General features: G+C 34.7%; 53 protein-coding genes (2 of these 53 only partly in view). 23 read left to right on the plus strand and 30 right to left on the minus strand.

Features of this window, described 5'->3' with window-relative positions; all coding sequences use genetic code 11:
• The 3 genes from ACPF9A_RS07900 to ACPF9A_RS07910 all read left to right on the plus strand — a co-directional run.
• Positions 1-1,978: the 3' portion of a PAS domain-containing sensor histidine kinase gene (locus ACPF9A_RS07900; protein ID WP_424003276.1), read on the plus strand. The gene continues 218 nt to the left of window position 1, outside the view; only the last 1,978 of its 2,196 coding nucleotides appear in the window; the start codon falls outside the window, past its left edge; its stop codon occupies positions 1,976-1,978.
• A gap of 10 nt (positions 1,979-1,988) precedes the next feature.
• Complete coding sequence (locus ACPF9A_RS07905) at positions 1,989-2,396, plus strand: response regulator (RefSeq protein WP_424003278.1); 408 nt, start codon at positions 1,989-1,991, stop codon at positions 2,394-2,396.
• A 162-nt stretch (positions 2,397-2,558) separates the two neighbouring features.
• Entirely contained in the window at positions 2,559-2,966 is a 408-nt protein-coding gene (locus ACPF9A_RS07910) for a response regulator (RefSeq protein WP_424003280.1), read from the plus strand.
• A 2-nt stretch (positions 2,967-2,968) separates the two neighbouring features.
• On the opposite strand, the gene ACPF9A_RS07915 is transcribed toward ACPF9A_RS07910, so the two are convergent.
• A complete protein-coding gene (locus ACPF9A_RS07915) occupies positions 2,969-4,333 on the minus strand; it encodes a DUF5689 domain-containing protein (RefSeq protein WP_424003282.1) in 1,365 nt (454 codons plus the stop codon).
• Positions 4,334-4,344: 11 nt separating this feature from the next.
• Positions 4,345-7,086 carry a TonB-dependent receptor gene (locus ACPF9A_RS07920; protein ID WP_424003284.1) on the minus strand — a complete coding sequence of 914 codons (2,742 nt, stop codon included), beginning with the start codon at positions 7,084-7,086 and terminating at the stop codon, positions 4,345-4,347.
• A gap of 107 nt (positions 7,087-7,193) precedes the next feature.
• Here ACPF9A_RS07920 and ACPF9A_RS07925 point away from each other — a divergent pair, with 107 nt between their 5' ends.
• Positions 7,194-8,234 carry an endonuclease/exonuclease/phosphatase family protein gene (locus ACPF9A_RS07925; RefSeq protein ID WP_424003286.1) on the plus strand — a complete coding sequence of 347 codons (1,041 nt, stop codon included), beginning with the start codon at positions 7,194-7,196 and terminating at the stop codon, positions 8,232-8,234.
• Positions 8,235-8,291: 57 nt separating this feature from the next.
• Here ACPF9A_RS07925 and ACPF9A_RS07930 read toward each other — a convergent pair whose 3' ends face one another.
• The 8 genes from ACPF9A_RS07930 to uvrC form a co-directional block, all read right to left on the minus strand.
• Entirely contained in the window at positions 8,292-8,732 is a 441-nt protein-coding gene (locus tag ACPF9A_RS07930; protein ID WP_424003288.1) for a hypothetical protein, read from the minus strand.
• Positions 8,733-8,823: 91 nt separating this feature from the next.
• Positions 8,824-11,505, minus strand: a complete 2,682-nt coding sequence (locus ACPF9A_RS07935; RefSeq protein ID WP_424003290.1) for a TonB-dependent receptor — start codon at positions 11,503-11,505, stop codon at positions 8,824-8,826.
• Between the two features lie 171 nt (positions 11,506-11,676).
• The gene (pgi, locus tag ACPF9A_RS07940; RefSeq protein WP_424003292.1) at positions 11,677-13,314 is read right to left on the minus strand and encodes a glucose-6-phosphate isomerase; all 1,638 of its coding nucleotides are present in this window, start codon (positions 13,312-13,314) and stop codon (positions 11,677-11,679) included.
• Positions 13,301-14,596: a peptidoglycan DD-metalloendopeptidase family protein gene (locus ACPF9A_RS07945; RefSeq protein ID WP_424003294.1), complete on the minus strand. Its 1,296-nt coding sequence runs from the start codon at positions 14,594-14,596 to the stop codon at positions 13,301-13,303. The genes pgi and ACPF9A_RS07945 overlap by 14 nt, the downstream gene beginning before the upstream one ends.
• Positions 14,596-15,567 (minus strand): tryptophan 2,3-dioxygenase family protein, encoded by a 972-nt coding sequence (locus ACPF9A_RS07950; protein WP_424003296.1) that lies wholly within the window; start codon positions 15,565-15,567, stop codon positions 14,596-14,598. The genes ACPF9A_RS07945 and ACPF9A_RS07950 overlap by 1 nt, the downstream gene beginning before the upstream one ends.
• Before the next feature lie 8 nt (positions 15,568-15,575).
• Complete coding sequence (locus tag ACPF9A_RS07955; protein ID WP_424003298.1) at positions 15,576-16,355, minus strand: DUF3108 domain-containing protein; 780 nt, start codon at positions 16,353-16,355, stop codon at positions 15,576-15,578.
• A gap of 359 nt (positions 16,356-16,714) precedes the next feature.
• On the minus strand, positions 16,715-19,006 hold the full coding sequence (locus tag ACPF9A_RS07960; protein ID WP_424003300.1) for a patatin-like phospholipase family protein: 2,292 nt from the start codon (positions 19,004-19,006) through the stop codon (positions 16,715-16,717).
• The gene (uvrC, locus tag ACPF9A_RS07965) at positions 18,984-20,777 is read right to left on the minus strand and encodes an excinuclease ABC subunit UvrC (RefSeq protein ID WP_424003302.1); all 1,794 of its coding nucleotides are present in this window, start codon (positions 20,775-20,777) and stop codon (positions 18,984-18,986) included. The genes ACPF9A_RS07960 and uvrC overlap by 23 nt, the downstream gene beginning before the upstream one ends.
• A 490-nt stretch (positions 20,778-21,267) precedes the next feature.
• Between uvrC and ACPF9A_RS07970 the strand changes: the two genes are divergently transcribed.
• Complete coding sequence (locus tag ACPF9A_RS07970) at positions 21,268-21,837, plus strand: 5-formyltetrahydrofolate cyclo-ligase (protein ID WP_424003304.1); 570 nt, start codon at positions 21,268-21,270, stop codon at positions 21,835-21,837.
• Here the strand turns inward: ACPF9A_RS07970 and ACPF9A_RS07975 are convergent.
• The 4 genes from ACPF9A_RS07975 to ileS form a co-directional block, all read right to left on the minus strand.
• Complete coding sequence (locus tag ACPF9A_RS07975) at positions 21,816-22,487, minus strand: lipoprotein signal peptidase (protein ID WP_424003306.1); 672 nt, start codon at positions 22,485-22,487, stop codon at positions 21,816-21,818. The genes ACPF9A_RS07970 and ACPF9A_RS07975 overlap by 22 nt on opposite strands.
• A 33-nt stretch (positions 22,488-22,520) precedes the next feature.
• Positions 22,521-23,078, minus strand: coding sequence for a hypothetical protein (locus tag ACPF9A_RS07980; RefSeq protein ID WP_424003308.1), 558 nt, complete (start codon positions 23,076-23,078; stop codon positions 22,521-22,523).
• Positions 23,079-23,180: 102 nt separating this feature from the next.
• Complete coding sequence (locus ACPF9A_RS07985) at positions 23,181-23,564, minus strand: TraR/DksA family transcriptional regulator (protein WP_424003310.1); 384 nt, start codon at positions 23,562-23,564, stop codon at positions 23,181-23,183.
• A 3-nt stretch (positions 23,565-23,567) separates the two neighbouring features.
• Complete coding sequence (gene ileS / locus ACPF9A_RS07990) at positions 23,568-26,966, minus strand: isoleucine--tRNA ligase (protein WP_424003312.1); 3,399 nt, start codon at positions 26,964-26,966, stop codon at positions 23,568-23,570.
• Between the two features lie 189 nt (positions 26,967-27,155).
• On the opposite strand from ileS, the gene ACPF9A_RS07995 reads away from it, so the two are divergent.
• Positions 27,156-27,560: a hypothetical protein gene (locus tag ACPF9A_RS07995; RefSeq protein ID WP_424003314.1), complete on the plus strand. Its 405-nt coding sequence runs from the start codon at positions 27,156-27,158 to the stop codon at positions 27,558-27,560.
• Between the two features lie 55 nt (positions 27,561-27,615).
• On the opposite strand, the gene ACPF9A_RS08000 is transcribed toward ACPF9A_RS07995, so the two are convergent.
• From ACPF9A_RS08000 to ACPF9A_RS08020, 5 genes are all read right to left on the minus strand, one after another.
• Complete coding sequence (locus ACPF9A_RS08000; RefSeq protein WP_424003316.1) at positions 27,616-30,027, minus strand: TonB-dependent receptor plug domain-containing protein; 2,412 nt, start codon at positions 30,025-30,027, stop codon at positions 27,616-27,618.
• Positions 30,020-30,748, minus strand: a complete 729-nt coding sequence (gene recO / locus ACPF9A_RS08005; RefSeq protein WP_424003318.1) for a DNA repair protein RecO — start codon at positions 30,746-30,748, stop codon at positions 30,020-30,022. Before recO ends, ACPF9A_RS08000 begins: the two co-directional genes overlap by 8 nt.
• Before the next feature lie 120 nt (positions 30,749-30,868).
• Positions 30,869-32,212: an NADP-specific glutamate dehydrogenase gene (gene gdhA / locus ACPF9A_RS08010; RefSeq protein WP_424003320.1), complete on the minus strand. Its 1,344-nt coding sequence runs from the start codon at positions 32,210-32,212 to the stop codon at positions 30,869-30,871.
• Between the two features lie 160 nt (positions 32,213-32,372).
• A complete protein-coding gene (locus ACPF9A_RS08015) occupies positions 32,373-33,527 on the minus strand; it encodes a cystathionine gamma-synthase (RefSeq protein WP_424003322.1) in 1,155 nt (384 codons plus the stop codon).
• Between the two features lie 81 nt (positions 33,528-33,608).
• Positions 33,609-33,992 (minus strand): hypothetical protein, encoded by a 384-nt coding sequence (locus ACPF9A_RS08020; RefSeq protein ID WP_424003324.1) that lies wholly within the window; start codon positions 33,990-33,992, stop codon positions 33,609-33,611.
• A 94-nt stretch (positions 33,993-34,086) separates the two neighbouring features.
• Between ACPF9A_RS08020 and ACPF9A_RS08025 the strand changes: the two genes are divergently transcribed.
• Complete coding sequence (locus tag ACPF9A_RS08025; protein ID WP_424003326.1) at positions 34,087-34,830, plus strand: DUF3298 and DUF4163 domain-containing protein; 744 nt, start codon at positions 34,087-34,089, stop codon at positions 34,828-34,830.
• Here the strand turns inward: ACPF9A_RS08025 and ACPF9A_RS08030 are convergent.
• Positions 34,827-35,291 carry a DinB family protein gene (locus ACPF9A_RS08030; protein WP_424003328.1) on the minus strand — a complete coding sequence of 155 codons (465 nt, stop codon included), beginning with the start codon at positions 35,289-35,291 and terminating at the stop codon, positions 34,827-34,829. The two genes, ACPF9A_RS08025 and ACPF9A_RS08030, sit on opposite strands and share 4 nt — an antisense overlap.
• A 133-nt stretch (positions 35,292-35,424) precedes the next feature.
• Here ACPF9A_RS08030 and ACPF9A_RS08035 point away from each other — a divergent pair, with 133 nt between their 5' ends.
• Entirely contained in the window at positions 35,425-35,778 is a 354-nt protein-coding gene (locus tag ACPF9A_RS08035) for an arsenate reductase family protein (RefSeq protein WP_424003330.1), read from the plus strand.
• Positions 35,775-36,677 (plus strand): DMT family transporter, encoded by a 903-nt coding sequence (locus ACPF9A_RS08040; protein ID WP_424003332.1) that lies wholly within the window; start codon positions 35,775-35,777, stop codon positions 36,675-36,677. The genes ACPF9A_RS08035 and ACPF9A_RS08040 overlap by 4 nt, the downstream gene beginning before the upstream one ends.
• On the opposite strand, the gene ACPF9A_RS08045 is transcribed toward ACPF9A_RS08040, so the two are convergent.
• Together ACPF9A_RS08045 and ACPF9A_RS08050 are read right to left on the minus strand one after the other, a co-directional pair.
• Positions 36,674-37,291 (minus strand): GntR family transcriptional regulator, encoded by a 618-nt coding sequence (locus tag ACPF9A_RS08045; RefSeq protein WP_424003334.1) that lies wholly within the window; start codon positions 37,289-37,291, stop codon positions 36,674-36,676. The two genes, ACPF9A_RS08040 and ACPF9A_RS08045, sit on opposite strands and share 4 nt — an antisense overlap.
• 99 nt (positions 37,292-37,390) lie before the next feature.
• Entirely contained in the window at positions 37,391-37,864 is a 474-nt protein-coding gene (locus tag ACPF9A_RS08050; protein ID WP_424003336.1) for an acyl-CoA thioesterase, read from the minus strand.
• A 122-nt stretch (positions 37,865-37,986) separates the two neighbouring features.
• Here ACPF9A_RS08050 and ACPF9A_RS08055 point away from each other — a divergent pair, with 122 nt between their 5' ends.
• The 5 genes from ACPF9A_RS08055 to trxA all read left to right on the plus strand — a co-directional run bounded on the left by ACPF9A_RS08055 (position 37,987) and on the right by trxA (position 41,764).
• Entirely contained in the window at positions 37,987-38,961 is a 975-nt protein-coding gene (locus ACPF9A_RS08055; protein WP_424003338.1) for an NAD(P)H-dependent flavin oxidoreductase, read from the plus strand.
• Positions 38,962-38,983: 22 nt separating this feature from the next.
• Positions 38,984-39,946 carry a YheT family hydrolase gene (locus ACPF9A_RS08060; protein ID WP_424003340.1) on the plus strand — a complete coding sequence of 321 codons (963 nt, stop codon included), beginning with the start codon at positions 38,984-38,986 and terminating at the stop codon, positions 39,944-39,946.
• Between the two features lie 168 nt (positions 39,947-40,114).
• Complete coding sequence (locus tag ACPF9A_RS08065) at positions 40,115-40,594, plus strand: c-type cytochrome (RefSeq protein ID WP_424003342.1); 480 nt, start codon at positions 40,115-40,117, stop codon at positions 40,592-40,594.
• Positions 40,595-40,732: 138 nt separating this feature from the next.
• Complete coding sequence (locus ACPF9A_RS08070) at positions 40,733-41,422, plus strand: DsbA family oxidoreductase (RefSeq protein ID WP_424003344.1); 690 nt, start codon at positions 40,733-40,735, stop codon at positions 41,420-41,422.
• A gap of 45 nt (positions 41,423-41,467) precedes the next feature.
• Positions 41,468-41,764, plus strand: a complete 297-nt coding sequence (gene trxA / locus ACPF9A_RS08075; RefSeq protein ID WP_276493382.1) for a thioredoxin — start codon at positions 41,468-41,470, stop codon at positions 41,762-41,764.
• On the opposite strand, the gene ACPF9A_RS08080 is transcribed toward trxA, so the two are convergent.
• Positions 41,761-42,801: a lactonase family protein gene (locus tag ACPF9A_RS08080; protein ID WP_424003346.1), complete on the minus strand. Its 1,041-nt coding sequence runs from the start codon at positions 42,799-42,801 to the stop codon at positions 41,761-41,763. The genes trxA and ACPF9A_RS08080 overlap by 4 nt on opposite strands.
• A gap of 219 nt (positions 42,802-43,020) precedes the next feature.
• On the opposite strand from ACPF9A_RS08080, the gene ACPF9A_RS08085 reads away from it, so the two are divergent.
• Positions 43,021-43,299, plus strand: coding sequence for a hypothetical protein (locus tag ACPF9A_RS08085; RefSeq protein WP_424003348.1), 279 nt, complete (start codon positions 43,021-43,023; stop codon positions 43,297-43,299).
• 24 nt (positions 43,300-43,323) lie between these two features.
• On the opposite strand, the gene ACPF9A_RS08090 is transcribed toward ACPF9A_RS08085, so the two are convergent.
• Positions 43,324-44,949, minus strand: a complete 1,626-nt coding sequence (locus ACPF9A_RS08090; RefSeq protein ID WP_424003350.1) for a SulP family inorganic anion transporter — start codon at positions 44,947-44,949, stop codon at positions 43,324-43,326.
• Between the two features lie 83 nt (positions 44,950-45,032).
• On the minus strand, positions 45,033-46,007 hold the full coding sequence (locus tag ACPF9A_RS08095) for a phytanoyl-CoA dioxygenase family protein (protein ID WP_424003352.1): 975 nt from the start codon (positions 46,005-46,007) through the stop codon (positions 45,033-45,035).
• A 147-nt stretch (positions 46,008-46,154) separates the two neighbouring features.
• Between ACPF9A_RS08095 and ACPF9A_RS08100 the strand changes: the two genes are divergently transcribed.
• The gene (locus ACPF9A_RS08100) at positions 46,155-47,003 is read left to right on the plus strand and encodes a helix-turn-helix domain-containing protein (RefSeq protein WP_424003354.1); all 849 of its coding nucleotides are present in this window, start codon (positions 46,155-46,157) and stop codon (positions 47,001-47,003) included.
• A 125-nt stretch (positions 47,004-47,128) separates the two neighbouring features.
• Positions 47,129-47,656 (plus strand): DUF421 domain-containing protein, encoded by a 528-nt coding sequence (locus tag ACPF9A_RS08105; protein ID WP_424003356.1) that lies wholly within the window; start codon positions 47,129-47,131, stop codon positions 47,654-47,656.
• Between the two features lie 53 nt (positions 47,657-47,709).
• Here ACPF9A_RS08105 and ACPF9A_RS08110 read toward each other — a convergent pair whose 3' ends face one another.
• Positions 47,710-48,624: a nicotinic acid mononucleotide adenyltransferase gene (locus tag ACPF9A_RS08110; RefSeq protein WP_424003358.1), complete on the minus strand. Its 915-nt coding sequence runs from the start codon at positions 48,622-48,624 to the stop codon at positions 47,710-47,712.
• 110 nt (positions 48,625-48,734) lie between these two features.
• Here ACPF9A_RS08110 and ACPF9A_RS08115 point away from each other — a divergent pair, with 110 nt between their 5' ends.
• Both ACPF9A_RS08115 and ACPF9A_RS08120 read left to right on the plus strand, forming a co-directional pair.
• Positions 48,735-49,736: an NAD(P)H-dependent glycerol-3-phosphate dehydrogenase gene (locus tag ACPF9A_RS08115; RefSeq protein WP_424003360.1), complete on the plus strand. Its 1,002-nt coding sequence runs from the start codon at positions 48,735-48,737 to the stop codon at positions 49,734-49,736.
• 40 nt (positions 49,737-49,776) lie between these two features.
• Positions 49,777-51,168, plus strand: a complete 1,392-nt coding sequence (locus tag ACPF9A_RS08120; protein ID WP_424003362.1) for an alpha/beta fold hydrolase — start codon at positions 49,777-49,779, stop codon at positions 51,166-51,168.
• Here the strand turns inward: ACPF9A_RS08120 and ACPF9A_RS08125 are convergent.
• The 4 genes from ACPF9A_RS08125 to ACPF9A_RS08140 all read right to left on the minus strand — a co-directional run bounded on the left by ACPF9A_RS08125 (position 51,154) and on the right by ACPF9A_RS08140 (position 55,198).
• Complete coding sequence (locus tag ACPF9A_RS08125; protein WP_424003364.1) at positions 51,154-52,821, minus strand: glycerol-3-phosphate dehydrogenase/oxidase; 1,668 nt, start codon at positions 52,819-52,821, stop codon at positions 51,154-51,156. The genes ACPF9A_RS08120 and ACPF9A_RS08125 overlap by 15 nt on opposite strands.
• Positions 52,822-52,960: 139 nt before the next feature.
• A complete protein-coding gene (glpK, locus tag ACPF9A_RS08130; RefSeq protein WP_424003366.1) occupies positions 52,961-54,451 on the minus strand; it encodes a glycerol kinase GlpK in 1,491 nt (496 codons plus the stop codon).
• Positions 54,452-54,529: 78 nt separating this feature from the next.
• Positions 54,530-54,838 (minus strand): antibiotic biosynthesis monooxygenase family protein, encoded by a 309-nt coding sequence (locus ACPF9A_RS08135; RefSeq protein WP_424003368.1) that lies wholly within the window; start codon positions 54,836-54,838, stop codon positions 54,530-54,532.
• Between the two features lie 3 nt (positions 54,839-54,841).
• Positions 54,842-55,198 (minus strand): hypothetical protein, encoded by a 357-nt coding sequence (locus ACPF9A_RS08140; RefSeq protein ID WP_133674193.1) that lies wholly within the window; start codon positions 55,196-55,198, stop codon positions 54,842-54,844.
• A gap of 81 nt (positions 55,199-55,279) precedes the next feature.
• Here ACPF9A_RS08140 and ACPF9A_RS08145 point away from each other — a divergent pair, with 81 nt between their 5' ends.
• The 4 genes from ACPF9A_RS08145 to ACPF9A_RS08160 form a co-directional block, all read left to right on the plus strand.
• On the plus strand, positions 55,280-55,804 hold the full coding sequence (locus tag ACPF9A_RS08145; protein ID WP_424003370.1) for a CvpA family protein: 525 nt from the start codon (positions 55,280-55,282) through the stop codon (positions 55,802-55,804).
• 188 nt (positions 55,805-55,992) lie between these two features.
• Positions 55,993-56,472, plus strand: coding sequence for a CAP domain-containing protein (locus ACPF9A_RS08150; RefSeq protein WP_424003372.1), 480 nt, complete (start codon positions 55,993-55,995; stop codon positions 56,470-56,472).
• A 263-nt stretch (positions 56,473-56,735) separates the two neighbouring features.
• The gene (locus tag ACPF9A_RS08155) at positions 56,736-57,242 is read left to right on the plus strand and encodes a CAP domain-containing protein (protein ID WP_424003374.1); all 507 of its coding nucleotides are present in this window, start codon (positions 56,736-56,738) and stop codon (positions 57,240-57,242) included.
• A gap of 109 nt (positions 57,243-57,351) precedes the next feature.
• Positions 57,352-57,671 carry the 5' portion of a 3-hydroxyanthranilate 3,4-dioxygenase gene (locus ACPF9A_RS08160; RefSeq protein WP_424003376.1) on the plus strand. Its footprint extends 223 nt past the window's final position, so the window shows 320 of its 543 coding nt (coding positions 1-320); the start codon lies at positions 57,352-57,354; its stop codon lies off the right edge, out of view.

Consider the following 57,671-nt stretch of genomic DNA (forward strand, 5'->3'; position numbering starts at 1 on the left):
CATCAATAATGGGCGAAAATTTATATTGCCGAATGGCAACCTTCAATGGTTGAAATGGAAAATTATACCTTCTAAAAATGAGAATCATGGTTTTGACGGCGCCATAATTTTTCTGGATGATATAACTATTGAACAAAAAGAAATAGAACTATTACATAAAGCTGAAGAGGTTGCCAGAATAGGATGCTGGGAACTCGATTTACTTAATAACACGGTAAACTGGACAAAAACCACGAAAGATATTCACGAAGTAGCCATTGATTTTGTACCGAATTTAGAAGGAGGCATAAACTTTTATAAAGAAGGTATTCACAGAGACAAGATTACCCAATTAGTTGGCTTGGCAATTAGCGAAGGTAAACCGTTTGATACTGAGTTAATTATTATTACTGCCAAAGGAAATGAAGTTTGGGTATGCGCAAAAGGTGAAGTTGAGTTCTTAAATGGTAAAGTGGTTAGACTTATTGGTACTTTTCAAGATATAGATGAGCGAAAGAAAATTGAATTAGCTCATCAAGAAATCTCAGAGCGTTTAAAAATTACGACCCAAACTGCACAAATTGAGACTTGGAATTATGATCTCGCTGAAAATGAATTAGAATGGGATCATGAAATGTATAGAATCTTTGATATTGATAAAAATCAATTTTCTGGGGTTTTTAAAGCTTGGTCATCGGCAATACATCCAGATGATTTAGAAAGAACATTGGCTGCTACAAACGATGCTATCAATGGCATTAAAGATTTCGATGAAGAGTTTAGAATAAAACATAAAGATGGCAATATAAAATTTATTAGAGGGCTATCGAAGACCATTAAAGACTTACATGGTAATGCCATTAAAATGACGGGCGCAAATTGGGATATTACAGAACTTCGTAGTACTGAATTTGAATTAGCCGAAAGTACAAAACTGTTCGCTGAAACCTTCGAGAATTCTGCCATTGGCATGGCATTGGTAAGTTCGGATCTTAAATGGCTTAAAGTTAACAAAAGTCTATCTCATAGTTTAGGGTATTCTGAGGGCGAATTATTAAAAATGACCTCTCTTGATATTACTCACCCAGATGATTTGCCAGGCAGTAATTCTTTTAAAAGTAATGTTGTTGAAGGCAACGATGAAAATTTGCAATTTCAGAAAAGATTTTTTCATAAAAATGGTAATATAGTTCATGCAATTATTGGGGCAACCCCTGTAAAAGACCTAAATGGCAACGTAAGCCATGTAATTACTCAATTTTTAGATATAACCGACCGAATTGAAGCTCAAAAAAAATTAGAAGCATTGGTAGATGTTACCAAAAGCCAAAATGAAAGTTTAACCAATTTCGCGCATATCGTATCGCATAACCTGAGGTCACATTCTACTAATATGACCATGCTTACCAAATTTTTAAATGAAGAGGAAGATGAAGATGAAGTTAAAAATTTAAATAGAATGATCACAAGCGCTAGCCAAAGTTTATCTGAAACTATAGCGCATTTAAATGATGTAGTACAAGTAAAAACCGGTGCACTAGAACAAATGCAAAGTATTAGTGTACTCAACACAATCAATCAAATAACCAAGAGTATAAATGGCTTACTCGAAGAACAGCGCGCAATACTAAATATTAATGTAGATAAATCGCATTTTGTACATGCAGTACCAGCATATTTAGAAAGTATATTTTTAAACGTTCTTACTAATGCTTTAAAATATAGGGCGAAAGAAAGAACACCTGTTATTGATATAAAATCTAAAATTAAAGGAAATGATATTCTAATTTCATTTACAGATAATGGTCAAGGCATCGATTTAAACAGACATGGCGAAAACATATTTGGCATGTACAAAACTTTCCATAAACATAAAGATGCCAAAGGAATAGGGTTATTCATAACCAAAAACCAAATAGAATCAATGAATGGTAGCATAAGTATTGAAAGTAAAGTTGACCAAGGTACTACCCTATATATTAATCTTAAACAGTGCTAAAAAATTGATTATGAAAAAAGTTCAAACTTGCTGTATAATAGATGATGACCCCATATTTGTATACGGTACTAAAAGAATAATTAAAGAAGTAAATTTTGCAGCATCTATACTTGTTTACAATGATGGACAAGAAGCTCTTGACGGACTCACCAAATTATGTATTGCCAATGAGCCTTTACCCGATGTTATCTTTTTAGATTTGAATATGCCAATTCTAAATGGTTGGGAATTTTTAGATGAATTTAAAAACTGTAAAAGTAAAAGATCTAAAAAAATTGTAATCTACATCATTAGCTCTTCGGTTGATCCTAGAGACTTAGAACGAGTTAAAAATTACGACCAAGTAGATACGTATATTCTAAAACCGATTACACCAGATGATCTTGGCAAAATATTAGAAGCTGCTGGTGAAAGTTAATCTATAAATTAAAAGATAAAACACTATTGTTAATAAAAATGAGGGCAACTTGTTTGAACAACCTATAGTACTACCTAATCATTTATATAACTTAGTCACCAGTAATTAATTATCTTTTTTCTACCCAAGATTGAAGGATATTTACTTTTGAAATAATTAAAAATGAGCATATTTTCTAGTTGTTGCATCATTGATGACGACGAATTCTTTTCGGTTAGTAGTAAGATTATTTTGAAACATCATGACTTTAGTGACAATATTCTATATTATTCGGGTGGTCAAGAGGCATTAGACGGTCTTATTGGCTTACTTGTTGAAAACATTAAACTGCCAGATGTCATCTTCTTAGACCTAAACATGCCCAATAGAGATGGGTGGTCGTTTTTGGAAGAATTTAAGGATCTACCTGAAGATAAAATAGGGCATATTCAAATTTATATTACCAGTTCGTTCATAAGCCCTAAATTCATGGATAAGGCGAAAGACTACAAATTGGTTAAAGATTATATCGTTAAACCTTTAACCGAAAGTGCCGTTATAAAAATAATCGATTCAAAAGAAATAGTATAAAATTATCTTACCCCTGGGCTAAAATCTAAAGGAGCATTTTGCGGCTGATTTATGGTACCCTCATCACCTGTATCATTATAAATAGTCCATTCTGTCATCGTAAAAACCGGATTTCCTGAAACTATTTCTATTTTTCTCACAGCCTTACCATCTTCAAATTCATGACTGGTATTACTACCATCTTCACCAATGACTCCGAAAATATCAATGATTGTACCGAAAGGATCTACTAGTACAATAGTATCGTCGCCATTAGAATCTGCCGGGGAATTTGTGCCGACGGATATATCAGGATCAAAACCATACACATTTTTAAACTCTTCTGCGTTGGGCGAAATAACCAATAATCCGTTGGCTTCAATTATATATTCTGATAAATCTATACTAGAACTAACTTCGCTATTATCATTTGTATACCGCTCCAATACCCATCCATTTAACGAAAGACTTTCTACAGATGCATTATTAAGCTCTACAAATCGCGCTCCCGCATTATTATCGGGGTCGGCAATTTCAGATATAAAAATTGAAGAAGACGTAAATTCATCTATCAAATCTTCACATCGTTCTTGGTTAAATGAAAGATCATCTACACTTCTAATGATCAATTGAAATTTATTATTATCCATCGTTAAAATTCCGGTGGCTGTCCCCATTTTATCGGGGAGTATTTCGGCTTGAAAATCAGCATAGCCGCTATTGACCATTACTAATTCATTATCGTCACAATCAATCAATGTTCTCAATGTTTCTTCTTCTTTAATCGCAAACGTTTCGCCTAGCTCTTCTTGCTTTATCTCCACATCAGTTACAACAACCAATGTATTCAACATAGACTCATTTATTTCAGATACTTTAACGGAAGTAGGTACAATGCCAACATTCTCATTACAAGAGACCAATACATGGTCGAAAACCACATTTTTAGGCAGCCTACCTACGCTACGGTTACCAAAAGAAGTAAATACCCCGCCAATTTTGTAAACCCCTTTAGACTCGCCCAAGTACAATCCTTTTAACTTAATTATTACCTGTTGCCCCACACTAAAGAACAAATGAGTATCTCTTAATTCTAATTCAATTTGCATTCCATCTGACGGATTATTTGGCTCATCTTGAAAATGTATGATATTGAAAAAATTACCTTCTTTGTCAGAAGAGATTACATAACCATTAATTACCAAATCGTCTTGAATTTGAATAGTCTCGCCATTATGCATATTCTTTAATTCTGATATACTAATAAACGTAAACTCAGTATCAGAACACTTTAAATCTGGAGCATCAAATTCCTTATCTTTTACACATGATGACAGTATAATACCGATGATTATCATCCAACAAAATATGTTACGTTCTATCTTCATACTATTTGTATTTAAAAACTAAAGGCGAAATTCAAAAAATAGGTTCTACCGAAACCATACCAATACTTAGGCGCAAAAGAAGGATTACCACTTAAATTATCTTGCTTTAGCTGACCATAATTACCATTTCTACTTTGCTCATAACCACCCGTTCTAAAAGTGGTATCAAAAACATTATTGATACTTGCAAAAACACTTATATACTTACCTTTTTTAAGCCACGACTTACCGCCAACCATATTTAATAAATAGAAATTATCTAATGGTTTTTGCTTTAGTAATTTTTGGACATTTTCATCTGTTGCATCAGAAAATCTTAACTGGGTTTCTGGATCAATTAAAAAACTCTGGGTTCTGGTTATCGTAGAAATATTGGCATAGTTATTTGCCAGATAGTTTGCCGAAGCGCTTACCCACCAATATTTGGGATCTCTATATTCTATACCTGCTGCAATTGCTTTCTGCGGACCTTGAGCCAGCTTATAATCTTTAACTGCCGATTGTCCTAAAAATTTAGAACCAGAAATATCGATTAAATCTTCGGTTGCACCTGCTGTATCAAAATTAATAGTCACAAAAGGGTTGCTTGCATATTCATGTTTTGCAACAGAGCCAACTAATGATAATTTAACAGCACTAGATACTTGGTATTCTAAACCAAGTTCAAGACCCATATGTAATTTATCTAAATCAGTGAGTACTTCTTGCACAAAATCTGAACCCACACCCGAATCAACGAAGAAGAAATTTACATCTGTGGTATTTTGAAAACGGGTATAAAAACCTGTAAATCTACCCGTCAATTTCGGCATTCTAAGAAAGTAAGTAGCATCGACACTGGTAATGGTTTCGCTTTGCAAATTGGGAACTATTGCATTATTCTCCCTCGGGTTTATAAATACATTTTGTAAAACAGGTGCATTATTGATAATTGCTGCATTGACCGAAACCCAATGCCTGCCTGTTATTGTATAAGACGCTCCTGATTTTATTGACCAATTTGAAAATTTTACCTGCTCACTCTCCCCAAACGAATTATCTATAAAACGTTCATTCTTAAACAAACCTTCTCTTTGATAGTTAACTAGAGCATACTTACCAGACACAAACGCCTTTACTTTATTATAATGCGCATTCAATTGAGCATAAACATCGGTATTGCTTCCGATTAAATTATATTTGTAATTAAAAACAGCACCATTACGTTTATTTACTTCAGATGAAACATCATTTAAGGTTTCTGAAAACGTATCGATATCACGATGATACGTTGCCCCTAACAAATCATTTATTTGAGCATAGTTTTTAGAATTTAGCTGCCTGTGTGTTACACCTAAATCAAGTTTCAAATGACTATCAATATTTATATTTGCAGTAGCCCTCGCAGTAATCTGATTATCTTTTGTGGTATCATCATAAAGCACATAAGCCGCTTCTCCGTTTTGGCTAATACTGGTATTCGCTTTATAAACATTATCCCAATCTAACTGAGGGTTTTCAATAAAGCCTTCTTCTGCTTGTATTGCACTTTCATAGTTGGCACCAATTGGGGAATTTAGATAAAAACTAGGCAAATAACGGTAGTATGTAGGGTCGGGGTTCGGAGCATTATAATACCCTAAACGACTTCTCTTATACACACCGGTTTGATAGCCCAAACCCGCATTAATTTGTAAACTTTTAGATTCATGATGATAGTTCAATAAGAACAATGGTTCGCGAATATGCCGCTCTCTAGAATTTCTAATTTTTCCGTTTTGTACACCGGCATATGGGTTATATCTGTTTCCTTGAATTTCTTGTACTTCTTCTGTGATAGCGGAAGATCGTCCCCTTCTATTTGATGCTACAATTGCAGTGGCAGAAATTGTATTTTTTTCATTTAAAAGATATTCGAATGAGCCATAAACTGAGTACGAATCATACAACGTACCATCCATATATCCTTCTTTTGCCCAGCGTCGAGAAGCTGAAATAATATAGGCGAATTTCTCATTTTTAACTCCAGAGTTATAGGTTGCCATTAGTCTGCCGCTATATGTTCTATTGGAGAGTGAAGAAGATAATCGCGTACCTGGTCTTAGGCCAGATGGTCGTAAATCTATATTTGTGTTTCCTAAAATTCCGCCAAATGTAAAATCTGATGCTTCTAAACCATTCGCATATTGTTGATTTCTGATTACGTCGTTCAACCCGCCCCAATTATTCCACTGTGGCCTGCCATCATACATTTTGTTCATTGGTAATCCGTTTATGTGTACTTCGCCATTTTGAGAATCATATCCTCTTACCCTAAAAAATGCCTGACCAAAATCAAAAGCCGCCCTATTTAGAAAAATATCTCTCGTTGATTGTAATAAAGCGAGTGCATTTGAATTTATCTCATCATCTAATAACTCATCATCGGAAATATTAATGAGGTTTATAGATTTTTCTACGGTCATATCTCTTTCCAAAAAAATGACACCTAATTCTATAGTATTGTCATCAAGAAATACGGGGATTCTTTTGATATCAAAATCGGGGGTAGAAATTTGAAGTATAAATTCTCCTTTATTTGAAGTAATCAATTTAAATTCTCCTAACTCATTAGTGGTTATCGGTGTAGATTCTCCTTCTAAGATTACTTCTGCATTGGTAATTACTTCACTTTTTATCTTTTCCTTAATTACTCCCGTAATTGTAGTGGCACTTTGAGCTTGTAAGAAACATATTTTAACAAATAGTAATAAAAATAGGGTATGCTTAACCATTCTATATCTTAAGACCTTATTAATGAGCTATTAAGATACTATTTAAGAAATAATTAACGTGAAATTTCCGTATACTCGCTTATAATTAAGACCAAATACCATCGACAATGCGATTACTACTTCTTATCTGTTTCTTTTTCTCATTAGTTACATGTGCTCAAAATTCTGATACTTACCAAATTAGAACTGTTTCGTTCTATAATCTGGAGAATTTATTTGATACCAAAAATGACACTTTAATTTTTGATGATGATAGAACCCCTGAAGGAAAAGATAAGTGGACAGAAGAACGCTATCTGAGCAAATTAGATAACATGTCGAAGGTCATTTCTGAAATTGGCTCAGCCGATAATAAAACCGCACCTGATATTGTAGGAGTTTGTGAAGTAGAAAACCTAGGTGTACTTGAAGATTTGGTACACCATAAAAATTTAGCGAAATTCAATTACGGAATTGTACATTTCGAATCTCCTGATGAACGTGGTATAGACGTTGCGCTACTCTACAAGAAAAGTGCCTTCGTACCTGTTAATTTCAATAGTCATAGATTACTACTTTTTAACCTTGATGGAAAACGAGATTATACCAGAGATCAACTCATAGTAGAAGGCTTATTAGATAATGAAAAGATTTACTTTATAGTAAACCACTGGCCTTCTAGAAGTGGTGGCGAAGCAAGAAGCCGACCATTTAGATTAGAAGCTGCCAAGCTGAATAAACGCATTGTAGATTCTGTTCAGAGACAAGACACCAGTGCCAAAATTATAAGTATGGGCGATTTTAACGATGACCCTATAGACCCGAGTTTTAAAAAGATATTACAGGTTGAAAAAAATTCTAAGAATCTAGATTCCTTAAGCCTTTACGGACCTATGGAAAAACTTTATAAAAAAGGAAGAGGTTCTTTAGCCTATCGTGATAAATGGAATTTGTTTGACCAACTATATATGACATCTTCGCTCATAGATAACAAGAGAGAAGGTTACAGTTATTGGAAAGTAGGCATATTCACTCCAGAATATTTAATGGATCCAAAGGGAAAATATAAAGGTTATCCATTACGAACTTACGCAGGCGGAAGTTATATTGGCGGTTATAGCGACCACTTTCCTGTATACCTGCACATCATTAAAAAAGTTCAGCAATAAAAAAAGAACGTAATACTAATGCATTAGGTTCTTTATAATTTTTTAAATACTACAATCTTAGTTAAACCATTGTCCCCAAGGAATTCTACTTAGAATAAGTAGTAATCCAATACTGTAGAAAATAGCAATGCTTTTGAATTTTTTAGCCCCGTCAACAAATTTCTTATGTCTTGACCAACCTATGGTTATCGATGCAATTGCCAATATGTTAATGAAAGGATGCTCTACTGCCAGCAAACGCGCAGCTGAAGTTAATCCTCCCATGCCGAACTCTTGTATTGCGCTCAAGCCACTTGGAGAAACAAAATATAATATTAGACCTACCAATAATTGAATATGGCATAAAATAAGCGCAAATAGGCTTAATCTAAGATCTTTACCCATATTGAAAATTCGTTTCCCTAAAAGCCCTGAAATAGCATTAATAACCGCTAAGATCAATACAGCCAATGCTATATAAGCCAAGTATGAATGTAGCATGTGAATAGTTTCGTACATAGTTCTAATTTTAATTTTTAAATGTACTGAATTTTGAGCAAAAAAAACCTGACCGTGTGGTCAGGTTTTATATTTATTATCAATATTACTACTAGAATTCGTAACGTAAAGTAACGTTCCAAGTTCTACCCCAACCAAAGTAACCTTGGTTAGATACAGCAACACCATTATAAGTTTCATCACCAGCTTCTGCAAAATTAGCAGTAGTAAGGCTAGATAAATACTCAGTATCAAAAACGTTGTTAATGTTACCTCTAATTTTTAATTCCTTTAATTTATCGGCACCTAAAGGCACTTTAAAAGTAATACCTGCATCTAATAAATTAAAAGAAGGTAATTTAAGGTTTTCTTTTACTGCACCTACATCAGAATATAAGTTATCATAATATCTCCAGTCTGAATCAAATGAAAAGTTTTGGTTGATTTTATAAACAAGACCTAAACCACCTGATAATTGTGCAGCACCACCAACTTTACCACCATCGAAATCTTCGTTTTCAAAGCTAATAACATTTCTATTTTCATCTGTTATTTGTTGTACCGCCTCACCCTTATATTGCCAATCGCCTACAGATAGAAATCCGTTAAAAGAAAGGTCAGTTACTGGTCTTAATTTAAAATCTAATTCAACACCGGAGTGTAATTGCTCTGTACCAAAGTTAGTGGTAAATTGAACCACATCATCAACTATGTTCGAGCTAGAAACTACTCTGTCTTTCCAAGAGGTTCTATATAAGTTTAAGTTTGCTGAGAAAATTGAACTTTTAAAACCATAACCTGCCTCTAAACCAAATATTTTTTCGTTTTCAGTTAAAGGGTTCACTTGATTTGTAAAATTCAAGTAAATATTATCATGGTAAGGTTGACGGTTGTAGTAACCAGTATTAACATAAAAAGCGTGAGCTTCAGTAGCTTTGTAGCTAAAACCAGCTTTTGCATTATACCCTAAGTTATCTACTTTCTCAGAATCGGTACCAGGAGTTATACCTGCAGGTAAAGCTACACCAGTTGATTGGCTAGAAGTACCGTCGATCAATGACTGATCTGCATATTGGTAATAGTCAAATCTTTGGTGATATTGGTTAGAAACTGAACCTTGGAAAAAGGCAGACAAATTATCAGTTGCATATTCTAACTGAGTAAACAAACCACCATAAGAAATACGCTCCTCATTATTGTAACCAATTTTTTGATCTAATGAGTAAGAATCAAATGCAGCTTCCCAACCAGAAGGTCTGAATGTTTCGGTTGCAGTAGCAAACTTATATGTACCAAAACTACCGTAAGTTTGATGATCATTATTTTGATCTCTTAAACGAATATTGTCGGTAAACGAGTTTAAACCGTGTAGATTAGAAGCAACTCTAAAGTGCTTACCATAGTATGTTCTTAAATCAAAACCAACGTTCCAAGAAAGTTCGTCTGTAATTTTAGTTTCATAGTTGGTAATTAAACCGTACCAGCTATGTAAGTTCATAGATGATCTTGTAATGTAAGCTGGTTCAGAACCAAAATTAACACCAGCACCATCAGTTACCGCAGCATTTTGAGCATAAATTGCATCGTAATCTATACGACCATCTGCAGTTCTAATACGGTTACCTAAATTACCTGTACCACCACCATTACCCCAAGAGGCATATAATACTGTAGAAAGATTGGATTTATCACTTATAGTCCAATCCCAGTTTAAGTTGGCAACTGGTTTATGATAAAAATTTCTTCTTTCAGTCAAGTACTGACCGTTATACGTACCCCAGTTATTATTATATCTTAAACCATTTTCTAAATAACTAGAAATAGATTTAGTAAAGTTTTGATCGTGAAATTGTGGAGCACCGGTAATTAAAAAGTTAAATCCGTGCTTGTCGTTTGGTCTATAACCTGCAGAAATGAAATATGTTTGACCTTCACCGAAGTTACCTTCGTTATAGCCATCTCCTTGCCAGTGTGAAAGCATTACGCTTAAACCCCAACCTTTTTCAGAAATACCAGTGTTATAACCCGCAGTTGTTTTAATGTAGTTATTGTTAGCAACTGTTGCGTAAGCAAAACCACCTGCATCCATTTCTGTAGCTTTGGTTACAAAGTTAACCGTACCACCAACAGATGAAATTGCCAATTTAGAAGAACCTAAACCACGTTGAATTTGAACTCCACTAGAAATATCATTTAAGCCAGACCAGTTAGACCAGTACATTTTACCGTCTTCCATTCCGTTAATCGGCTGACCGTTTAAAAGGAATGCTGTGTTGTCTTGCTCAAAACCTCGAACTCTAATGTCAGAATCTCCGTAACCTCCTGCTTGACCAGATACATAAACAGACGGTGTGTTCACCATTGTCATCGTAATATCTTGAGTACCTATTTTCTCTTGAATGATTTCAACAGGAATAGATGATACTGCAATCGGTGTTTGTCTATCGCTAGCAAGGTCAATAATACCTCTACCTACCACTACAACACCTTCTAATTCTTCAGCATTTGGCTCTAAAACAATAGAACCAATATTTCCTGAAGCAGTAAAAGTAATTTGCTTTGAATTAAAACCAATGTAAGAAACCACTAAAGTTCCAGATGCAGAACTTGTGTTAATTGTAAAATTTCCATCAAAATCAGATGAAGTACCATTTGAAGTACCTTTTACCATTACTGTAGCACCTGGTAAAGGAGAATTTGTATCTCCATCTAGTACAGTACCAGTAATTGGTCCTTGTGAAAAAGCAGTTACGGTCATTAAAAATGCCGCTAATGCAAAATACATTTTTTTCATTTTTCTCGAGTATTTGTTAGTTTTTTAACTTGCTGCAAAAGTCAATTATTTTTATACCTCCAACGTTAAGAGAACGTTAAATCAGCAAGATAAAAATACCTAAAAACCAAACACAATTTAAGTGAAAATGAAATAGTTATCCATTTAATAGGAACTTTACAGTATTAATAATTATTTCTTAAAATATTGCAAAAGTCTCATCGTAGAGCTATCGTGATCAGATATTTCTGAATTGTTAATATCATCAAGTATGGTACCCGCAAGTTGTTTACCTAACTCTACACCCCATTGATCATAGCTAAATATGTTCCAAATCACCCCTTGTACAAATATTTTATGCTCATACAACGCGATTAGTGACCCCAAACTTTTCGGTGTAAGCTTATTTATTAAAATGGTATTAGTCGGCTTGTTGCCAGCAAATACCTTAAAAGGTGCAAGCTTATTAATTTCTGCTTCAGATAAATTTTTAGTCTTTAATTCGGCAACTACTTCTTCCCTAGTTTTACCATTCATTAAGGCCTCAGTCTGTGCGAAATAATTTGCCATCAATTTATTATGATGGTCTTTATCGCCATGTAAGGAATGTTTAAAACCAATAAAGTCTGTCGGTATTAACTTTGTACCCTGATGTATTAACTGAAAAAAGGCATGCTGAGAATTTGTACCTGGTTCTCCCCAAATAATGGTTCCTGTTTCATAGCCAACTTTGTTGCCAGCTCTATCTACACTTTTTCCATTACTTTCCATTATGCCCTGCTGTAGGTAGGCTGAAAATCTACTTAAATATTGTGCATACGGAATTATAGCTTCTGTCTCTGCACCATAAAAGTTATTATACCAAACGCTTACCAATGCCATTATAACCGGAATGTTCTCTGAAAATTCAGTTTCCTTGAAATGTATATCGGCTTCATTGGCACCTTGTAACAAGGCATCAAAATTATCATAACCGACCGCTAAAGCAATTGTCAAACCTACCGCACTCCACAATGAGAATCTACCACCTACCCAGTCCCACATCGGGAATACATTTGCGGCATCAATTCCGAATTCAGCAATTTTTTCGCTATTGGTCGATACTGCAGCAAAGTGCTTTGCAATATCTTTTTGCGTACCATGCTTTAAAAACCATTTTTTAATTGTGGTCGCATTACTTAATGTTTCTTGAGTTGTAAAGGTTTTAGAAACAACTACAAATAAAGTGGTCTCTGGATCTAATGTTTTTAAAACTTCATGAACATGATCACCATCTACATTACTAACAAAATGAATGGATAAATGATTCTTATAAAACTTTAAAGCTTCGGTCACCATTGCCGGACCTAAATCTGAACCACCAATACCTATATTAACTACATCGGTAAATGCTTTACCGCTATACCCTTTTAAATCTCCATTAATTACTGAATCGGTATATTCTTTAATATGCTCTTTTACTGCATAAACCTCTGGCATTACATTTACGCCATCGACCAAAACTACATCATCTTTTTTGGCGCGAAGTGCAGTATGCAACACAGCTCTACCTTCAGTTTCATTTATTACACCACCACCGAAATAATCTTTAATGGCTCCTTTCAAATTTACTTCATCTGCCAATTGCAGTAAAAGTTGCATTGTTTCGGTAGATATTCTATTCTTTGAATAATCAAAAAGAAAATTATTCCATTCTAAAGTAAACTTCTCTGCCCTATTTGAATCGGAAGAAAACATAGACCTAAGGTGTGCATCTTTAGTTTCTTTGTAATGTGCCGTTAACTTATTCCAAATATCTGTGTGTAGCGGGTTTATTTTATCTATTACCATTTTCTTGATTAAGTGTTAATAAATCTTCGTCTTCCTCTAATAAGACCTCAGGATATATAATGCAATCTAACTGTTCTTTATATGTTGAGATATATGCGAAATATGCTTCTTTAAGTGAATCTGCCAATGGTTCTGCCTGCGGAAGTTCTTCTTGTAATGGATCAACTTGCTTACCATTTTTCCAAAAGCGATAGCAAACATGTGGACCTCCTGTATTACCCGTCATTCCGATCCATCCTATCACGTCTCCCTGCCTTACAAATTGACCTTTTTTTACATTCTGCGCCTTCATATGTAAATATTGGGTGGAATATGTACCATTATGCCTGATCTTAACGTATTTGCCATTACCACCTCTTCTTGTAGATTCTTCGACCGTACCGTCGGCAGTAGCCATAATTGGCGTACCAATAGGCGCTGCATAATCTGTGCCTTTATGTGGGCGTAATTTATAACCGTAGTATTTTATTCTTCTATTCAGGTTGTACCTAGAAGATAACCTACCATACTCTACCGGCATTCTTAAAAATGTTCTTCTTAGATTATTGGCATCTTCATCAAAATAATCTAGCAAACTTCTTAACGAATCATTTTCGTAAGCGAAGGCATAAATAGGTTTTCCGTTATGTTTAAAATAGGCTGCTTCTATGGGTTCTGCCCCCGCATAAACGGTATCGTTTATATATTTTTCATTGTAGATAATCTTGAACTTATCGTTCTTTTGTAATCTAGAAAAATCGATAGTCCATGCATATACGTTTGCTAGATTATGTGTAACATTATAATCTACACCCTGCTCTAATATTGCTTCTGACAGACTAGATTTTATAACACCCGAAACTTCGCGTTGTACATACTTAACTTTGTTTTTACTCTTATATACATTAACGGTATCGCGTAAATCGACAACAGTATAATTTATTGGGTCATTCTCATAGATAAATACTTGAGCCTGAGCCGTGGTATCTTTAGACTGTAATATAACATAAGGCTTGCCCACCCTAATTTTTCGAACATCAAAACTATCCCTGAAATTCTCTGAAATGGCAGCTACCTTCGGGTATTCAACCTTATTCTGCATCATTAACTCACCGAAGCTATCGCCATAACGTATGGTATCTAGCTTAACGATAAATTCATCTAAATTGAAACCAAATCTCTCGTTTACCTCTGGCAGCTCAACTATTTTTACTTCTTGCGCTATGTCCTTTTTCTGATTATCGGCGTCTTTGCATGATGCAATAACTGTTAATGCCAATAATATCCCCCAATACTTCTGCATTATTCTACTCTTGATTTATCTGGATTCAACATATGGTCTACCCATTGCTTGCCCCAATTACTTAATTCTTGTTCTGTATATAATTCTGGAAAAAACACGATTTTCTGAAAGCTTGGTGGCAGGTATTCTTTCCAATTTGTACCTCCTGTCGCCTCAATATCGCCAGTATCTCTTCTTAAATACCTATGGGCAGAACCCATATGCATTAATTGCCAATTAATGTTGGCATTTATATCTAAAGTTTTCAATGATTCGACCAAAGTTTTATCTTCTCTCTGCTCTCTGGGTAAACTTAAGTATTTATGATATATTGTTGTGTTCTCAACCTGTTTTGCTATTCTTATCAGCCTTGGTGTATACCGATACTCAAACTGCTTTAAAGTCAAGGTTTTTTCACCTGTAGACACATCTGTAGCACCTCTTTTCCAATAGATATGTTCGTATAATTCTTCTATAGTAGATTCTGATGAAAATTGAGCCCTTTCTGAAACATGTACCAAATTTTCTAATGGTGTAGCATATAATTCGATCATTCTAAATTGTGCCGACTGAAAACCGCTAGCAGGTAACAATGCCATTCGATATTGTAAAAATTGTTCACGCTCCATACCCTTTATCATCACACTAAATGAAGATATTAGAACGGTATAATAGCTATTTATTCTTCTAACTTTTTCAATAAAAAAGGCTAGGTTGTCACTTTTATCATCTACCAGTTGTTTTTGCTCGTGCAAAATAAGTTTGAAATACAACTCGGTAATTTGATGATACATGATGAAAATCTCTTCATCAGGAAAATGTGTTCTTGGAACTTGGAGACTTAATAAAGTGTCTAGATGAATATAGTCCCAATAGGTAAGATAACGTTGGTGCAATAAGCCATCTAAATAAGAGCTTAGATCTTGCCCTGAATCTTTATATTTTTCTTCTAGTTTAGAGATTTGGGATTTGATCTTCTCTTTATCTTCCATTTTAGGGTCTACTCCATTATAATTTTAAACTGATGCTTAAGACCATTATACCCATCAATATCTGCTTTTATAGCACCCACCGCTAAATCTGCTTTAATTCTTATAGGAATTCGATTGTCATCATTCGACACCCATAACGATAAACTTTCTTGCTCTTTAAATACACGCCCCGATTGTACTAAGGGTCTAAATTTTAAGCATTCTACTTTACCATATTTTGTATTCACTACTTCTATACCTAAATACTTAAGTTTAAAGTCAAAAATACCATCATCGTCATAAAGCATTTTCAGGGTAATCGCTTTCCCTACTTCAAGGTCTTCTATTTTATAGTTGTTCCTCAAAAAATAAAAAGCGGATATTAAATCCTGTATATTGTTCTCTAATGTAAAATTAAGCTTTTTCTTGTTTTTCTTATCATTAAGTTCTGCTTTAGACGTTTTATGATCAAAGTTTATTTCAACATCTTTAGTATAACCGCCTTCATCAATTTTACGCACGAACCTGTAGGGCTTACCATCTTGCTTATCAAAATAACTCTCATAGGTATCGTCTACCTTGAAAAACCAACTAGCAACTCCGGTTGTTTCGCCATGACCTACTACATGGTATACAGCCTTGTTATCTATAGTTGCAGAATTAACTTGTAATGTGGCATAACTCGCATTTAAAAAACCATAATGCATTCTAAACTTTAACCACTCTCCAGTCTTAAAGGCAGACTGAGAACTTTGACCTTGGACACCAAAAAATGTTAGGATAAGTATAAGTAAGAATATTTTTCTCATAGTGCATAGTTTAATGTAAAAATAGCAATAGATAGTTCTCTATTACTTTCATTACAATATCTTAAACAAAATTTATTCCAAAGTATTGTTGTATAAAAAAAGCCCAGTTTAAAAACTGGGCTTTTCCTAAATAACCAACCAAACTTTAAATTATGAAAAACCACTACTTAAAGTTGTAAGGGAACCACCCCTTAGCTGATGTAAATTTAAGGCACATTATTCTACCTAAAGTACTGTTTAACTTACTTTAATGATAACCTTAACAGTTATTCACACTTCTCATTAATAATTGGGAATCTATTAAGAATTATCGATTCACATAAAGCATTATTTATTTATGTAATGATAACTTTTAGGTATTAAAACCAGTAACCTACACTTACAAAAAATTGTGACTTCTCTATTTCGGGTGTCCAAGAATACATTAGGTTAATCGGACCCAAAAATGACTCTAAACCATACCCTATACCATAACCTGAATATGTAGGTGCCTTAAACCAATCTCCTGTTCTAAAAAGATCATCGTCAACATTTGCAAAATTTGCCGTGAATAACGCATGGTTCTTTTTGGCAAATTCAAAATCTAACCTCGCGTAAGCTTTTACAAAACTGTTGCCTGGCAAACTAATAAAATCGTACCCAACAAATGGAACAAAATTATTTATTAAATCTGTACCATAACCGCCAAGAAGAAAGTCAAAAGAGGTAACATTAGACGTTCCTAATTTAAAACCACCTTCTGTTTCTATATTTATAGACAGCTTATTCATTAAAGGCATTGCCATACCCAAACGAGCTTTAGAGACAGAAAAATCTTTAAAATTGTTGTTGAAATCAGATGATAGCACATAATAATGCATATCGCCATTAAAATATAGACCCCTTGAAGGAAAATACTTGTCATCGTATGTATCTAATTTAAGCGCACCATAAGCACTAATAAAATTACTTCTCTCAAAATATGTTCTACCATTACTAGCTGTAGTACCAGGGGTTGTACTATTAGGCGTATCTGCAAATGTTCTGGTGCTATATTGTAAATGCTTAAACTCTGCACCAAGTGTAAATGCAAACTCTTCTTTTACTACGGTTTGTATATATAACTGATTTGTAAAGTCAGAAACATTTAAATTAATTCTATTAAGTGACGTGCCTGTGCTTACCTCAAAATTATCTTGAATTAAATCAAAATTTATTTCTTGTTCAAAATCATTGAATCTAGAATTGATCCCAAAACTCCAATAGCTACCTTTATCTATGTAATATTCAAAATTATATCTGATATTATCACCTAAAATAAAATCGAAAGAGGCGACATCATCTTTTGACAATATTCTTCTTTTTGTAAGATTTATAAGTGCCGCGCTTTTATATAAATCATCAAAATGGGCTCCCAATCTTAGAAAAGAAGTATTTTTAATTTCATCGAGCGGTAATATTAAATCTTCACCTCCATTTATATTATCTAACAACTTATACTTGATGGTTCTAAAATTACCTGTAGCAGATAAATTGCTGATCCCCTGTTGTAGCTTTTTAAAATTAGTAGGCTCATCTAAATTAAAACGCAGCTTACCTTTTACATAACCTCTTGTGTGTACAGTATTACCATCAATCAACAATCTATTTACTATTAAATGTTTTTCACCCTCAACCACTGAAATTGTATTTTTGCCTTTCTTATAATCGGTCGATAGTTGCCTTAATTCTTCTATCTTCAAATTTGCGGCATCTTCACCGGTTTTAACAATCTCGCCTAGCCTATTAAAATCTATTACCGAATACTGCTCAATTTTCGGCTTAATGTAGATGTCGGTCTTTTTAGATTTTATCTGCATGTCTGCCACCGTACGATAATTGTTTATTTGCAACAAAATTTCTGTCGCCGATAATAAGGCTTCCCTATCAGATAAATCATGTTGTACATCTACACCAATTATAATATCGGCACCCATTGCCCTAACCTCATCTATCGGGTAATTATTAACTACACCACCATCTATTAATACTTTGTCATTAATAATCGTAGGTTCAAAAAGAGAAGGCAAGGTTCCGCTGGCTAAAATTGCCTCGGGTAAATATCCAGAATTTAAAATAACCTGCTTGCCTGTTTCTATATCGGTAGCTATACAAACAAACGGGGTGGGTAGTTTATTAAAATCATCAATATCTTTTACATGGTAAAGCAATCGAACAAACTCATTATATATATTCTGTCCGCCAGAAAATGCAGGCGGCACTGTTACCTTAAAATTCTTAAATGGTAATGTTAACGCATATCGTTCAGAATCTTCTTTTTCATAAAAAGTTTTAGCACTTCTTGGTAAATTATCTTGAATCAAAGACCCAATATTAGTTGCCTTGAATATGGAGTCTAGCTCATTAGCGGTATAACCTGCAGCATATAATGCCCCAACAATGGCACCCATACTAGAACCACCTATATAATCTATTTCAACACCTGCTTCTTCTATTATTTTTAACGCACCAATATGCGCCATACCCTTTGCCCCGCCACCACTTAGCACTAAGCCTATTTTCGGTTTCTTATTTTCTTCGATATTTTGAGCAATCAAAGAACTGGCGCTTAATAAAAGTACCACTAGGACCATTGGTATTCTACCGATATTATTCTTTACGAAAAGATTCATATATCTTTTTTGCTTTTGACGCACCCACCTCTTCACTTAGACTATCTACAGAAGCTTCTTTTATACGCTTTACCGATTTAAATTTCTTTAGCAATTGCTGCGCTGTCTTTTCACCGACACCATCTATACCTTCCAATTCAGAATTAATAGCCCCCTTGCTCCTTTTATTTCTATGAAATGTTATACCGAATCTATGGGCCTCATTTCGTAAATATTGAATTATTTTAAGGCTTTCAGATTTTTTATCTAAATACAAAGGTATTGGGTCTTCTGGAAAATATATTTCCTCTAACCGTTTTGCTATACCTATTATAGCAATTTTGCCTCTTAAACCTAATAAATCTAAACTTTTTAACGCAGATGATAATTGCCCCTTACCACCATCAATAACAATTAGCTGTGGTAATGGCTGCATCTCTTCTTGTAATCTTTTATATCTACGATACACCACCTCTTCCATTGATGCAAAGTCATCTGGACCAGTAACCGTTTTTATATTATAATGTCGGTATTCTTTTTTTGATGGCTTACCATCTTTAAAAACCACACAAGCAGCTACAGGGTTGCTGCCTTGTATATTACTGTTATCAAAACACTCAATATGTCTAGGTTCGGCAGATAATCTGATATCTTTTTTCATCTGTGCCATAATTCTATTTGTATGGCGATCCGGATCAATAATCTTTATTTGATTGAACCTTTCTTGCCTAAAGAATTTTGCATTACGCTCAGACAAATCTAATATTCGTTTTTTATCTCCTAACTTTGGTATGGTTACTTTTATACCCGGTGATACCGCAATATTAAAGGGTACATATAATTCTTTTGAGTCTGATTTAAATCGCTCTCTTACTTCTACTATGGCCAACTCAAGCAAATCTTCATCTTGCTCTTCTAGCTTCTTTTTAATCTCCATAGTATGAGACCTAATTATTGAGCCATGTGCCAATTGTAGAAAGTTCACATAAGCAAAAGCATTATCAGAAATTATGCTGAACACATCTACATTACTAATTTTAGGATTAACGATTGTTGTCTTAACCTGGTAGTTCTCTAAAACGTCTATTTTATCTTTAATCTTTTGGGCTTCTTCGAACCTCATTTCATCTGCCAGAGCTTTCATCTGCCCTTTAAAATACGTTATCGACGATTTAAAATTACCTTTTACAATTTGTCTGATATCATCTATTTGGCGATCATATTCTGTAAGCGACTGAAACCCCTCGCACGGACCTTTACAATTGCCCAAATGATATTCTAAACACACTTTGTACTTACCTGCATTTATTTTTTCTGCGGATAGATCATAGTTGCACGTTCGTAACGGATAAACACTTTTAATTAAATCTAAAAGCACTCGTACCGTTTTCATACTAGTATACGGACCAAAATATTCTGATCCATCTTTAATTACTCTTCTTGTCGGAAAAAACCTTGGAAACCGTTCGTTTTTCAAACACAACCAAGGATAAGATTTGTCATCTTTTAATAATACATTATATCGAGGTCTTAATTCTTTGATCAGATTATTCTCCAACAACAGTGCATCTGACTCTGTTGGCACCACAATATGCTTTATAGACCTAATTTTTTTAACCAGAACACGGGTTTTACCGTACTCATGATTCTTATTAAAGTACGATGATACCCTTTTTTTTAAATTTTTTGCTTTACCAACATATAGTATACTTTCGTTACTATCATAAAATTGATACACCCCCGGTCCGGTAGGTAATGCACTGAGCTGTATATTTAATGGTATTTCTGTCATAATTCAACACTACTAATTTAGTCTATAAATGCCATTTCGTCTTACACCACGAACGTTAATGTTATTGGCCATCATTTTGGACCAATTATGAATATGACATTTTAATAGGCAATATTTTTTCATCTAAATAATATTATCATATTCACATTATTGGATTAATAATTTAAAAAAATATACATATATTTAAATCTTTGATTTTCAGGCAATTAATTGTTTGTATGTTTCGTTATATGAATGAAACTGTTAATTTTATAATAAAAAAGTGCATTTCACCGAGAAAAAAGTGCATTTCAAAGATGTTATATTAATTATTTTACCTATTTTTAACTCAACAACAACAATTATTGGCTCATTTACAAAAAAGAATATTATGGATAGTTATATCATCACTTTAGGAACCTACCTTATTTTAATGTTATTTTTCAAGGTATTTTTTGCTGTTGCAGGTAAAGAATAACTTGAAATATCATTGTGCTAAAATCACTTCACTATGTTGAAGAAAGATTTACGCATAAAATATTCTAGACTACGTAGTTCCCTAACACCCTCTCAATTATCTTCTCAAAGTATTGCAATTGCAAATTCAGTTTTGCAGTTGCCAATATGGAGTAATTCATATTTCCACATTTTTTTACCTATAGAACAAAAAGCCGAGATTGATACTGAAGGTATCATATCAATTCTTCTTGGTCTTGACAAGAATGTAATCGTTCCGAAAATTAAGTCTCCGACCGAATTAGAACATTTTTTACTTACCGACAACACAAAATTTATTACAAATAGCCTAAATATTCCCGAACCTGTCGATGGTATTACCATTGAACCCAATAAAATAGATGTGGTATTTATCCCGTTATTAGCTTTTGATAAGGCTGGAAATAGAATAGGTTACGGAAAAGGGTATTACGACCGCTTTTTAATTCAATGTAGGGAGGATGTTATTAAAATCGGACTATCATTTTTTGAAGCTGAAAATTCTATAGATGATATGGACACTACAGATATACCTTTAGATTTCTGCGTTACACCTACTAAAACCTATTCTTTTAAAACGTCTTGATTTTGAATGCTTTCAGTTTCTTGAACTGGCACCTCTTCTTCTTTATTAAATGCTCTTTTATTAAATACTAAAAGTATACCTACGCCAGTGCTTATAGCGGTATCGGCAATATTAAAGACAGGTTCAAAGAATCTAAAATTTTGACCTCCTACCATAGGCATCCAAGTGGGCCACGTAGAATCTACCATCGGGAAGTATAACATATCTACTACTTTACCATAAAACAACTTACCATAAGGTTCATCAGAAAATAGGGTCGCGACCTCATTATAGCTTTCATTAAATATAGCACCATAAAAAACAGAGTCTAAAATATTACCTAAAGCCCCAGCAAATATCAATGAAACCGCCCAAATTAATGTGTTAGATGCTTTTTTCTTAATGACATCAAAAAGCCAATAACCAATACCGAATATGGCAAATAATCGAAAGATAGTCAGTACTAATTTTCCGATGTTATCTGAGATCGGCAATACATCACTAAGCTTTGCACCCCAGGCAGCACCTTCATTTTCAATAAATAGAATTTTGAACCAGTTAAATACCTCAACAGATTCACCCAATACAAAATTGGTCTTTATATAAATTTTACTCCATTGATCAATAATTAATATCAATAAAATAAATAGTACAGATTTTTTAATGTTCATGGGCTTTCATCAATGAGCGCAAAAATATAAATATTATTCGGTTTTACTAAGATCTATATTACCGGTAACCGTTTGTAATTTAAAAATTGAATTACCGTAGGGTATTGTATTGGAAGATACCGTACCATATTTACTTTCAGCGGAAATTTGAGCTCCGCCAGAAATTACTTCAATATAACCACTTTGCGATTTTACTTTAGCGTTTGCTTCTACTTTGTTTAACACACAAGCACCATCTGATAAAGAGATATTCAATTCTTTAAAAACACCTTCAACTACCACTCTAGAATTGGTGCCGAAAATTTCTAGTTGCCTATATTGTGGAATATTTAATTTCAATAAAATCGAAACTACTTTATGCGCACTTAGTTTATCATTCGGGTTTTCGAAACTCGGAGAAAAGCCTGTTTCGACAATAAGGGTAGTACCATTAGTTGAGACTTTTAAATCTAAATCTTGACTATACTCACCTTCCATCTCTGCTTCAATAGTAATTTCATTACCCTTATTAGTCTGCACCTCTACTATAAAACAATTGGAAGCATCTACCTGAATAAGACCAATATGTGCTGCCAAAATCTTATTATACATCTTCTTTTGAGCACTAAGCCCTAAAGAAAGTAACAATAAAAAATAGAGAAAAAATCTTTTCAAAGTAGTACCTATTAAAAAACGCCCCTAAAGGCGTTTTAATTATGATTGCATATTCTTAGCTTCAATACTAAGCGTGGCGTGCGGCACAAGTTTTAACCGCTCTTTATTGATTAGTTTTCCTGTTACACGACAAATGCCATATGTTTTATTCTCGATGCGTAACATCGCATTCTTTAGGTCACGAATAAATTTCTCTTGCCTAATAGCTAATTGCGTATTAGCTTCTTTACTCATTGTTTCAGAACCTTCTTCAAAAGCCTTAAAGGTAGGCGAAGTATCATCGGTACCATTATTACCATCATTCATATAAGCACTTTTTAAAAGCTCTAAATGATTTTTTGCCTTCTCTATTTTATCTTCTATCAATATTTTGAATTCTGCCAAATCTTTGTCAGGATATCTTACTTTTAAATCTTCTGCCATCTTTTAATATTTTTCAATAAACAATTTAGTGTTCACCTCGTCAAAAGCAATTTCTATGCCTTTATCCAATTTTTCAACAAAATTTAATTCTGCCGTCAAGGTCTCTGTTTTAATATACTCAATATTATTTTTAACAGCTACTTCAACAAAACCATCTTTCAATATTTGAATTGCAATTTTATCTGTCACTTCAAATCCTGAATCTTTTCTAATATTCTGAATTCTATTGACTAATTCTCTTGCAACACCTTCATTTCTCAACTCCTCATTAATTGTTACATCTAAAGCAACAGTTAATTTACCAGAAGTTGCAACCATCCAACCCTCAATATCTTGAGAGGAAATCTCTACATCTTGTAACTCTAAAGTAATACTTTTATTTTCTATCTGTATCGATAATTCGCCATCCTGCTCAATTTTTTGGATATCATTCTGGTCGAAACCATTGACAACTTGAGCAATTTGCTTCATTTCTTTACCAAACTTCGGACCTAATGTCTTGAAATTAGGCTTTATACGTTTTACCAAGATACCAGAGGCATCATCTAACAGCTGAATTTCCTTAACGTTAACTTCAGATTTAATTAATTCTGATACCGCTTCAATTTCTTCTCTGTCCTTATCATCTAAAACGGGAATCATTATTTTCTGTAAAGGTTGACGCACCTTTATTTTCTCTTTTTGACGAATAGATAATACTAAAGAAGAAATAATCTGCGCTTTCTGCATTTTAACTTCTAAGCTTTGATCGATTAGCGACTCATCTGCCACCGGAAAGTCTGCTAAATGCACACTTTCAAAACCATCTTTTACCGTTGCCCTGTTCAAATCTAAATACAATTGATCCATGAAAAAAGGAGCAATAGGCGCCGATAATTTAGAAACAACGTCTAAACAGGTGTATAGCGTTTGGTATGCCGCGATTTTATCTTGGGCATACTCGCCTTTCCAAAAACGTCTTCTACATAAACGTACGTACCAGTTACTTAGATTTTCTTGAACAAAGTCAGATATTGCTCTAGCAGCACGTGTAGGCTCATACTCATCGTAAGCCGTGTCTACGGTCTTAATCAATGTATTTAATTCTGAGATGATCCAACGATCTATCTCTGTACGTTCAGCCATCGGTACATCTTTTTCGGCATATGTAAACTTATCTAAATTAGCATATAAACTAAAAAAGGAATAGGTATTATATAAGGTACCAAAGAACTTACGCTTTACCTCGGCGATACCTTCTGTATCGAACTTTAGGTTGTCCCAAGGGTTAGCATTGCTGATCATATACCATCTTGTAGCATCTGCACCATGTTCGTTCATAGTTTCGAAAGGATCTGCAGCATTGCCTAATCGCTTAGACATTTTCTTACCTTCTTTGTCTAAAACCAGTCCGTTTGAAACTACATTCTTATACGCGACAGAATCGAATACCATGGTTGAAATGGCATGTAATGTATAAAACCAACCACGGGTCTGATCAACACCTTCAGCTATAAAATCTGCCGGAAACGTTTTTCCTTCGTCAATTAAATCTTTATTCTCGAAAGGATAATGCCATTGTGCATATGGCATAGAACCACTATCGAACCAAACATCGATTAAATCGCTCTCTCGTTTCATCGGCTTACCCGATGCTGATACCAATGTAATTTGATCAACTATATTCTTATGTAAATCTATTTTATCGTAGTTCTCATCAGACATGTCATCGACTACGAAATCTGCATAGATATCTTTTTCTAAAACTCCCGCTTTAACCGCCTTTGCCATTTCTGACTTTAGCTCTGCAACCGATCCTATTATTATCTCTTCTTTACCATCTTCTGTTCTCCAGATTGGTAATGGAATTCCCCAATAACGAGACCTAGAAAGATTCCAGTCATTTGCATTCGCCAACCAATTACCAAATCTACCTTCACCAGTTGCTTTTGGTTTCCAGTTAATTGTTTGGTTCAATTCAAACATTCTATCCTTAACATCGGTTACTTTAATAAACCAAGAATCTAACGGATAATATAAAATAGGCTTATCTGTACGCCAGCAGTTTGGGTAACTGTGCACATACTTCTCTACCTTAAAGGCTTTATTTTCTTCTTTTAATTTAATGGCAATTTCTACATCTACAGAACGCTCAGGCACTTCACCATCTTCATAATATTCGTTCTTTACATATTTACCACCTAATTCTTTTAACTCTGGTCTAAACTTACCTTGTAAATCGACTAGTGGAACCAAGTTTGCATTTTCATCCAATACCAACATTGGTGGTATTTCTGGTACTGCTTGTTTAGCTACAAAGGCATCATCTGCACCAAAAGTAGGTGCGGTGTGTACAATACCTGTACCATCTTCGGTGGTAACAAAATCACCAGCAATTATTCTAAATGCGTTTTCTGCATTTTCATAAGGCAATACATAATCTAATAACTGCTCGTACCTAATACCCAATAAATCTTTTCCTTTAAATCCTTTTACGACGTAGAAAGGTATTTTCTTATCACCAGACTTGTATTCTAATAACTCAGCCTTTTCTGATACTTCTTTGAATTTACCCGAGAATTGTTTACCCACCAAATTCTTGGCAAGTATAACATTCATAGGTTCAAACGTGTATTGGTTATATGATTCTACTAAAACATAATCTATTCTTGAACCTACTGTCAATGCAGTATTCGAAGGCAATGTCCAAGGGGTGGTCGTCCAAGCTAAAAAGTAAACGGTGCCTTCGTTCTGTAAAAAATCTGGCAATGTTTCTTCGACAGCTTTAAATTGTGCAGTTACCGTAGTATCTGTAACGTCTTGGTAGGTGCCTGGTTGATTTAGCTCATGAGAGCTTAAACCAGTACCCGCTTTTGGCGAATATGGCTGTATGGTATACCCTTTATAAATTAAGTTTTTCGAATAAATCTGTTTTAGTAACCACCAAACAGTTTCCATATACTTTGACTTATAGGTAATGTACGGATCTTCCATATCTACCCAATAGCCAACTTGTTTGGTCATAGCATTCCAAACATCGGTATATCGCATTACCGCCTTTTTACAAGCTGCATTATATTCTTCTACCGAAATTTTAACTCCGATATCTTCTTTTGTAATACCCAACTCTTTTTCGACACCTAACTCAATAGGAAGACCATGAGTATCCCAACCAGCTTTACGCTTTACTTGAAATCCCTTCATGGTTTTATACCTAGGGAAGATATCTTTAATGGTTCGTGCCATTACATGATGTATACCAGGCATACCGTTCGCTGAAGGCGGACCTTCATAGAATACATAACTCTCTTTACCCTCTCGAGTAGATATACTTTTTTCAAAAATGGCATTCTTTGACCAGTAGTCAAGTATTTCTTCTGCGACCTTTGGTAAATTCAATCCTTGATATTCTGTGAACTTCATACAAAATGCTTATAGTACTGGATTTTAAAGGCTGCAAAATTATAAAATTTTAAGCAAAGAGGAGTGTTTTGACAGTACTGAAATGCTTATAAACCACGTATTAAAGGATTAATTCACCTCTTAAACATCCAAAAGTTAAATTTCTGCGTATATTAACACGGAACAATTAACCATTAAACGTTTACAAAAATGAAAAAAGTAATTTTAGGATCATTAGCAATTTTAGCACTTAGTATGTCTGTTTCTTGTAGAGATGCTGCCGATAAAGCAAAATCTGCAACTGAAGAAGCTGGTGCAGCTTTAGAAAATGCAGGTGAAGAGTTAAAAGAAGCTGGTAAAGATTTAGAAGAAGCCGGCGAAGGTGCAATGGACGCTGCTAAAGAAGCAAGTGAAAATGCAATGGATGCTGCTGAAGATGCTGCTGAAACGGTAAAAGAAGCTGGTCAAGATGGTATGGACGCTGCTAAGAAAGCTGGTGAAGATACTATGGATGCCGCTAAAGATGCAGGTAATGACGTAAAAAAAGCTGCTAATGATGCAGCTGACAAAGCAGCTCAAAAAGCTGAAGATGTAAAAAAGGCGGTTAAACACTAACAATATCCTTTTTTTTATAATTTTAAAAGACCCGTTACCAACGGGTCTTTTTTATTTAAAAATGATATCCTACACCAAGAATCATGTGTATACCTGGCGCTACTATACCAGAAGAATATGTTCTATACCGCTGATCTGTAAAATTCTCTAAACTAGCGGTTACCTTAAATTGATTCGTAACATCATATTGAGAACGAAAATTTAAAGTGTACCATGAAGGCGCGAACGGATTTCCATTTTCATCTGTAGCATAAATATACTCTTTAGACCTTTCTGATACCGCAAGATCATCGTACCCAATTTCACTATTATAATTCAAAAATAGATCTGTTCGTAATCGCTGATTTTTCCATACGATGTGAAAATCTCCAAAAGTAGGTGCCGCATGCCGTGCCGGTGTTTCTGAACCATCATCTTCCTCTTCTACACCTTCTGTAAATGTCAAGTTTGAAGATAGTGACCATTGCTCGGTCAAATAAGCTTCCAATCCAAATTCAAAACCATACACATAGGCTTTAGCTGCATTTTGAATCGCCTGCACATTACTTAACTCGCCGCCATATTCTATTTCTGAAACTCCATTGTAGCTAAAATCTCTACGCACCAAAGCATCTACCAAGTACGTGTAATAAGCTGCTCCTTTTAGAATTATTTTATCGTTTATATTTCGCTGTATGCCTATTTCTGCATTGTATGCATATTCGGGTTCCAAATCTGGATTTGGCACTACCACAGACCCTGGTTCAGAATCAAATATTTTACCAACATCATCTATATTCGGTGCTCTAAAACCTGTGGATCCATTTAATGTTACCTGAAGATTTGCTCTAGGAAACCAACTAAAACCAATACTACCTGTTAATGCCCCTGTACTTAAATCTGCCGTTTCGAACGGAAAATCATAAAAAGTATCATCAAAAACAGCATCTACCCAAACATGGCTATATCGCAAACCCGACATAATCGTAAAATTAGGCTTTGCCTTATACTCTCCATTTGCATAACCAGCTAAACTTTGCCAAGTAGATCCGTCTGGATACCTTGATGCCGCATCACTTTTTTCATCAGTATTGATATTTAAATCAAAACCATTTGACCGCACTTTATTATATATATATTCGGCACCATAATAGAGCCTGAAATCGCCAATCTTCTTATTTTCTAGGTCGATATTAAAGTTTACAGCATCTACTTTTTCTTTGGTCGTATTTCTTATCTCGTCTTGAAAATCTCTACTGATCCTACTTTCTTCAAAATGTTGATATGCCAAACCTAGTTTTAAACCATCATATACCTTTCCGTTTCCTTTTTTCTGCACTTGCGCATTTGCCATAAACCACTTTTGTGGTCCATAATCCCATTCTGCCGAACGCAAGCCCAAACCATCGCTGGTTGGTCTAATTAAACGGTCGTATCTAGAGTAGTCTGATGTTTCGCTATAATAGGTGCCCAAATTTAAATCCCACTTTGCATTGGGTTTAAACAAAAACTTCTGCATGAAATTAATTTGATCGTAACCTGTAGGCTTTTGCTTATTGGGTGAAGTGTTCTGTACCAATTCATCAATACCATCTACAGTTCTTACATATGTTTTTCTTTCATAAGACTCTGGTCCGTGAGAACCCATTCTTAAATCTTGAAAATTATTATATGTTAGACTCGTAAGTGATGACCATGTTTTTTTACCTAGGTTAATATCGGCATGCACCGTATTCTCCATATTCGCCGTTCCAAATCTATAATCGGCATTACCATGTACCAAAAGACTATCGTTTTGAGATAACATCGGTTTTTTGGTGTAAAAGTTCATTACTCCACCAATAGCATCACTTCCATATATAACCGATCCTGGACCAAAAATTACTTCTGTGTTTTTAATTGTAAAGGGATCAATAGATATTACATTTTGCACGTTACCACCTCTAAATATGGCATTGTTCATTCTTACGCCATCTACAGACAACAACAATCTATTTGTGGCAAAACCTCTAATCATAGGGCTACCACCACCCATTTGGCTTTTTTGAACAAATACTTTACCACTATTCTGAAGTAAATCTGCAGCTGTTTGTGGCGCAGAAAAAGCAATTGACCGTGCATCTAAAGAAATTATTCTATTGGGTATATCTCTTTTTTGCTGCTCCCATTTAGAGACAGACATCACCACTTCATCTAATTGCTGGGCTTTTATAATCAAATAAGCTCTTTGACCTTGTTTTTGCAATTGCTGCTTCGTTGATTTAAATTCTTCATAACCGATATGCTTTAGCGTAATGCGTTCTTTACCCGTAAATACCGAAGCATCGAAAACCCCATCGAAATTAGATAAGGCTATTTTCGATTTGTCTTTATTGAAAACGGCAACATTGGCAATCTCCTCTCCACTATCGGCATCTAAGACGGTAATTTGTTGAGCAGTGCCAAAAAAACAACACAAAAAAAGAGCTACGAACAGGTGCTTATACATAGGTATTGAAAACTTCATTTAAAACGGCAAGCGACTTTGGTTTTCTGAAACCTTGTAAATGCAATTCAAAATAGAGAATTAAGGATTTCAGCAATTCTTGACGACTGCTTTTTTTCATCTTTACGGTATGCATGGCATCAAAATTTGTGCCCAATAAGGTTTTGAAATAATAAATATTTTCTCCCCTAAGGATCGGGTTCAATGATTCGACAGCTACAAATTCACCTTCTAACAGATCAAAATAAGGCTTATCTATCTGGTATATATCAGGATAAAACCCCAAAAATCGTGTTAGCGACAACATAAAATACAAATGAAAATTAGCGACGTCTTTATTTACATCTAGCCATTGTAATGAAGCTTCAAGAAAGTCGAACATATCTTCATTACGCTCTTCTTCTCGAATGCTATTGCCTAATAGCTCTGCTAAAAACATCGTCATAGCATTTTTAGCCATGTCGGCATATAAGGTTTGATAGTGATAAAATACCTTCGCTTCTTTAAGGGTCTCTAATGTGCCCTTGTTTTTATGGTTGGCAACAATTTCTAGCTGGGTTAAAGGTTGAAAGTAGGCGGACTTCAATTTTCCCTTTTTTGAAGCTAAGACTCCCCTTAATAAATATGATTTAATTCCGTCAGATGCAGTATATGCTTTAACGATAAGACTTGTATCGCCGTATTTTAGTGCAGAAAATACTATAGCCTTTGTGGTTATCTGCATATTAGAACATCTATTTCAACAAAGATAGTTGATTGTAGTTTGGCGAAGACGTTCTATAAAAAAATGCGAGACCCTAATATAGAGTCCCGCATTATATATTTACTACTATAAATCTAATTTCTAGATGACACCTTGTGCTAACATTGCATCGGCAACTTTTACGAAACCAGCAATATTTGCTCCTTTTACATAGTTACAGAAACCATCTTCTTCTTTACCGTACTCGATACAAGAAGCATGAATATCTTCCATAATTACTTTTAGGCGCTCATCAACCTCTTCACGTGTCCAGCTAATTCTCAATGAATTCTGAGACATTTCTAAACCTGATGTTGCAACACCACCTGCGTTTGAAGCTTTACCTGGTGCAAATAATATTTTTGCATTATTGAAAACATGAACAGCATCTGCATTACAAGGCATATTCGCACCTTCGGCAACACATATACATCCATTTTTCAATAGCTTTTTAGCATCATCTTGATCTAACTCATTTTGGGTAGCACATGGTAATGCAATATCACATTTTACTTCCCAAGGTGTTTTACCTTTATGAAATTCTGCTGAAGCATATTTATCTGCATACTCAGAAATACGTCCTCTTCTATTATTCTTAAGATCCATAACAAAAGCTAGCTTCTCATCGTTCAAGCCATCTTTGTCATAGATATAACCACTAGAATCTGAAAGTGTAACTACTGTAGCACCTAATAAAATTGCTTTTTCGGCAGCATACTGAGCAACGTTTCCTGATCCAGAAATTACTACTGTTTTACCTTTAAAAGTTTCATTCTTCGTCTTTAGCATACTTTGTGCAAAATACACAGTACCGTAACCTGTAGCTTCTGGTCTAATTTTAGAACCACCCCAAGAAAGACCTTTACCTGTTAATACACCGGTAAACTCATTACGGATCTTTTTGTACATACCAAAAAGGAAACCTATTTCACGAGCACCTACACCAATATCACCCGCAGGTACATCTGTATTAGGACCAATGTGTCTGTTTAATTCTAACATGAAGGCATGGCAAAAACGCATTACCTCATCATCAGATTTACCTTTTGGGTCAAAATCAGAACCACCTTTACCACCACCCATAGGTAATGTCGTAAGACTGTTCTTGAATACTTGCTCAAAAGCTAAGAATTTAAGGATACTCGCATTTACGGTTGGGTGAAAACGCAATCCGCCTTTGTATGGACCTATTGCCGAGTTCATTTGTATTCTATACCCACGGTTTACATGAATTTCACCATCATCATCAACCCACGCAACTCTAAAAGAAATTAAACGTTCTGGCTCAACCATTCTTAAAAGAATGTTCTTACCATTATATATGTCCTGATTTGCAATATATGGTATAACCGTTTCTGCAACTTCTTGCACCGCTTGTATGAATTCTGATTCATGACCATTTCTGGCAATAACCTCATCCATAAATGCTTTTATTTTATTCTCCATAAAGCTATTTAAACTTATTTAAATTATTGATTTCAAAATATAACGTCAAAATTATGCTATTTATGTAATTTGATAGCTTATTTTTTTAAAAATCGATAAAAATTGTTGTTTTGACAACAAACTACCTGTTCTTACTACATATAATTTAACATTTGGTCAATTATTCTATCGCTTGTTCTAAATCTGCTATTAAATCATCAACATCTTCAATACCAACACTTAATCTAATCAACGAATCAACCACTCCGTTTTTAAGTCGTTCTTCTTTCGGAATACTTGCATGGGTCATACTTGCAGGGTGACCGGCTAAACTTTCTACGCCACCTAAAGACTCTGCCAATGTAAAAACCTGTAACCGTTCTACAATCTTTATGGCATCGTCATAATTACCTCCTTTAGGTACAAAAGAAATCATTCCGCCAAAATCTTTCATCTGTTCTTTTGCGATAAGGTGATTAGGATGATCTTCAAAACCTGGCCAGTAGACTTTTTCGATTTTAGGATTGCTTTTAAGGTATTCGGCAATCGCCCTACCATTTTCACAATGGCGCTGCATACGTACGTGCAGTGTTTTTATTCCTCTCAAGACCAAAAAACTATCCATAGGTCCACAAACGGCACCGCTTGCATTTTGTATAAAATAAAGTTTATCGGCTAATTCTTTATCTTTAACCACTAACGCTCCTACAACCGTATCGCTATGACCACCAAGATATTTGGTCGCTGAATGCATTACAATATCTGCCCCCAGTTCTAATGGCAATTGTAAATAAGGGGTAGCAAAGGTGTTATCTACCGCTAACAATATATCTCTGCCCTTGGTTAATGACGCTATTGCTTTTATATCTACAATATTCATCATTGGGTTGGTAGGCGTTTCTACCCAAATTAACTTTGTTTTAGAATTGATTTTATCACTTACAGCATCAGCACCTTGCATACCTACAAAATGAAAAACGATTCCAAACTTTTCAAATATCTTTTTGAATATTCTATAAGACCCGCCATATAAATCATTGGTAGAAATAACCTCATCGCCCGGTGCCAATAATTTAAGTACTGCATCAATAGCAGCAAGACCGCTACCAAAAGCCAAACCGAATTTGCCACCTTCTATACTTGCCAATGACTTTTCTAAAGCTGTTCTTGTTGGGTTGGCACTTCTTGAATATTCATAACCCTTATGACCACCCGGTGTATTTTGGGCATATGTCGATGTTTGATATATAGGTGGCATAACAGCACCATAAGCTGCATCTGGTTGTTGACCACCATGTATGGTTTTCGTATTAAACTTTAAGTTTTTAGAGCCCATATTCAAATTTTTATAAAGGTTAATGTAAGAAGTTTAACATACCGAATATTGCTAAAATTTTATATAAAGTTTGTTTTATTATTATTCCGGTTTCCAAATTATATAATTCTCAATTCCTTCATCAGTTTCTTCCTCAACCAAATTCCAATTTAGAAATGAAGCAATATTTATGAATACTCTTTTTAATTCATTGAAAACAATCTGTTCTCCTTTTCCACAGACAATACTGATCAAATTAGTCTTTTTCGGATGAGTATCACTTTCTGTCCAATTATCTAAGCTTTGAACATTCAAAAGCAATAATTGAGTGAAAGGGAAAGATTCCGTGTTTTTGAATTCATATTCATTTACCTGGTGTAACTCTGGTATTCCATTGATAAAATCCCTTAACTCCTGTGTATCATGAATAAAACTTAAGTTTTCGTCCTTATATAAGTTTAAATAATAATATCTATCTGACCACATTTCGGTTTTATTTCAATGATTCATAACACAAATGTATTGTTATCTTTCGGGGAATACAATGAAGCTGTATTTTTACACTAAATCTATTTTCTCCATGAAATCTAAGCTTTCCTGCCTACTTATTTGTTTTTTACTTTTTGCGTGTAATAATAAGGACTCCCTTTCTTTTGAACCGTTGACCATTGCTACCGAATCTTGCGATAACTGTACCTCGGTACGTATCGAAATACCTGAGGCAACTGGCAAAACAAAATTAAGTAAGACTATAAATTCTGCCTTAGAAGGTGAGATTATTGCTTTGCTGAATTTCGATGAAGAAAGCAATGCGCAAAACTTAGAAGAAGCGAAAGAAGCTTTTGTTTATGATTATGAAGAATTAACTGGAAAATTCCCCGAAGAATCTATGCCTTGGGAAGCTACAATAGAAGGCACTATAACTTTCGAAAACAAAGATATAATTACTATCAAGCTAGAATCTTACATTTATACCGGTGGAGCACATGGTTACGGGACCAACCGGTTTTTAAATTTTGATAAATTGAATGGTGTAGAATTATATCAAGAAGATTTATTCAAAAACCTAGATGAATTTAAAATATTTGCAGAAGCTCTTTTTAGAAAACAAGAAAACATACCTGCAGAAGGTTCTATAAATAATACTGGTTTTATGTTCGAATCAGAAAGTTTTTATTTACCGGACAATTTGGGGTATACCGAAAACGGGCTCCTGCTTTTCTACGAGCCTTACGAAATAGCATCTTTTGCAGATGGTCCTATCTCATTGACTATACCTTATACTGAGGCAAATACTTTTTTAAAGTACCCGCAACAACCTTAAGCCAATTGTTTTAATAATAGGTTAATTTGCCCAAGGTGAAGACCTTCGTGCAACAAATTAAATACTATGGCATCATCAACATTTTTAAGTGTAACTCCTGCACTGGTTTTATACTCGTTGAATGTTTGAAAAAGTGCCGTATCATAATCTTCAATAAGCCATTCTGCCGTAGAAATTAAAAAATCTGCCACCATCATCATTTCTTCATCGGTAGCTGTACCATCTGGCACCGTACCTTTGCTGAATTTGGCAACCAACTCTTTAGGAATACGCATTTGCAAACCGCTTAACTTATAGATAAGAACCTGTTGTGTTGCTACTGTATGTGCTATATTCCAATACACATTATTATTGAACCCTGATGGTATTTCAAGAAGCTTTTCCGTTGGTATTTTTGTTAATATCGCATGCAGATTTTTACGATTTTGCAACATAATCTCAAATATATTCTCAGTCATCATTTCACATTTTTTGCTTTGTAAAAATAGCACAATTAATGATATTTAAGTTTCTTTGTATTTCTAATGCCAACATCGAATACTGGTGTTTTTTCTTTCGGAAGGATTAAAAGCATCATCCTAAGCACTCAAAGTCATGAAAAAAATATACCATTTAAGCACTTGTTCTACTTGCCAACGTATTATCAAAGAACTACAACCACTTACAGATTTTGAACTTCAGGATATAAAGACTGAACCTATAACCCCTTCTCAGCTTGAAAAAATGCACAGTCTATCTCATAGCTACGAAGATTTGTTCAGCAAAAGAGCGATTTTATATCGAGAACGAAATCTTAAAGAACAAAACCTTTCTGAAGAAAATTTTAAAGAGTTGATATTAGAACAATACACCTTCTTAAAACGACCCGTTATTATTGTTGATGACCAAATTTTTATAGGGAATAGTAAAAAAGTGGTAGCGGCCGCTAAAACGGCAATCCACTCTTGAACAAAAGATTATTAGCCATACTCGCTGCTATTGGGGCAACTACCATTTATGGTGTTAACCATACTATTGCAAAAGGTATTATGCCACATTATGTGCAACCCTTCGGATTTATAATTTTAAGAGTTCTAGGTGCAGCTATACTATTTTGGTTGATTTCACCTTTCGGACCAAAAGAGCGTATCGACCCTAAAGATTACCTACGCATGCTGATTTGTGCCTTATTAGGTATGGCTCTTAACATGTTGGTATTTTTCAAAGGTCTTTCACTGTCAACGCCAATAAATAGTGCTGTGCTAATCACTACCACACCTATTGTAGTGTTAATTCTGTCGGCAGTAATTTTAAAGGAAAAAATATCGGGAAGAAAAATAATAGGAATTACTATCGGCTTACTTGGTGCCCTCGGCCTAATTTTGTTCGGCACAGAAGTAAGACAAGATGCCCCAAATATACCTCTCGGTAATTTCTTGATTTTTTTGAACTCTATGTTCTACGGGTCTTACTTAGTATTGGTAAAAATACTAATCAGTAAATACCATCCATTTACCTTCATGAAATGGCTATTCTCTTTAGGTGTACTCATTTGCCTACCCTTTGGATATCAAGAATTCATGGAAATTTCATGGAATACATTACCTTTTGAAGCTTATTTCGGTATTGGGTTTGTAATTCTCGGAACAACTTTCTGTACCTATTTGTTCAATATTTTTGCGCTGACCCAATTAAAAGCTTCTACTCTAAGTGCATTTGTATATGTACAACCATTAGTTGGTATTACCTATGCTGTATTTACTGGTCAAGACACTATGACTACCATAAAAATTATTGCTGGTTGTTTTGTATTGATAGGGGTATATCTTTCAAGTAAACGACCCAAAAGGCAACTTCAAGAAGGTTAAATATGTGATTTCTTTGCGTTTTCTAAATGAACCCTCATAATCTCACTTGCCTTACTTTCATCTCGATGGTGCATTGAAGACACCAAATCAAGATGCTCTTGCATGATTACATGCAACGGTCTATTAAGCCCTACAAGATCCATAAAAGGTAATATTTTTGCAGATTTATAAAGTTGATATAATGCTCTATTTCCACAATTCTTTACTATGAGTTCGTGAAAATAGCGGTCTATTTTGTAAAAAACATATCCATTTTTCGGTCCATTCTCAAAAGGCACCAATAGATTTCTTAAGTCATCAATTTTAGATTGTGATGCATTAATCGTAAAAAGCTTTACCGCCATTGTTTCAATTGCTATTCTACAATCGAACATTTCTGTAATTTCCTGAGCACATAATTCTCGAACCGCAAGACCACTATCTAGATTACCAACCAAAAGACTTTCTTGTCTTAACTGTAATAACACCACTGGTATAGTGTCATCCTTTATATTCAATGTATGTGATAACCTATGTTCTGTTATAAGTTGACCCGGCACCAATTTTTTGGTGACAATCAACTTTTTCACTTTACCATATGTATCTTGAAATATTTCTTCTGGCAGGCTGACCATTAAGTGAATCTGTTATTTGGTTATTTTAAGATCTAATGACTTCATTAGTTTTTTGGTGTATTCAACAAATTAAAAATAAAGCATTTAACACACTAATTCCTATAAATTTTTAGGAATTTTCAAGAATTTCCTTGTATCCTCTTTGGTGAGTACTTTAAAACTCGCTGCTTTCTCTATATCACTAAATTTACTTCTTAACTCAATGGCTAGACCTGTTAGCCTTCTAGTCTCTAAACTGATCCAAGCACCCATCATTTCGCAACGTGCTATATTTTCACCTTTGTCATTGTAAAAATTATGGTGGAACTCAAAAAATTTACCATCTTCACTTAGTCCCATAATTTCTAAAGAAACTTTAACCTGATTGCCGAGAAAGGCTTCTTTAAAATAATACATATGCTCATAAAACGCTACAGGTCCTATTTTATAGGTAACCATAGTCTTTTGATCAAAGCCCTGCTCCATTAAAAAAGCCATTCGTGTGTGGCTCATGAGGTTAACATATGCTGAATTCGCTAAATGACGATTCGCATCTATATCACTCCACCGTACTTCAAAATCCTTAGTATACATTTTGATATTTTTTGTTATGCATGCATAATACCTTATAAAAATAACATAGTTTTGAAATGTAAGAACTACTGAACACCGTTTTTTATAGTTATTTTTAAATCACGTTCAAAATTATCATCGTTATGTCAAATAAAGCCGCTTTCATAAAAGAATTATCACTGCCTGCAGTCGCAGCACCCATGTTTTTAATTTCTGGACCTCAATTGGTTATTGAATGTTGTAAAAATGGCATCGTTGGTACTTTTCCTGCATTGAACCAACGTACAAGTGAAGGATTTGAAGAATGGCTTATTGAAATAAAATCTGCCCTTAAGACCTTTGAAGAACAGACAGGTAAAAAACCTGCTCCGTTTGGCGTAAACTTAATTGTACACGCCACAAACCCAAGATTAGAAGCAGATGTAAAATTATGCGTAAAGCATAAAGTACCCTTAATCATCACTTCTTTAGGTGCTGTTTCTGAGGTAGTAGATGCTATTCATAGTTATGGCGGATTGGTTTTTCACGATATCATAAAAAAACGCCATGCCGAGAAAGCTGCAGAAGCTGGTGTAGACGGGTTAATTCTCGTTGCTGCCGGCGCAGGCGGTCATGCTGGTACCATTAACCCAATGCCTTTGGTTGCTGAAATAAAGAAATTCTACCATAAAACTATTCTTCTTTCAGGTTGTATAAGCACAGGTAGAGATATCGCATCTGCCCTTCAAATGGGTGCCGATTTAGCGTATATGGGTACGCGTTTTATCAATACAAATGAGAGTAAAGCTTCGCCTGAATATCGACAAATGATTATTGATGCAGGTGCTAGCGATGTGGTATATACCGCTTCAATTTCTGGTGTGCACGCCAATTTTCTAGGCGCTAGTTTAAAAGCGGCAGGTATTACAGAAGAAGACCTCAAAAAAGATGTGAAAATAGATTTTGGCAAAGAATTGGATACCGAAGCTAAAGCTTGGAAAACAATTTGGTCTGCTGGGCAAGGTTCTGCACTTATTGATGATTCAATACCCGTTGCAGAATTAGTATCGCATTTAAAAACCGAATTTAAGCAGGCTATCGAAGAACAAATTAAAGTTCTAGAAACATATCCGAAGTAAATAAAATTTCAGAATTCAAATCATGCCTCTACTTGACTCTACCTATAATCCGCCTTTATTTTTTAAGAGCGGACACCTATCTACCATATATTCAGGGTTAGTTAGAAAAGTAGCCGATTTAGAGCAAATACGTATTCGTATTACTTTACCAGACGCTGATTTTTTAGATACAGACTGGAGCTATGCTTCATCTACATCCAAAAAATTAGTTATTATAATTCATGGATTAGAAGGCAGTTCTAAACGTGCTTATATGAAAGGCAGTGCGAAAGTTTTAACAGAATCTGGATATGATGTTTGCGCCATAAACCTCAGAGGATGTAGTGGTACTGCAAACAAATTGTTTCGCTCTTACCACTCTGGTGCTACCGAAGATTTACAAGCGGTTATTGAACATGTTTTACAGTTAGATGAATACCAAAATATTTACTTACACGGCTTTAGCCTTGGTGGTAACCTTCTACTAAAATATTTAGGCGAAAAACGTGAATTGCCTATTGAAATTAAAGGCGCAGTTGCTATTTCTGTACCATGTCAATTAGCAGATTCGCTTCATCAATTACTGCAGTTCAAGAACGCACTGTATGCCAAAAGATTTAAAGGCAACCTTCTCGTAAAATTAAAACAGAAACAACAATCGTTTCCTGACCTTATCTCAGATACCGATATTGAAAACATTAAAACTCTTAAAGATTTTGATGATTTTTATACGAGTAGAGCTCATGGTTTTACAGACGCGATGGATTATTATGCCAAAAGTAGCAGTCTTCAATTTCTAGAAAATATTGATGTACCCACTTTAATTATCAATGCTTTAAACGATTCTTTCTTAGGGTCTGAATGTTACCCCATTGAAATTGCCAAACACCATAAAAACCTATTTCTTGAAATGCCAAAATATGGTGGGCATGTAGGTTTTTACGGCAACAATAATTTTACGTATGCAGAACGACGTACGTTAGAGTTTTTAGACAAAATAGCATAACCTAGTCGAGGTTTTTTAAACAAATATAAATTCGTTCATACAAATTGTTACTTTCATAAAATTATTAGTTAAAAACTAAGACCCATCCTTATTAAATCTTACTTCGACTCGTAAAAATTCATATCTTAGTTGCTCAATTTACAGACAACACTTAAAAGATAGTAACGTATGCGCAAATTATTCACTTTATTAGCTCTTAGCACAATGATTATTAGTTGTGGCGAGAAAAAAGAAGAGAAAAAAGAAGGTTTTGAAATGAACAGAACCAAAAAAGAAGTTAAAAAAGAAACGGCAAGTGAAGGCGTGCCAGTTGATTTAGACAACAAAGGTGTTGGTCCAATTACCAGTGTTAGTTTTGATGATACCGTTAACGAAGAAATGGCTGCTGCTGGTAAAGAAAAATTTCAGGCTATTTGTACCGCTTGCCATATGGCAGAGCAACGTATGATAGGACCAGCATTGAAAGGTGTTTACGAGCGTAGAAGTCCAGAATGGGTAATGAACATGATTATCAACCCAGATAGAATGTTAAAAGAAGATCCTATTGCAAAAGCATTATTGAAAGAATACAACAATGCAATTATGCTTAATCAGAATTTAAACGAAGAGGATGCTCGTAACTTAGCAGAATACTTACGTACGCTATAAAGTTAAACGCCAACCTAATACCGAAAACCCTTTCATATTCATGGAAGGGTTTTCTTTTTTTAACAAACGCTCTTTTTGACTTTAAAAAGTATGTTTTCACTACTTTTTACGACCAATTAGATATCAAATGATTGTTATATGCAAAACGATAAAATAAAAATAGATATAGTTTCTGATGTTGCCTGCCCATGGTGTTATGTTGGTAAAAAAAGATTAGAAAAAGCAATAAAAGAATGGGATGGCGCCGAAATAGAAATTGAGTGGCACCCGTTTCAATTAGACCCGAATATACCAAAGGAAGGATTAGATAGGGATACCTACCTTACTAATAAATTTGGGAGTGTAGACGGTACTCTTGAAATGACCAAACGTTTACAAGAGAGCGGGAAAGAAGAAGGCATCAACCTTAACTATGGTAAAGCATGGTTGGCCATTAACACCCTACCATTGCATCAACTATTACACGTTGCTGGCGAGGAAGGATTTAAAGATGCTTTGAAAGAACGCTTAATGAAGGCCTATTTTGATGAAAATCTACATTTAAACGATGTTGATGTGCTAAGTACTATTATGTCTGAATATGATTGGTCGCCAGAAAAAACACAAGAAATTCTAAACGATGATGCTATTGCGTATGCTGTAAAACAAGAAATTGCTCATTACCAGCAACGCGGTGTTAACAGTGTGCCTTTCTTTATTATCAATGATAAATTTGGAATTAGTGGTGCCCAACCACCAGCAGCATTTTTAGAGGCTTTTCAACAAGTAGCTCCTTTAAAAATAATTGCTACAGGTGATAGTTGTGATCCATCAACAGGAATTTGCTAACTTAACATTAGATAAGAATTAGTATTAATTTATAAAACAAAAGATATGAAATCATCATTTTCTGATATCATAAAAGGGGACACTCCTGTTTTAGTAGACTTTTTTGCTGACTGGTGTGGACCATGTAAAACCTTAGCTCCTATTCTAAAAGATGTAAAAGGAGACTTAGGCGACGCTATTAAAGTCGTAAAAATAGACGTAGATAAAAATCAAACATTGGCATCTCAATACCAAGTTAGAGGTGTACCTACTATGATTCTTTTTAAAGACGGAAAGCAGGTTTGGAGACAATCTGGCGTTGTGCCAAAAAATGACTTGCTACAGATTATCAAATCTAATTAATAGAATTTTAAACATACTGGACTAGGCAAATCAACCTGGCTTACAAAACTTAGAGTGCCGTTCTCTGCATCTCTATTAAAAACAACAATATTGTTGCTTCGTTGATTTGCTACCAGTATATACTTACCTGTAGGGTCAATCGTGAAGTTTCTTGGCCAATCGCCCTTTACAGACTCTCGACCTACCAATTCCAATTTTCCGTTAGTTTCATCTACCTTGAATATTACTGTTGTATTCTCCCCTCTATTTGTTCCATATAGAAATTTGCCATCAGGTGATAAATGAAGATCAGCGCAAAAACTCTCTCCTTCAAAATCTGATGCTACTGTATCATAGGTTTTCTTACCATAATACTTGCCATCTTCTTTCTGAAACATGGTGAGGGTAGAATTTAATTCATTGATTACATAAAGAAATTCTGCATTATTACAGGTTACAAAATGTCTGGGACCAGCACCCTCTGCAAGAACCAATTCTTTCTGATTGCTTGCTACAAATTCCCCATTCAACGTGCTATACTTTTTTATTCTGTCTAGACCCAAATCTGACACAATCAATTCATCATCTAAGAATGATGCCATATGAGCATGAGCAGTTTTACTTGTATCTAATACTTTGTGATTTATAACTTGCGGAGATGGCTTAAGATTTCCATTTTCCAAGGTATTATATACCGCAACATTACCACCCGTATAATTGGCAACGGCAACTAATTTTCCGTTATCAGCGACACCTACATAACACGGGTTGGCGCCATAAGTAGATTGCACATCTACCTCAACAAGTGTGGTATCTTTTATTCTAAATGTAGTTATAGAACCATCTTCCTTTTTAAAATCATCTACCTCACTTACCGCATACAATGAGTTTTTATCTGGAGAGAAAGCTATATAAGAAGGATTCTGGATTTTTGCTGCTAATGATTTTTTCACCAACTCACCCGTATCTGAATTAAAATTGAATCTATAGATACCTTCACTACCATTATCTGTATACGTTCCTACAAACAAAACCTCTTCATTTTTTGACTCTTCCACCTTACAACTGTTTAAAATAACCAACCCAATACTCAAGATAAGCAACCCGATTTTATTCTTCATTTTTCTAATGCTCTTTTCTAAGAATATCCCCCTTCAAGATGAGGGAATTAAACCCTAGTATTTAGATCAATAAATGTATAAAAGAAATGCTCAAAAACTAAGAATAATTGAATTTCATGTAACAAAACCTTCAATTTTACTACATACAAGAAAGAAATGACGATGGGATACGGCGGACAACCAATGAAAGTAATAAAGGCAAATAGGGCGCTACTTAAAAAAAGTAGAAGCTTTAGAGATTTACGTAAAGATTATTTAGACTACTCGCAAAAAACCAAATTACACTTTAAAGAGCTTACCGATGTAGAGCGTAAAGTTGTGCGTGATAAAATAAGAGCGCAAGCTAAAAAAGACAGCATACAAGAAATAGGAATTTATATTCTTTCTATAGCTATAGTTTTAGGAGCTTTCTATGCTATCTATTATTTTAATTAGCAACACGGACAAAAATTTTGGTTCTTATAAACCCCAAAGATTAAATGGGTTTTTAGTTTCTGGACCTTTTGCTTTAGAAAGAGGCTTATTCACCATAACCTTGTAGGTAGGATCTTCCATAACATTTACATCAATAATGTCTTCGGCATCATTTAAAAGAGTAATGCAATCTTTACTTAAGTGCCTTAAGTGAACTTTCTTACCTTGGTTGGCATATCGTTCAGTTATTCTATTTAAGGCTTCAATTGCTGACATATCCGAAACTTTACTTTCTGCAAAATCTATGATTACTTCATCTGGATCGTTTGCCACATCGAACTTTTCACTAAACGCAGTTACAGAACCAAAAAATAAAGGTCCGTATATCTCATAATGCTTCACCCCTGCTTCATCTACGTATTTTCGAGCTCTAATTCTCTTAGCACTTTCCCAAGCAAAAACCAAAGCTGAAATTATTACGCCTATCAATACAGCTAATGCTAAATTGTGTAAAATAACGGTGATTAAAGTAACCAATATCATTACAAAAATATCTGGTTTAGGCATTCTTTTTAAAGCCTTAAAACTTGCCCACTCGAATGTACCAACAGCAACCATAACCATAACACCAACCAGTGCTGCTATTGGAACAAGTTCTATTACCGGTGCGCCAAACAATATGATTACCAATATCGTTAATGCCGCAATTATACCTGATAGCCTTGCTCTTGAACCTGCCGATAGGTTCACTAAGGTTTGTGCAATCATTGGGCAACCACCCATTCCACCAAAAAAACCATTTAATATATTTGCGCCTCCTTGTGCCAAACACTCTCTATTGCTATTTCCTTTTGTACCAGTAATCTCATCTACCAAGTTCAGGGTAAGCAGACCTTCTGTAAGGCCAACCGCTGCCATTATCAGTCCGTATGGTAAAATAATTTTAAAGGCTTCTAATGTAAAGGGAATAGTCGGTATATGAAATGAAGGTAATGACCCACTAAGCGACTTCAACGCTTCTCCTGGCAACGTATCTTGATTTATGATATCTACTACCTGTTTGGTTTCTATATTAAGAAAATATACTACTAGAAACACAACAATGATTCCTATTAATGAAGCCGGAACCGCTTTAGTAAGCTTGGGAACAAAAACAATTATTGCAATTGTGAACAGTACCAAACCTACCATAGTATACAAAGTAGTACCTGTTAGCCAAACTGCAGCATCGCCGACACCAATTTTAAACTGGTCCATTTGTGCCATAAAAATAATAATGGCCAAACCGTTAACAAACCCAAACATAACGGGCTGAGGAACTAAACGGATAAATTTACCAAGCTTTAAAAAACCAACAATCAATTGAAAAACACCAGCTAAAGCAACTGCTGCAAAAACATATTCTAAACCGTGAGAATTCATTAATGCCATTAGTACCACTACGGTTGCACCAGCTCCACCAGAGATTAACCCTGGTCTACCACCAAATATCGCCGTAACCAATCCCATAATAAAAGCACCATATAAACCTACTAATGGTGAAAATCCTGCAAGAATTGCAAACATCAATGATTCTGGAATCATTGTCATTGCAACCGTTAATCCTGCTAAAATTTCATTTTTATAATCTACTTTTTGTTTGAAATCGAATAAATTGAAAATCTTCACCATGTGCCTCTAACTTTAAAGGGCGCAAAAATAGCAATATTTACCGGCCTCACCACAAACCTATTGATTATTGCCAAATTATCTGTTTACCAGTCTTTTAATCCCAATAATTTCTCTCCTAACGATGATAATTTTGCAGTTTCATATTTAGTTAGTTCCCAATTACGCGGATCACCCGGAAATGCATACCCCTCAGGTGCAATTCTATTCTTCCAAGAATTTACCCTCCAATTACGTATTTCTTCATTTTCTGGCTCTGCAGGCATCATAGAAATATACTGCGCTATTCGAACTTTATCTTTTGATTTATTTGGTCGAATACCGTGTGGCTCTGTACTATTGAAAATCAACAAATCGCCAGCCTTCATCTTAACTTTTATAATTTTATCTTCTAAACCATCTAATGAGGGTTGAAAATGGTCTCTATCTTCTGGCTGTGTCAATTTCCAAGAATCGTAATTACGGTACAACCATGGTATACATTGAAAGCCGCCCATATTCTCATCATCTTGATCAGTCAATGCCAATACTCCTTGTACATTTTGTGGTTTTGTTTCCGGGTCATAATCCCAATGTATAAATCCTTTCTTATCTACCCCTTCAGGCAATGGAAAATTCAAGTTTGCACGATCAATAGTTACCCATAATTTTTCCGTACCCCAAACATCTACAAAGGCATCATATACTTTTTGCGTTTGTCTATTGTTCCATAAATGTTGATGGTTATATACCTCAACCATTCCGGTACCGGTTAGTTCTTTCATTTGCATTTCTGCTCGTGGCGGTGCATACCATGTTGAAGAATCTGTCGGACTCTTTTCGTCAAACTCCCAAAGAAAATCTGCTGTTGTTTTAGCTTGCTCTATTGGTACCGCATTTTTAACGACTATGTATCCGTTCTCTATCCAGAATTTCCAATCTTCCTCGCTGAGTACACGAAGTGGTTTACCATTAGATCTATCATTTAATTTTTGTTTACTGCTTGTTGCTGTTGATGGATTACCGGGTATATCTTTATGCGCTTTATTACCCTGCGCAACTTTGTTGTTTGTCTGTTGCATCGTATAAAAAATTTAAGTCTGAAGTGTTTTATAAAACTACTGAGCGTTAGCAACTTGAACTACCTTGATATTGACCATAATTTGAACAATATTGATTTTATAGCTACTCAATATTGAAATTATATGCAATTTTGTTACATTTAGCCCATGAAGATTGAACTAGAAACCATTGATCCCGCATCTAAAAGTCCGTTTAGACTTTTACATGACCCCAAGTTGAGCCATCTATTTTACTGGCATTTTCATCCGGAATATGAGTTGGTATATATTGAAGGAGCAAATGGCACCAGGCATGTTGGAGACCACATTTCTGAGTATGAAGAAAATGACCTTGTACTGATTGGTTCTAACATACCGCATTTAAACTTCGATTACGGTGTAAAGACAGTTTACCGTGAAGAAGTTTTACATATTAAACCTAATTTTAAAAACACTTTTGTTGACCCTTTACCAGAATTACAAAGCTTAAACAGATTACTAGACCTTTCTAGATACGGAATCGCTTTTCACGGGGAAACTAAGAAAGTGGTGGGCGAATTATTAAAGGAACTACACACCTTAAAACCTTTTGAATATTTCATGTCCATCATGAATATTCTTAAAAGGCTATCTCAAAGTAATGAGTTCGAATTACTACACAAAAAACCCTACAAGAATAGATATAGTAAAAAGGAACAAAGTAGAATTCGTGATATTTATGCTTTAATCGATGAGCGCTACCAAGGAAAAATTTCGGTAGATGAAGTTGCCAAATTCTGTAATTTAACGAAACCTGCCTTTTGCCGTTACTTTAAAAAAGCCACGGGCAGCACTTTTATAGAGTTTTTAAACCAATATCGCATCAGCCAATCGAAACGTTTATTACTTACTGGAAAAAATGTTAGCGAAACTTGTTTTGAATGCGGATTCGAAAGTCTATCGTACTTCAACAGAACGTTTAAAAAGGTAACAGGAGAAAACCCTTCAGCATTTAAAAAGAGATTGCAGCGTGATTAAATGAACCAGAACTCTAAGCAATAGAGGAAACATTTAAAATGAGATACTGTTATTTTTAGCGGATCACAATATTACCTTTCATCAACAGATGATATCGGTAGTGTATAATCTCTAAAAATATTCTCATGGAAATTTTCGACCCACTTTCATTCAAAACCGTTTTGCAAATAGTTGTTGCTGCTGTTTTTATCTATTTATATATGATGTTCATTACCCGAGTAACTGGCAAAAGAACATTTGCTAAAATGACAAGTTTTGATTTTGCAGTTACTATTGCCATGGGTTCTATTCTAGCAGATGCGGTGAACAAACCTGAATCAAGTTTAATGCCCGCAATGGTCTCTATAGCCTTGCTTGCAGGTTTACAGGCATTATTCGCCAAGTTGTTATCATCATCTGATGCCGCACAAAAATTAATAACCAATACGCCTATTCTTCTAATGAAAAACGGTATAATCTTGAAAGAGAACTTAAACAAAGCATTGGTAAGTCAGGCAGATTTAATGGGCAAACTTCGTGAAGCAAATGTTTTACAACTGTCTCAAGTAAAAGCTGTCATTTTTGAAACTACAGGCGATATATCGGTTCTTCACACAGATAAGCCTATCGATATTGATGCTGTTATTATGGAAGACGTAAAACCTGAAGCATAAAAAATGCCCTATTATAAATGAATAGGGCATTTTTGAGACAATCAACTTAAAAACTATTTTGCCTTCTTTCGTTCTACATTCATTGTAGGGTTAGAAGATTTTGTTCTTTTCTTGCTTTCTGAACCTTTGGCAGATTTTAAATACTCTTGGTACCCTCTACCTCTAAACTCGTACGTTGTTCCACTATCTGGGTGATATAACTCTATAGTGCTGTCGTTAATGACATATAATTCAAAATAATCATCACCCATAAAGTCATAATCTAAAGTCAATGTTTTTAATGAATTGTCGCCCTGAACATCATATACCTGATAATTACCTTCAAAATCCCACTGTAAATTAGAAACACTTGTATTCGGCGCATCTAAAGAAGACCTGAAAAAATTGGGTAAAAATTGTACATAATTTTCATTATCAAAATCATTTAAAGCTCCTGCTTCACTGGTATAGATTTTCTCCCAAGCATCATATTCTTGTATGAAATAGTTGATGTTATCATAAAATACGGTGTCATAATCAAAATTATTAATTTGATATCCTTTCAAATAATACGATGTATCTGAATTTGCATCATACAACTCTATCGTATTATTATTTACCGCAAAAACTTCTAGAAACCAAGATCCATCGATATCGTGTGCAATATCTACCGTTCCTCTAAGCGTACCATAGGTACCTACATCAATACCATAGCCACCACCCGTTTTGCCGATACCAACGATATTATTATTTGCATATAACACACCGCGATCAAAAGACACTGTAAATGCTCTTTGTAAAAAAGGCACTTCACCATTACCACGCGTCGCATTAATATCTACATACCATAAATCATAGCTTTGTAAAACTTGATCGGTATTAAAAGCCGACTCTTCTATAAAATCATCCTCAATAATTACTTCTGTATAACACGAAACCATTAAGGTGGCCAATAGGAAATATCCTGTAAGTAGTTTTATAGTTTTCATATGTTTTCATTTAATAGGTTACTAACCATAAAACAATCTCCATGCCAAAATTTACACAAGACTGATACTAATCATATGATGAGCATATAAATTATTGGTAAATTTGCCCTATGAACAACGATGCGAAATTTGCGGTTTTAGGTGGTGGAAGTTGGGCTACGGCCATTGTTAAAATGTTGACCAATAACCAAGAAAAGGTTGGTTGGTATATGCGTAATGTCGATGCTATTGAGCATATTAAAACTCAAAAACACAACCCTAATTACCTTACTTCGGTAGAATTTAAGACCGAACAATTAGACTTGACGAGCGATATTAACGAGGCTGTGAATAAAGCCGATGTTTTAATTTTCGCTATTCCTTCTGCTTTTTTGGTTGGAGAATTAGAAAAACTGACCGTTTCTTTAAAAGACAAAATAATATTTTCTGCAATTAAAGGTATTGTACCCGAATCGGGATTAATAGTCGGTGAGCATTTTCATAACGTTTACCAAATACCTTTTGATCATATTGGCGTTATAACCGGACCTTGCCATGCAGAAGAAGTTGCGATGGAACGACTTTCATATTTAACCATTGCTTGTGCAGATACCGATAAGGCAAAATTGATTGCCAATAATCTCTCTAGCAATTATATTAAAACCAATATCAGTAAAGACATTATAGGTACAGAATATGCCGCCATGTTAAAAAATATCTATGCCATTGCCGCTGGTATTGCACACGGATTAGGTTATGGTGATAATTTTCAGAGTGTATTAATGAGTAACGCAATTCGTGAGATGAAGCGTTACACAAAACGCATACATAACCTAGATAGAAACATTAATAAATCGGCTTATTTAGGTGATTTGTTAGTTACTGGATATTCTATTTTTAGTCGTAACAGAATGTTCGGTAACATGATTGGAAAAGGGTACACCGTAAAAAGTGCACAAATGGAAATGAGCATGATTGCCGAAGGATATTACGCGGCAAAAAGTGCTTATAAAATAAAAGAGAACTTTACAAAAAAGGTCAAAACTCCTATTATTGACGCTGTTTATAAAGTTCTCTATGAAAATAAGAATCCTAAAAAGGTTTTTCTTGATTTAACCGATAAGTTAGATTAATAAAAGTTGTCTATCTTAGAATCAGCTAATTATCTTCTATATGCGCATATGGACAATTTTTCTGTTTCTAATTATATGTACCGCCTGCAAGCAAACTTCTAAAAAAGAGGTTTTAATTGGTACTCTTGAAGTACCTGCCAACCGCGAAAAATCGGACTCACGTACAATGAGCCTTGCTTATAAAGTTTTAAAAGCAAAAAATAAAGATTCCTCAAAATCTCCTATAGTTTATTTACAAGGTGGCCCTGGTGGTCCAACTTTGATTATGGAAAATTTTTGGAAGAATCACCCACTACGAAATGACCGAGATATTATATTAATGGACCAAAGAGGAACGGGTCTATCTGATGCAGTTTGTGTTAAATCTGGAGAGGATGCCATTTCTATTTTGAGAAAAAATCTTAATAAGGAGGAAGAATTTTTAGCATTAAACAAGTTAATGGAAGATTGTAAAAATTCTTTAGGTCAAAAAGATATTGATTTTTCCGAATTTTCCAGTAAAGAAATAGCTGCCGACTTTGAAGATTTAAGAAAAGAATTAGGGTATGATACTTGGAATCTGTTTGGAGGCTCTTACGGTTCACGATTAGGTTTAACCATTATGCGAGATTATCCAAATAGTGTAAAAAGCGCATTACTTTTTTCAGTATTCGCACCCGAAAATAATTTACTAACAGATTTTAGCAAGAGTTTTGAAGATTCACTTTTTTCTGCCCTTAAACGCTGTGAAAAAGATGAAGCATGTAATACGAGATTTCCTGATTTAAAAATGCGCATGTTAACCGTGTTACGTAAATTGGAGAACGAACCTCTAACCATAGTTTATGAAGAAGAAGAATTCATCTTAAATGCAAGAGATGCTATTTTACTCATAAAACTAATGTTATATAACCGTTCGTCAATAGCTAAAATTCCCGAATTTATTGAGGCATTAGAAAATAAAAATAGTGACGCCATAATTGACAAACTAGATGATTTTATACCTATATACAGAACTATTAATCTACCTATGAGCTATTCTGTATTAGTTTATGAAGAACTTCCTTTCACAGACATAAATGAAGTTAACACCTTTTTCAAAACACAATCTAATTTAGGAGATGAGTATTATCCTTATGATTTAAATGGTTTAAAAAAATGGCACCCTTTTAGGGCGCCAACATCGGAGAACCAACCTGTAGTTTCATCAATTCCAACATTAATGGTCAGTGGTGATCTTGACCCTATTACACCAGTTCATTACGCAACAGATGCCTTAAAACATCTAGAAAATGGTTTCGGTGTTAGGTTCCCAGATGATAGCCACGCCTTATTCAATGCATGCTTTTTTCAAATGGCCGAAGATTTCTACAACGACCCGACCCGTAAACCAAATTCTGAATGTAGCTCAATAAGAAAACCTATTGAGTGGGATCTATCACCTTCTCTCTAAAGAAAAATCTGAATGCTCTTTTAATTCTGCGTTCAAGGTTGTTCGCCATTCTTCGATTTTAGCATCGTCTACTTTAAACTTACTTTGAAATACCTTTAATAAGGGCTCCATTAGAGTTCTAACACTATCTATATCGAAATAAAGTCTGCCTGTTCTTCTAATGAAGAAATCCATAGGGGTTTGCACCATTTCAAAATCGATACCAAAAGCCAATTCGGCTTTAGCTAAACGTACGTATTTATCATCTTCTACAATACCCTTATAATTTTCAAGAATAGTCTCTGTCTGTTTACCATAGTTAGTTACTAAAAACCAAGCATCGTGTTTTGTAAAACCTTCTTCTTTGATTTGGTCATATACCTCATCAATATATTTTTTTACATGTTTAAATTTCTTGAAATCTACATTACCGCACAGAAATATTTTCTCTGTGTAACATTCTTTAAGTTCGGTATCATATTCCTCTTCCATTTTCTTGGCGATACGATCTACCACTCTTTCTGCCATTTTACGGTAACCTGTTAGCTTACCACCTGCAATACTGATTAAGCCGGTATCTGACACAAAAATCTCATCTTTTCTTGATAATTCTGACGCAGACTTACCTTCTTCGTGTATTAATGGTCTTAAACCTGCCCATGAAGAAACAATATCTTCTAACTCTAGATTTATATTAGGAAACATATTATTCACCGCAGAAATCAAATAAATGGCATCTGCAAGATCTGTTCTTACATTGTCTTTATTATCATTAAAGTTGGTATCTGTTGTACCTACATAGGTTACCTTACCTCTTGGTATGGCAAACATCATTCTACCATCAGGTATATCAAAATAACAAGATTGTTTCACCGGTAATTTTTCGTACGGAAAAACTAAGTGAACCCCTTTGGTTAAATGAAGTTGTTTTCCTTTTTTAGAATTGTTCAGGCTTCGTAATTCATCTACCCACGGACCAGCAGCGCTGATTACATATTTAGATTTGATGGTAAACTCTTTGCCGGTAACCGTATCTATCGCTTTAACACCTGCAATTTTCTCATCGTCGTAAATAAACTCATTAACCTTGGCATAATTTAATGCCTGCGCACCAAATAGAAGACTGGTTTTTATATTCTCAATGGTTAAACGGGCATCGTCTGTTCTATATTCAGCATAATAACCTGCACCGTTCAAAATCTTTTTAGGTAATAAAGGTTCCAATTTCATGGCTTCCTTTTTTTCTAGCATTTTTCGCTTATCATCACCTGTAACTTGAGCTAAAATATCATATACTTTAAGTCCAATAGATGTCAACCATTTACCGTAAGAGCCATTTTCTATTAAGGGCAACAACATTTTTTCAGGCAATACTAAATGCGGAGCCAATTTATGTACAATGGCACGCTCGGATCCTACTTCTTTCACCAACCAAAAATCGAATTGCTTTAAGTAGCGGAGTCCACCATGTATCAGTTTGGTAGATTTACTACTCGTACCAGAAGCAAAATCTCCTTTTTCTAATAAAGCTACTTTAAGTCCGCGGGATGCTGCATCTAGCGCAATACCTCCACCTGTAATTCCTCCGCCAATTACTACTAAATCAAAATCCTCCGATTCTAAGCTATCTATCGTTTTTTGGCGTTCTAAATTGGTAAATTTTATATTTTTCATCAGTAGATGTATTAAAGTTTTTAAGCGGATATTTTGGTCGTAACTTAAGTAAAACCTAACACCCCAAAACAAAGATATCGCTAGTTATATGCTATTCTATGCTCTATAAAATTAATAAATTGTAAAATTGATTCATTTGCTATTCTTCTTCTTCCCAACCTTTTGATCTCTCAACCGCCTTTTGCCATTTTTTGTACAGACGCTTTCTTTTTACACGGTCAAAAGTTGGCTTAAAAATTCGGTCCATTGGTCGGTTTTGATCAATATCAGATTGCTGCCAGAAACCTACTTGAATACCAGCTAAGAAAGCTGCACCCATAGCCGTAGATTCTATAATCTTAGGGCGGTGTACCTCAGAATCTAAAATATCTGCCTGAAATTGCATTAAATGATTATTAGCGCAAGCCCCACCATCTACTCTAAGGTTCTTTAATTGAATACCTGAGTCATCTTCCATAGCTTTTAAAATGTCTTTCGTTTGGTATGCCAATGCCTCTAAGGTCGCCTTTGCCAAATGTGCTTTACCCGTATCTCTGGTTAAACCGAAAACGGCACCTCTTGCATACATATCCCAATAGGGTGCGCCAAGACCCGCAAATGCCGGCACTACATAAACGGGATTCTCACCTTCTATTGAATTTGCCAATTCTTCTGTTTCTTTGGCATCTTTTATAAGCTCCAAACCATCTCTTAACCACTGTATCGCCGCACCAGCAATAAAAATACTGCCCTCTAGCGCGTAATTGACCTTACCGTCTATACCGTAAGCGATAGTGGTTAATAGTCCGTTCTTAGAAAACTGTGGTTTTTCACCGGTATTCATTAACATAAAGCAACCTGTACCATAGGTATTTTTTGCAGACCCTTTCTTAAAACATGCCTGACCAAAAAGTGCTGCTTGCTGATCACCAGCAATACCTGCTATAGGAATTTTTACTCCGTCAATCTCATATTCCCCAAAATTTGCTGCAGATGGTTTCACCTCTGGCAACATTGTTTTAGGTATATCTAAGGCCTTCAACATTTTATCGTCCCACTTTAGATTTACGATATCGTAAATCATGGTACGCGATGCATTGGTATAATCGGTTACGTGGTTGTGATTTTTCGTCATATTCCAAACTAACCAAGTGTCAATGGTGCCCATTAATAAATCGCCAGCCTGAGCTTTCTTTTTGGCTCCTTCAACATTATCGAGAATCCATTTTACTTTAGTACCCGAGAAATAAGAATCAATGACCAAGCCTGTAGTTGTCTTTACATGCTCTGTTAGCCCTATTTTCTTTAGATGCTCGCAAATGTCTGCGGTACGTTTGTCTTGCCAAACAATGGCATTATAAACGGGTTCACCTGTATTTTTATCCCAAACTACAGTAGTTTCTCTTTGGTTGGTGATGCCAATACCTACAATTTCTGTGGGTTTCACTTTTTCCTTCTCTAAAAGTTCTTTTAAAACTTCCATCTGAGAGGATAAAATTTCTTTTGGATCATGTTCTACCCAACCTGATTTAGGGAAAATTTGTTTGAATTCTTTTTGAACCATTCCTCTAATAGTACCATCATGGTCTACTAATAAAGCCCTTGAGCTCGTTGTACCCTGATCTAATGATATTATAAATTGCCTTGACATGTGCTTTAAGTTATTTCTCTAAATATAGCGGAAATAAAAATTAATGCAAAGCAGTGAATTTCGAAGCGATGTGAAGAATTATGTACTTCTATTAAAACTATATTCCCGTTCTACTAAACAAATACGAACAGTATAAGAATTGTACCAATCTGCTATTCCTTTTTTTTGAGCCAGCAAATGATCTGCTTGCTGTTTCCAATTATGAATTGCATTTAGGCTTTTCCAGTAACTTACTGTAATTCCTATTTCTTGGCGTGCACTTTCAATACCTATATAACCAAGTTGCTTTTTTGCCAGCTGCTCCATGAAATCTGCCATTTTGCCGTAACCATTATCCCCCGCTGTTCTGGTAGACGTAAAAATAACAGCATAGTAAGGCTCTTTCATAGTTTATTGAATAAACTCTTTTTCTACAAAATAGGTGACAATTGCTTCTTTCATAAGTACCGTTTGCTCCCCAGCTTTTAAAGATGGTAATTCTTCCATTACATTATAATGAGGCCAGCCGTCTTCATCGAAAAAACTGAATTCATAAAATCCGTAAGGTTCTAAAAGACGACATATCGCTATATGCATTAAGTCTAACTTATCATCTTTCTTATATTTTTTATGGTACTGCCCTAATTCTTGAACCCCTATCAGGTAAATGATAGCATCTAGTTCTAAAGGGTCTCCGTCAGAAAACTTTCCTGAAAGCTTTTCTACCAAATAATCCCATCGTTCTTTTAATTGTATATCCCTTGCCATAAAATTCCTTCAATCTCATCTATGATATTGACCTTGCAAAGGTACAAATCAAAGTTCTATATTTGTTAAAACACTTCACTAATGGGACTTTTAGATATTTTACTTGGATTGCCTTTAATTTGGGGTCTATGGAAGGGATATAAAAACGGACTTTTCATGGAAATAGCATCTATACTTGCACTCGTTGCCGGTATTTTCGGAGCAATTCATTTTTCATATATCACAGGCGAATATTTATCTGAACACCTAAATTGGGATGAACGCAACATGAGCATCATCGCTTTTATAATTACCCTGGTCTTAATTATTATTGTTGTAAATCTTGCTGGTAAATTATTGACCAAGGTTGCCAACTTTGCCATGCTCGGCTTATTGAATAAAATTGCAGGTGGTATTTTTGGTGTGTTAAAGGTGGCTATTTTGCTTGGTGCCGCTTTCATATTTTTTGACAGGATGGATAATACCTTTAACCTAATACAAGAAGAGACTAAAGAGAAATCTATTCTTTATCAACCTATTAAAGATATTGGCGCATTAATTTTTGATACCGTATTACAGAATGAAGTACTTCAAAAAGAGCCATCTGAAGAACCTGTTACTATTTAAACCGTTAGTCAGCTAATCTATCTTTTTGTACACTTTATCGAATATGCATTTTTGTAACAGCCCTGCATTTAATTTTTCAATAATATTACTACTTCGATAACCCAAATCGATTACGAGAGCTTAGAACACTCTTAACTTTTTTACCTACTGCGCTACGCCGTGAGGCTACATGATTTAAAGACACTTATATGAAAATGAGATTGCTTTACGCGGTCCCTGTCTTTTTATTACTTTTTCTTGGTTCTTGCACTAGCGAATCTATTGACGATACGCCAGTACTTGAAGCTGAAAATGTATTAACCATAGAGCAGGACCTTCTAGATATTGTAAATGACCATCGTTTAAGCTTAAATACCAATACTTTGGCGTTTAGCGATGTAGCATATAAATATGCAAACCTTCATACCGACTACATGATATCCAAGGGTAGTATTAGCCACGATAATTTTAGCTCAAGAGCATCTAACATCGATTCTGAAATAAGCGTTGAAATGGTTGCAGAAAATGTTGCCAAAGACTATCAATCTGCTTTAGAGGCGTTCGAAGGATGGTATGTTAGCAGCAGCCATAAAAAAACGATGGAAGGCGACTTTACACATACAGGTATAAGTGTAAAGAAAGATGACCAGGGCAACTATTACTTTACCCAACTTTTTTACAAGCAGTAGAACATTTGTATTACTTTTTTAAGGACTAATCTAGGTTTAGTTTAACTCAAATTCGCTGACTGGTTTCTTTAAGTTGATGAAATGTAGATAGTCACATGAAATGCACTTTTATTCGTTGTAATTTTTGAGGTATTTTAACGATCAACCCCAATCTATAGATTCGTGTCGCTTACCGTACAAAATATACTTTCTATAGATATTCTTCTTAATGAAAAGATTTGTGAGCCTATTTTTGTCATTCAATACTTAAATAGTTCCCCTTTATGAAATCTTCATTGTTTTATTTAGTTATATTCATTACTGTTTTATCGTCATGTTCTAGATATGAGAACTTTGCGGGTTACGAAGAAACTTCTGAAGAACCATTGTCAACTTATACTTTGGCTTCTTCTAATTCGCATAACAATCTAGAAGCCGAACTTTTTGAAATGATAAATAATTATCGAGTTAGCATAGGTTTAAATGAACTGCAATTTGAAAGTACAACATTCTACTATGCAAGCCTTCATACCACATATATGATTTCAAAAGGTAACACAAGTCATGATAATTTTAGTAAGCGAGCAAGTAACATTGTAAAAAGAACCAATGCCATATTTGTTGCAGAAAATGTAGCAAGAAAATACGATACTATTGAAGATGCTTTTGATGCATGGTTACTAAGTTCTGGTCACAGAGAAAATATAGAAGGTAACTATGATTTTTCTGCTATAAACATTCAACAAAATAACAAAGGAGATTTATATTTTACACAACTTTTTTTTAGATAAAATTTTAGAAATTAATATTTGAAAGCCTTTGTAACCCAAAGGCTTTTTTTATGCTTACCTTTTAGGTGAAGAATAACCGTTTCTTTAACTTTCACTTAAATTCAGAGAAATGAGCATACAAGCACCATTTAATCTTACCAAATGGATCGAAGAAAACAGAGCTTCACTTAAGCCACCTGTCGGAAATAAAAATTTATATAAAGATGCGGGCGATTATATTGTTATGATCGTTGCTGGACCAAATGCTAGAAAAGACTACCATTACAATGAAACTGAAGAATTATTTTATCAGCTTGAAGGCCATATAGAGGTTCACATTCAAGAAGATGGTAAAAAACGTACCATGCAATTAGGACCCGGAGATATGTATTTGCATCCTGCAAAAGTACCTCACTCGCCGGTTCGTAAAGAAGGCTCTATTGGTCTAGT

This window comes from Maribacter sp. IgM3_T14_3, from assembly GCF_049603095.1.
GTDB lineage: Bacteria > Bacteroidota > Bacteroidia > Flavobacteriales > Flavobacteriaceae > Maribacter.

Bases quoted from the DNA above. Each gene is read 5' to 3' on its own strand.
- ACPF9A_RS07905 (WP_424003278.1), top strand. From the start codon at position 1,989: ATGAAAAAAGTTCAAACTTGCTGTATAATAGATGATGACCCCATATTT.
- ACPF9A_RS07910 (WP_424003280.1), top strand. From the start codon at position 2,559: ATGAGCATATTTTCTAGTTGTTGCATCATTGATGACGACGAATTCTTT.
- ACPF9A_RS07915 (WP_424003282.1), bottom strand. From the start codon at position 4,333: ATGAAGATAGAACGTAACATATTTTGTTGGATGATAATCATCGGTATT.
- ACPF9A_RS07920 (WP_424003284.1), bottom strand. From the start codon at position 7,086: ATGGTTAAGCATACCCTATTTTTATTACTATTTGTTAAAATATGTTTC.
- ACPF9A_RS07925 (WP_424003286.1), top strand. From the start codon at position 7,194: ATGCGATTACTACTTCTTATCTGTTTCTTTTTCTCATTAGTTACATGT.
- ACPF9A_RS07930 (WP_424003288.1), bottom strand. From the start codon at position 8,732: ATGTACGAAACTATTCACATGCTACATTCATACTTGGCTTATATAGCA.
- ACPF9A_RS07935 (WP_424003290.1), bottom strand. From the start codon at position 11,505: ATGAAAAAAATGTATTTTGCATTAGCGGCATTTTTAATGACCGTAACT.
- pgi (WP_424003292.1), bottom strand. From the start codon at position 13,314: ATGGTAATAGATAAAATAAACCCGCTACACACAGATATTTGGAATAAG.
- ACPF9A_RS07945 (WP_424003294.1), bottom strand. From the start codon at position 14,596: ATGCAGAAGTATTGGGGGATATTATTGGCATTAACAGTTATTGCATCA.
- ACPF9A_RS07950 (WP_424003296.1), bottom strand. From the start codon at position 15,567: ATGGAAGATAAAGAGAAGATCAAATCCCAAATCTCTAAACTAGAAGAA.
- ACPF9A_RS07955 (WP_424003298.1), bottom strand. From the start codon at position 16,355: ATGAGAAAAATATTCTTACTTATACTTATCCTAACATTTTTTGGTGTC.
- ACPF9A_RS07960 (WP_424003300.1), bottom strand. From the start codon at position 19,006: ATGAATCTTTTCGTAAAGAATAATATCGGTAGAATACCAATGGTCCTA.
- uvrC (WP_424003302.1), bottom strand. From the start codon at position 20,777: ATGACAGAAATACCATTAAATATACAGCTCAGTGCATTACCTACCGGA.
- ACPF9A_RS07970 (WP_424003304.1), top strand. From the start codon at position 21,268: ATGTTGAAGAAAGATTTACGCATAAAATATTCTAGACTACGTAGTTCC.
- ACPF9A_RS07975 (WP_424003306.1), bottom strand. From the start codon at position 22,487: ATGAACATTAAAAAATCTGTACTATTTATTTTATTGATATTAATTATT.
- ACPF9A_RS07980 (WP_424003308.1), bottom strand. From the start codon at position 23,078: ATGTATAATAAGATTTTGGCAGCACATATTGGTCTTATTCAGGTAGAT.
- ACPF9A_RS07985 (WP_424003310.1), bottom strand. From the start codon at position 23,564: ATGGCAGAAGATTTAAAAGTAAGATATCCTGACAAAGATTTGGCAGAA.
- ileS (WP_424003312.1), bottom strand. From the start codon at position 26,966: ATGAAGTTCACAGAATATCAAGGATTGAATTTACCAAAGGTCGCAGAA.
- ACPF9A_RS07995 (WP_424003314.1), top strand. From the start codon at position 27,156: ATGAAAAAAGTAATTTTAGGATCATTAGCAATTTTAGCACTTAGTATG.
- ACPF9A_RS08000 (WP_424003316.1), bottom strand. From the start codon at position 30,027: ATGTATAAGCACCTGTTCGTAGCTCTTTTTTTGTGTTGTTTTTTTGGC.
- recO (WP_424003318.1), bottom strand. From the start codon at position 30,748: ATGCAGATAACCACAAAGGCTATAGTATTTTCTGCACTAAAATACGGC.
- gdhA (WP_424003320.1), bottom strand. From the start codon at position 32,212: ATGGAGAATAAAATAAAAGCATTTATGGATGAGGTTATTGCCAGAAAT.
- ACPF9A_RS08015 (WP_424003322.1), bottom strand. From the start codon at position 33,527: ATGGGCTCTAAAAACTTAAAGTTTAATACGAAAACCATACATGGTGGT.
- ACPF9A_RS08020 (WP_424003324.1), bottom strand. From the start codon at position 33,992: ATGTGGTCAGATAGATATTATTATTTAAACTTATATAAGGACGAAAAC.
- ACPF9A_RS08025 (WP_424003326.1), top strand. From the start codon at position 34,087: ATGAAATCTAAGCTTTCCTGCCTACTTATTTGTTTTTTACTTTTTGCG.
- ACPF9A_RS08030 (WP_424003328.1), bottom strand. From the start codon at position 35,291: ATGATGACTGAGAATATATTTGAGATTATGTTGCAAAATCGTAAAAAT.
- ACPF9A_RS08035 (WP_424003330.1), top strand. From the start codon at position 35,425: ATGAAAAAAATATACCATTTAAGCACTTGTTCTACTTGCCAACGTATT.
- ACPF9A_RS08045 (WP_424003334.1), bottom strand. From the start codon at position 37,291: ATGGTCAGCCTGCCAGAAGAAATATTTCAAGATACATATGGTAAAGTG.
- ACPF9A_RS08050 (WP_424003336.1), bottom strand. From the start codon at position 37,864: ATGTATACTAAGGATTTTGAAGTACGGTGGAGTGATATAGATGCGAAT.
- ACPF9A_RS08055 (WP_424003338.1), top strand. From the start codon at position 37,987: ATGTCAAATAAAGCCGCTTTCATAAAAGAATTATCACTGCCTGCAGTC.
- ACPF9A_RS08060 (WP_424003340.1), top strand. From the start codon at position 38,984: ATGCCTCTACTTGACTCTACCTATAATCCGCCTTTATTTTTTAAGAGC.
- ACPF9A_RS08065 (WP_424003342.1), top strand. From the start codon at position 40,115: ATGCGCAAATTATTCACTTTATTAGCTCTTAGCACAATGATTATTAGT.
- ACPF9A_RS08070 (WP_424003344.1), top strand. From the start codon at position 40,733: ATGCAAAACGATAAAATAAAAATAGATATAGTTTCTGATGTTGCCTGC.
- trxA (WP_276493382.1), top strand. From the start codon at position 41,468: ATGAAATCATCATTTTCTGATATCATAAAAGGGGACACTCCTGTTTTA.
- ACPF9A_RS08085 (WP_424003348.1), top strand. From the start codon at position 43,021: ATGACGATGGGATACGGCGGACAACCAATGAAAGTAATAAAGGCAAAT.
- ACPF9A_RS08090 (WP_424003350.1), bottom strand. From the start codon at position 44,949: ATGGTGAAGATTTTCAATTTATTCGATTTCAAACAAAAAGTAGATTAT.
- ACPF9A_RS08095 (WP_424003352.1), bottom strand. From the start codon at position 46,007: ATGCAACAGACAAACAACAAAGTTGCGCAGGGTAATAAAGCGCATAAA.
- ACPF9A_RS08100 (WP_424003354.1), top strand. From the start codon at position 46,155: ATGAAGATTGAACTAGAAACCATTGATCCCGCATCTAAAAGTCCGTTT.
- ACPF9A_RS08105 (WP_424003356.1), top strand. From the start codon at position 47,129: ATGGAAATTTTCGACCCACTTTCATTCAAAACCGTTTTGCAAATAGTT.
- ACPF9A_RS08110 (WP_424003358.1), bottom strand. From the start codon at position 48,624: ATGAAAACTATAAAACTACTTACAGGATATTTCCTATTGGCCACCTTA.
- ACPF9A_RS08115 (WP_424003360.1), top strand. From the start codon at position 48,735: ATGAACAACGATGCGAAATTTGCGGTTTTAGGTGGTGGAAGTTGGGCT.
- ACPF9A_RS08120 (WP_424003362.1), top strand. From the start codon at position 49,777: ATGCGCATATGGACAATTTTTCTGTTTCTAATTATATGTACCGCCTGC.
- ACPF9A_RS08125 (WP_424003364.1), bottom strand. From the start codon at position 52,821: ATGAAAAATATAAAATTTACCAATTTAGAACGCCAAAAAACGATAGAT.
- glpK (WP_424003366.1), bottom strand. From the start codon at position 54,451: ATGTCAAGGCAATTTATAATATCATTAGATCAGGGTACAACGAGCTCA.
- ACPF9A_RS08135 (WP_424003368.1), bottom strand. From the start codon at position 54,838: ATGAAAGAGCCTTACTATGCTGTTATTTTTACGTCTACCAGAACAGCG.
- ACPF9A_RS08140 (WP_133674193.1), bottom strand. From the start codon at position 55,198: ATGGCAAGGGATATACAATTAAAAGAACGATGGGATTATTTGGTAGAA.
- ACPF9A_RS08145 (WP_424003370.1), top strand. From the start codon at position 55,280: ATGGGACTTTTAGATATTTTACTTGGATTGCCTTTAATTTGGGGTCTA.
- ACPF9A_RS08150 (WP_424003372.1), top strand. From the start codon at position 55,993: ATGAAAATGAGATTGCTTTACGCGGTCCCTGTCTTTTTATTACTTTTT.
- ACPF9A_RS08155 (WP_424003374.1), top strand. From the start codon at position 56,736: ATGAAATCTTCATTGTTTTATTTAGTTATATTCATTACTGTTTTATCG.